The sequence below is a fragment of the Rhizobium sp. CG4 genome (assembly GCF_023701965.1).
Lineage (GTDB): Bacteria > Pseudomonadota > Alphaproteobacteria > Rhizobiales > Rhizobiaceae > Agrobacterium.
The window spans coordinates 344072-401742 of record NZ_JABAEG010000003.1 but is presented as its reverse complement, the minus strand read 5'-3'; the positions used below and the strand labels follow the sequence as shown (position 1 = coordinate 401742).

52 protein-coding genes (2 of these 52 running past the window's edge) are annotated in these 57671 nt (G+C 54.7%); 20 read left to right on the top strand and 32 right to left on the bottom strand.

Annotated features, from left to right (window positions below; translation table 11 throughout):
* The 4 genes in view from HGO37_RS12150 to HGO37_RS12135 are tightly spaced (at most 14 nt apart) and all read right to left on the bottom strand, a layout consistent with a single transcriptional unit that may run on beyond the window.
* Window positions 1–437 carry the 5' portion of a hypothetical protein gene (locus tag HGO37_RS12150; RefSeq protein ID WP_502941413.1) on the bottom strand. The gene continues 133 nt to the left of window position 1, outside the view, so the window shows 437 of its 570 coding nt (coding positions 1–437); the start codon lies at window positions 435–437; the stop codon falls past the left edge of the window.
* A 2-nt stretch (window positions 438–439) separates the two neighbouring features.
* A complete protein-coding gene (gene fliI / locus HGO37_RS12145; protein ID WP_250983705.1) occupies window positions 440–1846 on the bottom strand; it encodes a flagellar protein export ATPase FliI in 1407 nt (468 codons plus the stop codon).
* Window positions 1847–1860: 14 nt separating this feature from the next.
* On the bottom strand, window positions 1861–2595 hold the full coding sequence (gene flgF / locus HGO37_RS12140) for a flagellar basal-body rod protein FlgF (protein ID WP_192486923.1): 735 nt from the start codon (window positions 2593–2595) through the stop codon (window positions 1861–1863).
* A 1-nt stretch (window position 2596) separates the two neighbouring features.
* Window positions 2597–3376, bottom strand: coding sequence for a DUF1217 domain-containing protein (locus tag HGO37_RS12135; RefSeq protein ID WP_250983517.1), 780 nt, complete (start codon window positions 3374–3376; stop codon window positions 2597–2599).
* 179 nt (window positions 3377–3555) lie between these two features.
* Here HGO37_RS12135 and motA point away from each other — a divergent pair, with 179 nt between their 5' ends.
* The 6 genes from motA to HGO37_RS12105 all read left to right on the top strand — a co-directional run bounded on the left by motA (window position 3556) and on the right by HGO37_RS12105 (window position 8690).
* Window positions 3556–4428, top strand: a complete 873-nt coding sequence (gene motA / locus HGO37_RS12130; protein ID WP_192486921.1) for a flagellar motor stator protein MotA — start codon at window positions 3556–3558, stop codon at window positions 4426–4428.
* A gap of 6 nt (window positions 4429–4434) precedes the next feature.
* Entirely contained in the window at window positions 4435–5382 is a 948-nt protein-coding gene (locus HGO37_RS12125; protein ID WP_250983516.1) for a FliM/FliN family flagellar motor switch protein, read from the top strand.
* 64 nt (window positions 5383–5446) lie between these two features.
* Window positions 5447–5968 (top strand): flagellar motor switch protein FliN, encoded by a 522-nt coding sequence (fliN, locus tag HGO37_RS12120; RefSeq protein WP_250983515.1) that lies wholly within the window; start codon window positions 5447–5449, stop codon window positions 5966–5968.
* Window positions 5969–5997: 29 nt separating this feature from the next.
* A complete protein-coding gene (gene fliG / locus HGO37_RS12115) occupies window positions 5998–7035 on the top strand; it encodes a flagellar motor switch protein FliG (RefSeq protein WP_192486918.1) in 1038 nt (345 codons plus the stop codon).
* Window positions 7036–7146: 111 nt separating this feature from the next.
* Window positions 7147–8244 carry a flagellar biosynthesis protein FlhB gene (flhB, locus tag HGO37_RS12110; protein WP_405049433.1) on the top strand — a complete coding sequence of 366 codons (1098 nt, stop codon included), beginning with the start codon at window positions 7147–7149 and terminating at the stop codon, window positions 8242–8244.
* 8 nt (window positions 8245–8252) lie between these two features.
* Window positions 8253–8690 carry a BspJ family T4SS effector nucleomodulin gene (locus HGO37_RS12105; protein WP_192486916.1) on the top strand — a complete coding sequence of 146 codons (438 nt, stop codon included), beginning with the start codon at window positions 8253–8255 and terminating at the stop codon, window positions 8688–8690.
* A gap of 221 nt (window positions 8691–8911) precedes the next feature.
* On the opposite strand, the gene HGO37_RS12100 is transcribed toward HGO37_RS12105, so the two are convergent.
* On the bottom strand, window positions 8912–10126 hold the full coding sequence (locus HGO37_RS12100; protein ID WP_250983513.1) for a glycosyltransferase family 2 protein: 1215 nt from the start codon (window positions 10124–10126) through the stop codon (window positions 8912–8914).
* Between the two features lie 249 nt (window positions 10127–10375).
* On the opposite strand from HGO37_RS12100, the gene HGO37_RS12095 reads away from it, so the two are divergent.
* Both HGO37_RS12095 and HGO37_RS12090 read left to right on the top strand, forming a co-directional pair.
* A complete protein-coding gene (locus HGO37_RS12095) occupies window positions 10376–11515 on the top strand; it encodes a M24 family metallopeptidase (RefSeq protein WP_250983512.1) in 1140 nt (379 codons plus the stop codon).
* A 107-nt stretch (window positions 11516–11622) separates the two neighbouring features.
* Window positions 11623–12663 (top strand): Ldh family oxidoreductase, encoded by a 1041-nt coding sequence (locus HGO37_RS12090; RefSeq protein WP_285200566.1) that lies wholly within the window; start codon window positions 11623–11625, stop codon window positions 12661–12663.
* A 45-nt stretch (window positions 12664–12708) separates the two neighbouring features.
* On the opposite strand, the gene HGO37_RS12085 is transcribed toward HGO37_RS12090, so the two are convergent.
* From HGO37_RS12085 to HGO37_RS12050, 8 genes are all read right to left on the bottom strand, one after another.
* Window positions 12709–14325 (bottom strand): glycoside hydrolase family 43 protein, encoded by a 1617-nt coding sequence (locus HGO37_RS12085; protein WP_250983511.1) that lies wholly within the window; start codon window positions 14323–14325, stop codon window positions 12709–12711.
* An 18-nt stretch (window positions 14326–14343) separates the two neighbouring features.
* Complete coding sequence (locus tag HGO37_RS12080) at window positions 14344–15477, bottom strand: Gfo/Idh/MocA family protein (protein ID WP_250983510.1); 1134 nt, start codon at window positions 15475–15477, stop codon at window positions 14344–14346.
* Between the two features lie 21 nt (window positions 15478–15498).
* Window positions 15499–16260 carry a sugar phosphate isomerase/epimerase family protein gene (locus HGO37_RS12075; RefSeq protein ID WP_250983509.1) on the bottom strand — a complete coding sequence of 254 codons (762 nt, stop codon included), beginning with the start codon at window positions 16258–16260 and terminating at the stop codon, window positions 15499–15501.
* Window positions 16261–16309: 49 nt separating this feature from the next.
* The gene (locus HGO37_RS12070) at window positions 16310–17398 is read right to left on the bottom strand and encodes an ABC transporter ATP-binding protein (RefSeq protein ID WP_250983508.1); all 1089 of its coding nucleotides are present in this window, start codon (window positions 17396–17398) and stop codon (window positions 16310–16312) included.
* A gap of 5 nt (window positions 17399–17403) precedes the next feature.
* Window positions 17404–18345 carry a carbohydrate ABC transporter permease gene (locus HGO37_RS12065; RefSeq protein ID WP_192486908.1) on the bottom strand — a complete coding sequence of 314 codons (942 nt, stop codon included), beginning with the start codon at window positions 18343–18345 and terminating at the stop codon, window positions 17404–17406.
* Window positions 18338–19240: a carbohydrate ABC transporter permease gene (locus HGO37_RS12060; protein ID WP_192486907.1), complete on the bottom strand. Its 903-nt coding sequence runs from the start codon at window positions 19238–19240 to the stop codon at window positions 18338–18340. The genes HGO37_RS12065 and HGO37_RS12060 overlap by 8 nt, the downstream gene beginning before the upstream one ends.
* Before the next feature lie 164 nt (window positions 19241–19404).
* On the bottom strand, window positions 19405–20640 hold the full coding sequence (locus HGO37_RS12055; protein ID WP_192486906.1) for an ABC transporter substrate-binding protein: 1236 nt from the start codon (window positions 20638–20640) through the stop codon (window positions 19405–19407).
* Between the two features lie 222 nt (window positions 20641–20862).
* Window positions 20863–21693 carry a tetratricopeptide repeat protein gene (locus HGO37_RS12050; RefSeq protein ID WP_250983507.1) on the bottom strand — a complete coding sequence of 277 codons (831 nt, stop codon included), beginning with the start codon at window positions 21691–21693 and terminating at the stop codon, window positions 20863–20865.
* A 127-nt stretch (window positions 21694–21820) separates the two neighbouring features.
* On the opposite strand from HGO37_RS12050, the gene HGO37_RS12045 reads away from it, so the two are divergent.
* A complete protein-coding gene (locus tag HGO37_RS12045; protein WP_250983506.1) occupies window positions 21821–23212 on the top strand; it encodes a leucyl aminopeptidase family protein in 1392 nt (463 codons plus the stop codon).
* 109 nt (window positions 23213–23321) lie between these two features.
* Here the strand turns inward: HGO37_RS12045 and HGO37_RS12040 are convergent, their stop codons facing one another.
* Window positions 23322–24809: an MFS transporter gene (locus tag HGO37_RS12040; protein ID WP_250983505.1), complete on the bottom strand. Its 1488-nt coding sequence runs from the start codon at window positions 24807–24809 to the stop codon at window positions 23322–23324.
* Window positions 24810–24895: 86 nt separating this feature from the next.
* On the opposite strand from HGO37_RS12040, the gene HGO37_RS12035 reads away from it, so the two are divergent.
* The gene (locus tag HGO37_RS12035) at window positions 24896–25450 is read left to right on the top strand and encodes a TetR/AcrR family transcriptional regulator (RefSeq protein ID WP_250983504.1); all 555 of its coding nucleotides are present in this window, start codon (window positions 24896–24898) and stop codon (window positions 25448–25450) included.
* Window positions 25451–25503: 53 nt separating this feature from the next.
* Window positions 25504–25908 (top strand): RidA family protein, encoded by a 405-nt coding sequence (locus tag HGO37_RS12030; protein WP_250983503.1) that lies wholly within the window; start codon window positions 25504–25506, stop codon window positions 25906–25908.
* A gap of 164 nt (window positions 25909–26072) precedes the next feature.
* Here the strand turns inward: HGO37_RS12030 and HGO37_RS12025 are convergent, their stop codons facing one another.
* The 8 genes from HGO37_RS12025 to HGO37_RS11990 all read right to left on the bottom strand — a co-directional run bounded on the left by HGO37_RS12025 (window position 26073) and on the right by HGO37_RS11990 (window position 33846).
* Window positions 26073–26759 (bottom strand): class I SAM-dependent methyltransferase, encoded by a 687-nt coding sequence (locus tag HGO37_RS12025; RefSeq protein WP_250983502.1) that lies wholly within the window; start codon window positions 26757–26759, stop codon window positions 26073–26075.
* 126 nt (window positions 26760–26885) lie between these two features.
* Window positions 26886–28190 (bottom strand): nicotinate phosphoribosyltransferase, encoded by a 1305-nt coding sequence (pncB, locus tag HGO37_RS12020; RefSeq protein WP_250983501.1) that lies wholly within the window; start codon window positions 28188–28190, stop codon window positions 26886–26888.
* 154 nt (window positions 28191–28344) lie between these two features.
* Complete coding sequence (locus HGO37_RS12015; RefSeq protein ID WP_250983500.1) at window positions 28345–28710, bottom strand: hypothetical protein; 366 nt, start codon at window positions 28708–28710, stop codon at window positions 28345–28347.
* Window positions 28711–28815: 105 nt separating this feature from the next.
* Window positions 28816–29661, bottom strand: a complete 846-nt coding sequence (locus tag HGO37_RS12010) for a C40 family peptidase (protein WP_250983499.1) — start codon at window positions 29659–29661, stop codon at window positions 28816–28818.
* Window positions 29658–30023 carry a MarR family winged helix-turn-helix transcriptional regulator gene (locus HGO37_RS12005; RefSeq protein ID WP_250983498.1) on the bottom strand — a complete coding sequence of 122 codons (366 nt, stop codon included), beginning with the start codon at window positions 30021–30023 and terminating at the stop codon, window positions 29658–29660. The genes HGO37_RS12010 and HGO37_RS12005 overlap by 4 nt, the downstream gene beginning before the upstream one ends.
* Window positions 30024–30391: 368 nt before the next feature.
* Entirely contained in the window at window positions 30392–31507 is a 1116-nt protein-coding gene (locus HGO37_RS12000; protein ID WP_250983497.1) for a DUF475 domain-containing protein, read from the bottom strand.
* Window positions 31508–31874: 367 nt separating this feature from the next.
* Window positions 31875–32798, bottom strand: coding sequence for a DMT family transporter (locus HGO37_RS11995; RefSeq protein WP_250983496.1), 924 nt, complete (start codon window positions 32796–32798; stop codon window positions 31875–31877).
* 166 nt (window positions 32799–32964) lie between these two features.
* Window positions 32965–33846 carry a LysR family transcriptional regulator gene (locus HGO37_RS11990; RefSeq protein WP_250983495.1) on the bottom strand — a complete coding sequence of 294 codons (882 nt, stop codon included), beginning with the start codon at window positions 33844–33846 and terminating at the stop codon, window positions 32965–32967.
* A gap of 106 nt (window positions 33847–33952) precedes the next feature.
* On the opposite strand from HGO37_RS11990, the gene HGO37_RS11985 reads away from it, so the two are divergent.
* The 3 genes from HGO37_RS11985 to HGO37_RS11975 all read left to right on the top strand — a co-directional run bounded on the left by HGO37_RS11985 (window position 33953) and on the right by HGO37_RS11975 (window position 38630).
* On the top strand, window positions 33953–35449 hold the full coding sequence (locus HGO37_RS11985) for a CoA-acylating methylmalonate-semialdehyde dehydrogenase (protein ID WP_250983494.1): 1497 nt from the start codon (window positions 33953–33955) through the stop codon (window positions 35447–35449).
* A 516-nt stretch (window positions 35450–35965) separates the two neighbouring features.
* Window positions 35966–37324, top strand: a complete 1359-nt coding sequence (locus tag HGO37_RS11980) for a glutamine synthetase family protein (protein WP_192486891.1) — start codon at window positions 35966–35968, stop codon at window positions 37322–37324.
* Window positions 37325–37331: 7 nt separating this feature from the next.
* Complete coding sequence (locus HGO37_RS11975; protein ID WP_405049443.1) at window positions 37332–38630, top strand: NAD(P)/FAD-dependent oxidoreductase; 1299 nt, start codon at window positions 37332–37334, stop codon at window positions 38628–38630.
* A gap of 96 nt (window positions 38631–38726) precedes the next feature.
* On the opposite strand, the gene HGO37_RS11970 is transcribed toward HGO37_RS11975, so the two are convergent.
* Window positions 38727–39230 (bottom strand): gluconokinase, encoded by a 504-nt coding sequence (locus HGO37_RS11970; protein WP_250983492.1) that lies wholly within the window; start codon window positions 39228–39230, stop codon window positions 38727–38729.
* Between the two features lie 219 nt (window positions 39231–39449).
* Here HGO37_RS11970 and HGO37_RS11965 point away from each other — a divergent pair, with 219 nt between their 5' ends.
* Window positions 39450–40733, top strand: coding sequence for a TadE/TadG family type IV pilus assembly protein (locus HGO37_RS11965; RefSeq protein ID WP_502941412.1), 1284 nt, complete (start codon window positions 39450–39452; stop codon window positions 40731–40733).
* 90 nt (window positions 40734–40823) lie between these two features.
* Here HGO37_RS11965 and HGO37_RS11960 read toward each other — a convergent pair whose 3' ends face one another.
* Together HGO37_RS11960 and rirA are read right to left on the bottom strand one after the other, a co-directional pair.
* Window positions 40824–41876, bottom strand: a complete 1053-nt coding sequence (locus HGO37_RS11960; protein ID WP_250983490.1) for an AbrB family transcriptional regulator — start codon at window positions 41874–41876, stop codon at window positions 40824–40826.
* 154 nt (window positions 41877–42030) lie between these two features.
* On the bottom strand, window positions 42031–42528 hold the full coding sequence (gene rirA / locus HGO37_RS11955; RefSeq protein WP_250983489.1) for an iron-responsive transcriptional regulator RirA: 498 nt from the start codon (window positions 42526–42528) through the stop codon (window positions 42031–42033).
* 159 nt (window positions 42529–42687) lie between these two features.
* On the opposite strand from rirA, the gene HGO37_RS11950 reads away from it, so the two are divergent.
* Window positions 42688–43752, top strand: coding sequence for a Fe(3+) ABC transporter substrate-binding protein (locus HGO37_RS11950; RefSeq protein WP_405049444.1), 1065 nt, complete (start codon window positions 42688–42690; stop codon window positions 43750–43752).
* A gap of 33 nt (window positions 43753–43785) precedes the next feature.
* On the opposite strand, the gene HGO37_RS11945 is transcribed toward HGO37_RS11950, so the two are convergent.
* The 7 genes from HGO37_RS11945 to HGO37_RS11915 form a co-directional block, all read right to left on the bottom strand.
* Window positions 43786–44844 (bottom strand): M48 family metallopeptidase, encoded by a 1059-nt coding sequence (locus HGO37_RS11945; RefSeq protein ID WP_250983487.1) that lies wholly within the window; start codon window positions 44842–44844, stop codon window positions 43786–43788.
* On the bottom strand, window positions 44834–45901 hold the full coding sequence (locus HGO37_RS11940) for a YjgN family protein (protein ID WP_250983486.1): 1068 nt from the start codon (window positions 45899–45901) through the stop codon (window positions 44834–44836). The genes HGO37_RS11945 and HGO37_RS11940 overlap by 11 nt, the downstream gene beginning before the upstream one ends.
* 359 nt (window positions 45902–46260) lie before the next feature.
* A complete protein-coding gene (locus HGO37_RS11935) occupies window positions 46261–47508 on the bottom strand; it encodes an NAD(P)/FAD-dependent oxidoreductase (protein WP_250983485.1) in 1248 nt (415 codons plus the stop codon).
* 146 nt (window positions 47509–47654) lie between these two features.
* Window positions 47655–49283, bottom strand: coding sequence for an ABC transporter ATP-binding protein (locus HGO37_RS11930; RefSeq protein ID WP_192487824.1), 1629 nt, complete (start codon window positions 49281–49283; stop codon window positions 47655–47657).
* Window positions 49284–49312: 29 nt separating this feature from the next.
* Window positions 49313–50458, bottom strand: coding sequence for an ABC transporter permease (locus HGO37_RS11925; protein ID WP_250983484.1), 1146 nt, complete (start codon window positions 50456–50458; stop codon window positions 49313–49315).
* Window positions 50458–51552 (bottom strand): microcin C ABC transporter permease YejB, encoded by a 1095-nt coding sequence (locus HGO37_RS11920; protein WP_250983483.1) that lies wholly within the window; start codon window positions 51550–51552, stop codon window positions 50458–50460. Before HGO37_RS11920 ends, HGO37_RS11925 begins: the two co-directional genes overlap by 1 nt.
* A 145-nt stretch (window positions 51553–51697) precedes the next feature.
* The gene (locus tag HGO37_RS11915) at window positions 51698–53542 is read right to left on the bottom strand and encodes an extracellular solute-binding protein (RefSeq protein ID WP_250983703.1); all 1845 of its coding nucleotides are present in this window, start codon (window positions 53540–53542) and stop codon (window positions 51698–51700) included.
* 203 nt (window positions 53543–53745) lie between these two features.
* On the opposite strand from HGO37_RS11915, the gene mepA reads away from it, so the two are divergent.
* From mepA to HGO37_RS11895, 4 genes are all read left to right on the top strand, one after another.
* The gene (mepA, locus tag HGO37_RS11910; protein WP_502941411.1) at window positions 53746–54798 is read left to right on the top strand and encodes a penicillin-insensitive murein endopeptidase; all 1053 of its coding nucleotides are present in this window, start codon (window positions 53746–53748) and stop codon (window positions 54796–54798) included.
* A gap of 95 nt (window positions 54799–54893) precedes the next feature.
* Window positions 54894–55271: a methylglyoxal synthase gene (locus HGO37_RS11905; protein WP_192486880.1), complete on the top strand. Its 378-nt coding sequence runs from the start codon at window positions 54894–54896 to the stop codon at window positions 55269–55271.
* A 52-nt stretch (window positions 55272–55323) separates the two neighbouring features.
* Window positions 55324–56346 (top strand): glucokinase, encoded by a 1023-nt coding sequence (locus HGO37_RS11900; RefSeq protein WP_250983482.1) that lies wholly within the window; start codon window positions 55324–55326, stop codon window positions 56344–56346.
* A gap of 125 nt (window positions 56347–56471) precedes the next feature.
* On the top strand, window positions 56472–57671 hold the 5' portion of the coding sequence (locus HGO37_RS11895; RefSeq protein WP_502941410.1) for an ABC transporter ATP-binding protein. 573 nt of this gene lie beyond the right edge of the window; 1200 of the gene's 1773 nt are visible here — the first part of the coding sequence; its start codon is at window positions 56472–56474; the stop codon falls past the right edge of the window.

Here is a 57671-nt window from a genome sequence, read left to right as displayed (position 1 = left end):
CTGTCTTCGATCAGCGCACGACCATTGGCCACATGCAGCAGGCGGTAGTTGGCGCCGTGGCCAGGGAATGGTTGTTCCTCACGTGCCGCGATGTTATTCTGCCGTTCCTTACCGGAATCCGATACTGTCGCGGTGGTCAGTGGATCAAACGGCAACGGTGGAATATCCGGACGGTCATCCTTGTTGCGGTTGACCATGGCCAGTGGCGAAACACTAAACACTTCCTTCGGGCCGGTGTGAGGAAGGTCACGGGTCATGTCGAAGTTTGGCGTCGTGACGCCAAACTTGTCTTCATTGAAAAAAACGTACCATGGGAAAAACGCAGCCGCCGCGGCAAGCGTCACACCACAGGTCGCCAGAATGCGATCGGTGCTGGTAATGGATGCCTTTACCTTCTTGTCCATCTCGATACGTTCTTCTTGTTGCTTGTCGAGCATGGTTATCCTCTTGGTCTTTGATTATTTGCCTGCTGCGGCGCATTGCCGGTAATTGCATTGCGCAAGGCAATCGCAAGGTCGGCATAGGCATCTGCGGCTGGCGGTTCTGACGGCGTCTGTTTCAAGACATCGTAAATGATCGGGACCTGCTTGATCGCCATATCGAGATCAGGGTCTGTGCCGGGTCGATAGCCACCGATCAATCTCAAATCGCGGGTTTCCTCGAAGCGGTGCACCAGTGCTTTGAGGCGTGAAACCAGCGTTTCCTGGTCCGGTGTCCATGCTTTTTTGGCAAGACGCGAAATCGAGGCCAGCGGGTTGATTGGCGGGTAACGGCCTTCTTCGGCCAGACTGCGCTCCAGCACGATATGTCCGTCAAGAATACCACGGGTCGAGTCGGCAATCGGGTCGTTATGGTTGTCACCATCGACCAGAATGGAAATGATTGCGGTGATGGTCCCGGTGCCTTCGACGCCCGGCCCTGCCCGCTCCAGCAATTTCGGAAGTTCGGTGAAAACAGATGCGGGATAACCACGTGCCACCGGCAATTCACCCGAGGCAACTGCGACTTCACGGATGGCATGGGCAAAACGGGTCACGCTGTCGATGATCAACAGCACGTTGTCGCCCTGATCGCGGAAATGTTCGGCAATGGTCACGGCAGACAGCGGCGCCATCTTGCGCAACATCGGGCTTTCGTCACTGGTCGCAACAACGGCGATCGACTTGGCCATGTTCTCACCAAGTGTATCTTCAATGAATTCGCGCACTTCGCGTCCGCGCTCGCCAACAAGTGCAATCACAACCTTGTCGAAGGCATCGGCTTTCGCCAGCATCGACAGCAGGGTGGACTTACCGACACCGGAGCCCGCAAAAATGCCAAGGCGCTGACCAAGACACAGCGGTGAGAAAATATCGATGGCGCGCACACCGGTCTTAAAGGCTTTTTCCACACGGCTGCGGGTCATCGACGGCGGGGCGGTGTTGGAAATGGAACGCCGATCAGTGCCTGATGACAATGGACCCAATCCATCGATCGGGTCGCCCAGAGCATTGATCGTACGGCCGCACCAGCTGTTCTCGGGCGCCACGCGGAATGCGCCCTTGTAGATGACCGTGTCGTCAATGCCGATCGGTTCACCCGGTTCAATGGGGCACACAAAGATCAGATCGGACTCAACGCGAACGACCTCACCGAGATGAATGCCGGTTTCGCTGCGATGGGCGACAAATTCTCCCAAACGCACGTGCCGGGACAACCCGGACACCGTGTAATGGCCAGCCGCAATAGCCGTCACCCGCCCACCATGTGCAACGGCAACATCTGGGTCGGCATAACGTTCAACCAGGCTGGCAAGTTGTGCCAGCTTGGAGGTCGACGGTTTGGAAGGGGAACCTGCGTCAGCCATCATGGCCTTGATCCTTAACGGCTACCGCCGAGTGTCTTGATTGCTTCACCGAATGTGGATTCGGTTTCGCGCATTACGGAGGAGATGCTGTCGAAGGCCCGGTTGACCTGAATGAGCTGCATCATTTCAGAGATACCGTTGACGTTCGATTGCTCTGTGTAACCCTGCATGATGCCGGCATCACTGCGGTTCACTACCGGCTGCGGCGCGGCCACGGTGGTGATACCACTGTTGTCATGGCGCAGATAACCTTGCGAGATATCAGCGGTATAGAGGCCCATCAGAGCAATCTGGCGGTCATCCTGAACAATCGCACCGTCAGCGCCGATCTTGATCTCACCACCAGCGCGGTTGAGTTCGATCTGACCACCGCCGGCATCCAATACAGGGTATCCATTCGTCGACACCAGAATACCATCTTCACGGATGGTCAGACGACCGTCACGGGTCAGAACCTGTCCATTCGGCGTGTCGATTGATAGCCAAGCATCGCCCTTTACGGCGACATCAAGCGGGTTGCCGGTTCTGTCGAGGGAACCACTGCGTGTGGAAAGGTAATCGTTACCTTGCGACACGAAGGCAACTTTTGCATTCATGTCGTTGCGGGTCTTGCTCAGCACCTCGTCAAACTTGACTTCCGTCGCACGGTAGCCAGCGGTGTTGATGTTCGCCATGTTGTCAGCGATGGTGGTGATACGACGCTCAAGCGCCATCTGTGACGACAGGGCCACATACAGTCCGGACTGCATATCATTTGCCTCCGAGTTTCAGGGTGTTGATTGAAAGAAGAAGGTCGGAAGAAATTCCAAAACCGGCGGACGAACCAAGAATGGTCGTTGAGGTATTGACCTGTGAGGGGTTTTCCATCTCCCACATGATCGTGAAACGCTCGAGCAGCTTGCCGACTTTGACCGGATCCTGCAGATCCTCCATCTTGATGGCCTTTTCGACCAGCGCTGCCTGCTTGTCGATGTCGGTGCCGGCAAACTCTGCCGGAAGCTGGAATGTGGTGCGGAAAACCTGCGCCATTGCGTCGTCGGCAATAATGCCCATGCCGGACGTGATGGATGGCGCCATGCGTTCGAAGTAGAGCGCCAGACGCACACCGGTATTGTCGGAACCGGCTTCCTGCTCAAGCGTCTGACGGGTGTATTGAGCAACAACATCCTTTTGCGCGCGGTCGAAAGACGTCGCAGCTTCACCGTAAGCGGCAAAGTTCAAAGAGGTTGCCAGTTCCTTGTAACGGGTATCCGACAGCTTGTTGGCAAAGGCGTCATCCTTGGTGACACCTTCCGTCAACACCTTGCGAATAAAGGCTTTTGCGTAAGCCATGTCTTCAAGGCCGTGCGCTTTCAGCGCGTAATTATAAAGCCTTGAATCTTCCATGAAGGCGTCGATGGATTTGATCGAGCCGATCTTGGAAAGGTAATATTCCGTCTCCCGCGCAACATCCGGTTGCTTCGATATACGATCAAGAGACTTGCCGATATCCTGGCTGATAAGCCGATAACTGGTATAGGTCGTTGTCACGCTATGTCCGCCGTTGCCGAATCCTGTTGCGCACGGATGTGCCTCGACAAGATGATGACGGTCATTGCTTGCGCGAAACTGTTTGTTCTGAATGTATTTTCCGCGGCTATCCTACAGGTTCACGCAAGCCACATTTTCTACAACTCGGCCACGAGACAACGGTCAGGTGCGAGTGTTCAATGAATATCATTATCGGGTTAATCATCACCTTCGGCTGCGTTATTGGCGGCTACATGGCTATGGGCGGCCACTTGGACGTTCTCGTTCAGCCGTTTGAGCTTGTCATCATCGGGGGTGCAGGTCTCGGTGGCTTCATCATGGCTAACCCCATGAAAGTGGTAAAAGATTCAGGCAAGGCACTGGGCGAAGCCTTCAAACATTCCGTTCCAAAAGAGCGCGATTACCTCGATGTTCTCGGCGTTCTCTACTCTCTGATGCGCGACCTGCGCACAAAGTCCAGAAACGAAATCGAAGCGCATATCGACAACCCGGCTGAATCGAGCATTTTCCAGACGGCGCCTTCTGTTCTGAAGAACAAGGAACTGACTGCATTCATCTGTGATTACGTGCGCCTCATCATCATCGGCAATGCCCGCTCACACGAGATCGAGGCGCTGATGGATGAAGAAATCGACACCATTCTTCACGACAAACTAAAGCCTTATCACTCGATCACGGCGATGGGCGATTCATTCCCTGCTATCGGTATCGTTGCCGCGGTTCTCGGCGTTATCAAGGCGATGGGCAAGATCAACGAATCACCTGCGGTTCTCGGTGGTCTTATCGGTGCGGCGCTCGTGGGCACCATGCTCGGGATCATCCTGTCCTACTCGATTGCCAACCCGCTTGCAGCGCAGGTCAAGATCGTTCGTACCAAGCAGCACCGTCTCTATATCATCGTCAAGCAGACCCTGATTGCCTACATGAACGGTTCCGTGCCGCAGGTTGCTCTCGAATATGGCCGTAAGACCATTTCCAACTACGAGCGCCCGTCGATCGACGCCGTGGAGCAGGAAATGATGAACCCTGGCGGCGAAAACAAGGCGGCTTGATAAATCATGACGACACCAGACACAGCTCCCGCAATGGACCACGCACTTCTTGCCAAGCTCACAGGTGGGCTTGGCGACCAAAAGACGATCCTCAAGATCGGTGCCGATGTCGGGCATCTCTACAGCGAGTTTCTGCCGGACATGTTCCACAGCGAAACCGGCATCCCCATTGAGGTCGATTATATCGGCTGCCAATCCGGCCTGATGACCGAACTCGTTCGCGGCATCGGTCCTGAATTCGCGGTGGCCGATTGCTCATTGCGCAACTGGTCTCCGAACTTCATTCTGGCCTGTGGCAATGCATTCATCATGACTTTGATGGAACGTATGCTTGGCGCGCTGCCAGAGACGATTTCCGAACCGGAAGTACGCTCGCTGTCACAGATCGAGCTTGATCTTGCAGCTCTCGTCATTGGCCGCATGGCCGGCGTTCTTCGTTCGGGCGTCAACGCACCGGGCGGTTTTGAAGCCGCGATTGACCCGCCCTACAATTCGAAGGGCAAAAGCGGTTTCGATGAACAAATCACCGGTCAGTACGGTGTACTGATTCGTCTGAAGGTGGATCTTGGTAAGGTTTCCTCGGAGTTTGCGCTGGTGATCCCGCAACGTGTCATGCTCAAGACGCAGATCGTTGCGCCAAAGGCATCGGCAAGTGCCATCAAGAAGCACGAGGAATGGGTTGCTCTGATCAAGGAACAGGTCAAACGTTCGCAGGTTACACTCGAGGCACGTATTCGCCTTCAGAAGATGACTCTGCGCAACCTTGCCCGCCTGACAGAAGGTGATGTGGTTCCGTTCCGTGATATCAGCCGCGACGATATCACCGTCGAGGTGAGCGCCAATGGCAGCGACATCTACAATTGCGAGTTTGGAAAGGCGGGAGACCGCTACATGGTTCGCGTGAAAAACAACGTCAGCACAGATGATGAGATATTGAGACATCTGATGGGTTAAATCTTGTCGTGCTCAAATTGAGCGAAGGCAGTTTGACGCAAGTTTCAAAAGGAATAATTACGGCATGGCTACGAAGAAAACACCTTTGACTGAAGATGACGCGCTTTCCATCGGCGAACCTGCCGATCTGGATCAGGCGATTGGCGACCTGCGCGGTGTCCTGAAAACGGATGCAGACGGTGGCTTTGGCGATTTCGGTGATTTTGCCGACACGTCCGCGACAGATGCCGTCGACGCTATGAGCTTCGGTGGTGCTTCCAACGATTTCGGCATGGACGATTTTTCGGCAGCACCAGCTGCTGGCGCGCCAATGCAAATCGGCAGCGGCCTTTCCGACAATCTCGACCTGATCATGGATATTCCAATCGATGTTCAGATTGTTCTTGGCACAAGCCGCATGCTGGTTTCCGGTCTTATGGGCCTGGAAGAAGGCGCAACAATTGCTCTGGATCGCAAAATCGGCGAACCAGTTGAAATAATGGTAAATGGCAGACGCATTGCACGCGGTGAAATTACTGTTCTTGAGAATGACGACTCACGTTTTGGTGTTAAACTCATTGAAGTGATGAGCATCAAGAAAGCCTGATCCCGGTTTTGGGGCAGAGAGGAAAGACCATGATGGACTTTGAAGATTTCGGTAACCCCATTGAAGGGAAACCGTTGTCTCAGGCAGATAAAGCTGCCGCCGTGCTGCTCGCCATGGGAAAAGGTGTGGCGGGCAAATTACTTAAATTTTTTACGCAGGCCGAACTGCAGCTTATTATTGCATCTGCGCAGACCCTACGGGTTATCCCACCGGATGAGCTTGCTGCCATCGTGAACGAATTCGAGGATTTGTTCACTGAAGGCACAGGCCTGATGGATAACGCCAAAGCGATTGAAAGCATTCTTGAAGAAGGCCTGACACCGGAAGAGGTTGACGGTCTGCTTGGACGTAGAACTGCCTTCCAGGCTTATGAAGCATCGATCTGGGATCAGCTTCAGGATGCCAGCCCCGAGTTCATTGGCAAGTTCCTCGCCAAGGAACACCCACAGACCATCGCATACATTCTTTCTATGCTGCCGTCCGCTTTCGGTGCCAAGGTGTTGTTGACCATCCCGGATGAGCAGCGCGCCGACATCATGAACCGTACGGTCAACATGAAGGACGTCAGCCCAGCCGCCGCCCAGATCATTGAGAAGCGCGTTATGGCCCTGATTGCCGAGATTGAAGCGGAAAGAAACGCAAGTGGTTCTGCGAAGGTTGCAGACCTCATGAACGAACTGGAAAAACCACAGGTCGATACGCTGCTGAGTTCGCTGGAAACCCTCAACAAGGAATCCGCAAACAAGGTCAAGCCGAAGATCTTCCTGTTCGAAGACATGCTGGTCATGCCACAGCGCAGCCGCGTCCTTCTGCTCAACGACGTCTCCGGCGATGTTCTCACCATGGCTCTGCGTGGTGCGACCAACGAAATCAAGGAATGTGTCCTTTCGGCGATCAGCCCGCGCCAGCGCCGCATGATCGAATCCGACCTGGCCGTTCCGGTTGCAACGCTCAACACACGCGAAGTCGCTATCGCTCGTCGTGCTGTTGCGCAGGAAGCAATTCGTTTGGCAAGCTCCGGTCAGATCTTGCTGAAGGAAGCAGATGCGAATGCCGCAGCGGCGTAATTGCCAAAGCAGCGGTTGAAAACCCTGGCGGGGCAGGCTTGCGCTATTGCCCCGCAACGCACCACAGTCTAGCCTGACCTGACTATCCCGCCATTCTGGCGGGTTTGTTTTATGTCGGGGACCGACGTCTTGTCAGACGATCAGGATAAAGAGAGTAAAACAGAAAGCCCCACGGAGAAAAAACTTCGTGATGCGGCCGAGAAAGGCAATTTGCCTGTCTCGCGTGAAATTCCGCTCTTTGCGTCTGCTCTCGCTTTTTATCTGTATCTCGTCTTTTTCATGCCGACCAGCACGGCCCATATTAGCGAAACCCTGAAGGATCTGTTCGACCAGCCGGAGCAATGGCAATTGCTGAACCGACCGGATGCGTTTTCGCTGTTTACCCATTTGGGTCTGGCCATCGCATATATGCTGCTGCCAGCGATGTTGATGTTCATCATCTTTGGTATTTCCTCGTCCGTCTTCCAGAATATGCCGTCTTTTGTGCTTGAGCGTGTGCGCCCGCAGGCCTCCCGCATTTCACCGATGAAGGGTTTCAAGCGGATATTCAGCGTTCCCGGTTTCGTGGAGTTCGGCAAATCGATCTTCAAGATCATGATTGTCTCGATCATCATGTTCTTCGCGTTGCGGGGCGAGTACTATAAATTGATCGATGCGATGTTCTCGGACCCGCAGACGATTTTTGTGCGACTTGTCACGATCGTCAAAAAAATGATGATCGTCATTTTGATCTGCACCGCGCTTTTGGCTGCCGTCGACCTTTTCTGGACGCGCCATCACTGGTTCTCGCAATTGCGTATGACCAAACAGGAAGTGAAGGACGAACACAAACAGACCCAGGGTGACCCGATCGTCAAGTCACGCCAGCGGTCGATTGCGCGCGACCGCGCTCGCCGACGCATGATCAACAATGTGCCGCGCGCCACCCTCGTCATTGCAAACCCGACCCACTATGCCGTCGCTCTGCGTTATGTACGCGATGAAAACGACGCGCCGGTTGTTGTGGCAAAGGGACAAGACCTTATCGCGTTGAAAATACGTGAAATTGCAGAAAAAAACGGAATTCCCGTTTTTGAAGACCCACCACTCGCTCGCTCCATGTTTGCGCAAGTCTCGGTAGATAGTGTGATTCCACCAGCCTTTTACAAGGCTGTTGCAGAACTCGTTCATCGGGTCTTTGCACAACGGTCAGCGAAAAAGCGGGTCTAGTAATACGAATGAAAAAATGCCCCTACACAGAACAACGAGAACAAATTGTTGCTGAAGCCCTTAGCCCGGTCGCTTCGGAACTACGGCTCCTCGATCCAGCGGACTTGATCTCTCTGCTGCGTTTCGAATGCTACGGGAGCCTTGCCGATCTGGTTGCTTCTGCGGCTGAACTGTATTTCCATCCAGGCACAGTCAATTTCGGCGCGGGCGGGGAATACAAGCTCGAGTGGGACGGCGTTCCTACAGTCGTTCTTGATCTTGAGCTTAAACCGCTTGGAGTGACAATTTACGCGCAACTGCATCTTGCTGATGAGTTTGCGGCGATCGATATCAACCATATATCGTTCCAGAATGCGTCGGATAATCCGGATATCAATACGGAGTTCCTGAAACGCAGCCTGCGTGAGGCACGTTTTGTGACGCGCAAAACCGGTCAATTGGCTTAACGCGGTTAAGCCCCGGTTTATCAACCGTTTGAAAGTGCCCTGACAACGTCTTTTTGGACATGAAACAGCGGCGCCCTCACCTCTAAACCTTTTTACGACCCGGAAATCATAGCGATTTCCGGGTCTTTTCGTTTTCTCTGGATACTCTCCAGACTGCTGGCATAAAAAAACCTGCGCGAAGCTCCTCCGCGCAGGTTTTAATGTCTGAAAGATCGAAACGATCAGCCGAATTGGGCGATGTATTCTCGGATATCGAAGATACCGTCCTTCGGGCCGGGATTTTCCGGGAATGCCGGGTTAAAGCGCAGATAGGCGCGTGGCTCCTGCGACTTCGCCGCACCTTCAACCGGGTAGGTCATCCGTGCGCGAATATCCTGCGGCAGCAGGTTCAGCGTCGTGGTTTCGATCATTGGATCAAGAATGATCGGTTCATTCGAAAACTCTGTTGCTTCACGCGCCGCCGTGACAACGCCGGCCAGTTTACAGATCTGGCCAAATGCGTCTGGCGACAAAGGCATCTGCTCATGCGCCGCCATGCGGTGGTACATGATGTAGGCTTCCGGCCAGTTTCCTGCCTCGACATGAAGGCGCAGCGCAACGGCCTGACGCATCATCATGAATTTCAGAATACGGGCATTCAGCGATACCTTTTCATCCGGGCTGAACGGATTGACCTGTGCAGCGCGTGACACCAGATATTCGATGCCACCGCGATAGGTATCCCACAGGAACATGCATTCTTTGTTGCCCTGTTGCTGGCGCGGATCATCGGAGACAGCCGTTACGCGCGCAAATGGCTCTGGCACGAACATGATGTCGCCGCCTTCGAGCGCGCGGGTGGTGTAGAGGAATGCCCAAAAGATAAATGGCGTCGGGCTGGAAATCGCCTTTGCCAGCACACTGCGACGAATGATCATGAATTCCGGGAAGACATGATAGTTGAGGATCATGTCCAGCATCGACAGGAAGTTGCCCTTGCTGTGGCGGATCGGGCCAGGCAGACGGTAGAATGGGCCAATGTCGGTGTTGGCGTTGTTACGGCCATCAACCAACATCCACGGTGCCTGTATAACACCGAGCGCTGGATCCTGCTCCATCAGGCGCACATATTCGACAACCTTTTCCGGGATCAACAGATCGTCGTCGCCGAGGAACACGGCATAACGACCGCGGGCGCGCTGCATGGCGAACGAATAGTTACTGACAAAGCCAGAATTCTTCACACGCCGGAAAGCGTTGATTTCCGGATTTTCGGAAATCGAGGCGATATAAGCAGGTGTATTATCCGTCGAGCAGTCGTCAACGATGACGATTTCAAACGGAATTCCCAGTCTGCGAAACGAATCCAAATGGAATGTTACGTTGCGCTCAAGCAGAAACTGCCGGTTATATGTGGGGACACAAATCGACAAGATGATAGGTTGTGTCGAGGACATTTTTTTCTCCGCAGTCGCTCACAGTTCCAGCAAACGCACTGCATCCAGATGCAATACGCCCAAAGTTATCATTGTTAGCTACACCTATTCGCTTTCCCGAAACTGTACTGTTCCATAGCTTGTTATTGAAATTGACCGCTCCCGCGTCTGAAGCAAAGATATCCGCTTATTGTCGACAAAATGCGCACAACCATCTAATCTTCGCCGCATCTAACTACCCACCTGAAAATCCTGCCGGAATGGAATGTCATGTTTCAGAAAAACCCACCCGCCTTCATTCAAGATGACGAACGCCTGTCGAGATTGAAAAAACTCCGTGAAACCATGGGTGCGCACGGCATTTCCGCTACTTTGCTCGGCGCGTCCGATAGCCTGCTATATTTCACCGGTTTGCATTGGCACCAGAGTGAAAGACTGCTCGGCGCATTGGTGACGCGGGACGAGCTTTTCTACATCGTACCGGGCTTTGAAAAGAGCCGTGTTGAAACGCTGCCTCATCTGCCCGGCGAAATCCTGACATGGGAAGAAGACCAATCACCGTCAGAACTTGTTGCTGCACAGCTGAAGCCATCAGAAAAACTGGCACTGGACGATGCTCTGCCGCTGTTCATCTATCACGCACTGGCCAAGGCTGTTGGTGCCGAGCGGCTTGCCGATGGCGGACGGCTGATCCGCAATCTGCGTCTGTGCAAATCGGCCGCTGAAATTGCCATCATCAAATATGCGATGGATCTGACGCTGGACATTCACCGGCAGGCCCATGCGATCATGAAACCGGGCATTCGGGCCTCGGAAGTCATTCGGTTCATCGATGAGCGGCACCGCGAACTGGCCGGCTCGTCGTCTACCTTCTGCATTGTCTCCTTCGGCTTGGCCACCTCGCTGCCGCATGGTGCCGATGGCGACCAGACGCTTGCAGCTGGCGATGTCATTCTTGTTGATACCGGCACGCGCATTGACGGCTATCACTCCGATCTGACACGCACATACATGATCGATGAGCCAACCAAGGAATTTGCCGCGGGCTGGGCAATCGAGCGTGAGGCACAGCAGGCTGTTTTCGATGCGGCGAAGCTTGGCGCTTCCTGCGCTAGCCTTGATGACGCAGCCCGCGCTGTGATGTCCCGGCATGGCCTTGGACCAGATTATCAGCTTCCGGGTCTACCCCACCGAGCAGGTCATGGACTTGGGCTTGAAATTCATGAAGAGCCCTACATCGTCAGAGGCAACCAGACCAAACTGGCAACCGGCATGTGTTTCTCCAATGAACCGATGATCGTTTTCCCCGGCAAGTTCGGCATTCGGCTTGAGGATCATATCTACATGGCGGACGATGGTGCCCACTGGTTTACGCAGCCGGCCAAGGGTCCAACAGAACCGTTTGCGTAAACGCAAATCAACAGGGAATGTGTTGCCGCTTCGCTTCCATTTGTGTGGCGAAGCGGTAGTGTACGGGCGCGAAAAACCTACCAAATTTTAGTCTGCAGGAGTGACAGATGACCCAAGCGATCGAGTATATTTCTTTTGAAGAAGCCCGTGCCCTGAGCCTGGAGTTGCTCACCCTTGCAGGCTTTTCGAAAGGTCATGCAGAAACGATTGCTGCTTCTGTCCTGAAAGCGCAGCAGGACGAGTGCCACTCTCATGGCCTCTACCGCCTGATGGGCTGTGTCAAAACCCTGCAGGTTGGCAAGGTAGATCCGAATGCCGAGCCAACAGTGGATACGGAAACGCCCGGTATCGTGCGAGTCAATTCCCATTACGGGTATTCATTGATGGGCTTCCATGCCGGCCTGCCGCATTTCATCGAGAAAACCAAAAAGCAGGGCGTTGCCGCCATGGCGATCAACAACTGCTTCCACTTCTCCGCACTTTGGCCAGAGGTTGAAGCGCTGGCTGACGCGGGTCTGGTGTCCTTTGCCGTTACCCCCAGCCACTGCTGGGTGGCGCCGGCTGGCGGCACCAAACCGTCCTTCGGCACCAATCCATTTGCCTTCGGTTGGCCACGGGCTGGCAAACATCCGTTCATTTTCGACTTCGCGACCAGCGCGTCAGCGCGTGGTGAAATCGAATTGCACCGCCGGGCCGGAAAACCGATCCCGCTTGGCTGGGCCATCGACGCAGAAGGCAATCCAACCACGGACGCGGAAGCTGCCCTCAACGGAGCCATGTTGACCTTCGGTGGTCACAAGGGCTCTGCACTTTCGGCGATGGTCGAGCTGTTGGCCGGTCCGTTGATCAACGACATGATGAGTTCGGAATCGATGGAATTTGACGATGGTGCGGGCGTAACCCCGTGCCACGGCGAATTGCTGATTGCGCTTGATCCGCAGTCTTTCCTCGGCGCGAGCATGACGGAAAGCATGGGGCGGGCTGAAAAGCTGTTCAGCTCGATTACCGATCAGGGCGCACGCCTCCCATCGCAGCGTCGTTATGAAGCCCGCGATCGCAACAAGGACAAAGGCCTGCCTGTGCAAGCTGCTCTGTTGGTGGATCTGCGTGCGATGCTTTCCGAGCTGAAAGCCGCCGTTTCGGCCTGACAATGTAACCAACGGGTAGCCTGTTTCGCAGACTACCCGTCCATGTCATTCCCTGCCGGTGATGCTGTAGGCAAAGCTTTCAAAATCAGCCGGCTGTCCGCGACCAGATGTATCGAAAGCGAACATGCCGACAAAAGCGCCGGTGAACGAGCCATGTTCACCGCGCCCGCCCTCATCCGAGACGACACCGGCATCAAGAACAGGCCCAACCGGCTGCCAGGCAGGAGCCGAATGGCTGCGCCAAAAGAACAGCAGATCGTTGCCTTCCACTTCCATCGCCAGATGAATTGGCCCCTCGGGAACAGTGACACCGCCGCCAATCGGAAAACTCAAGCGACCGTGTGGAAAGTCGCCCGGGCATGACAGGATGGTGACGACCCGTCCAAGCTTTTCATGGAGCGTGACAGCAAGCGCGTGAAACTTGTGGCGATTATAATAATGGGTGAGACCCGCCACCTGCTGGTAGGTATCGGGTGAGAACTCCACCACCGTTTCAGCCCGGAAGGAGTGATGTTGCTGGCGCCGAGCCACCAGCGACTGGTCAAACCAGGAGCCGATGCTTTCACGTCCGAACAATCGCAAATGCCCAGCACGCTCAGTCAGGCTAAAAAGCCGCTCAGGATAGGGCGACCGCAGCCACTGGAAATCCTGTGGCAATTGCGGTGTTTCAAAGCTGTAGTGAATATTGGCCTCTTCCCGCTTGCGGGTGGCTGAAGTGGGAGACGCCACCTCGACAGCGGGTACGACACCGCCCTGCGCCAGATAGAGCCAGTCATCGCGCCATACACATTTTTGGATTGCCGTTTCACGGCCAAGTGTACAGCGCCGTTTCGGCGGTACAGGTCTGCCGCAGAGATGCGTGTGATAGGCCTCGCCATCTGGCGTTTCGACATATTGCCCGTGCCCTGCCCTTTGCAGCACCGCCTCCGGATTGTCTTTTGAGGTGATCAGATGGACATTCGGGTGCATCTCATAGGGACCATCCAGCGAACGGGACCGCGCCATGGTGACAGCATGGTCGTAGCCTGTGCCACCTTCTGCCGTGGTCAGGTAATACCAGCCATTGCGCTTAAAGATGTGCGGCCCTTCCACAAGCCCGAGCGGGCTGCCGGGAAAGATGTTTTTGACCGGGCCGATCAACTTGCCACTTGCAGCATCCCATTCCTGCAACAGGATGCCATCAAAGGCCGGATGTTTCGGTGCGCCACCGTAACTTTCGGTGCGGTGGTTCCACTGCATGTTGAGGAACCATTTGCGCCCGTCATCGTCATGAAACAGCGTCGGGTCAAAACCGGAGGAGTTGACGTAAACCGGGTCAGACCATTCGCCCTCAATGGTGTCAGAGGTGACGATGTAGTTATGGGCATCCTTGAAGTTGCCGTCGTAACGTTTGACACCAGTGTAAACCAGCCAGAAGCGGCCATCCGCATAGGACAGACACGGCGCCCAGATGCCGCAACTGTCCGGGTTACCGCGCATGTCGAGTTGGCTGGCACGTTCCAGCGGTCTGCGTACCAGGGTCCAGTTGACCAGATCGCGTGAGTGGTGGATTTGCACGCCCGGATACCACTCGAAAGTGGATGTCGCGATGTAATAATCCTCACCGACACGGCATATGGACGGGTCGGGGTTAAACCCCGACAAAACAGGATTGCGGATCATGTCTTCCTCCCCGCGAATTTAACGCAACAGCTTTTGCGCTTCCTCGATACCAAGAGCAGCCGGTTGCGTGCATGTCGTTGTCATGTCAATGAAACGACCTTCCTCTCCCGACTTCAGGATAGAGGTCATGACATCGATGCCGTGCAGCGCACGCTCCAGCGAGCAGCGTGCGTCCCGCCCCTCGATCAGCGCCATTGCCAAATCGGCAAGACCTGCGGTGCGATAATTGGCACGTGGCCCCTGCGGACTTTCCTGATTGGCTTTACCGAATGGATGCTCCCAATCTTCAAGCGGCTCGATATCCTTGTTCTGGCCGCTGGCTTCCACCACTCCGCCGAAGAAGTTGGGGTCCGGCACGTAGAGCGAACCTTCGGTGCCATAAAGCTCCATATTGGCGTGACGGTGTGACCAGACATCCCAACTGGCCGACAGCGTGATGGTCGCACCGCTGACGAATTCCAACAGCGCATGAATGTTGGTGGGTGTTTCCACCGGTATCGTCTGTCCGGCCAGCGGCTGGCTGGTAATCGTGCGGGTTTTGTTCGCCATCGATGTCAGGGCCGCAACGCGTTTTACCGGACCAAGCAGGTTGATGAGGTTGGCGATGTAATAAGGGCCAAGATCAAGGATCGGCCCGCCTCCGGCCACAAAAAAGAAGCCGGGATTGGGGTGCCACATTTCCATGCCGGGGCTCATGACATGGCATGTGCCTGAGGTGATGCGCCCGACACGACCTTCATCGATATATTTGCGGGCAAGCTGATGTGAACCGCCCAGGAATGTATCCGGCGCGCAGCCAACAGACAGTTTTTTCTCAGCGGCAACTTTTCGAAGTTCTTCGCCTTCCTCAAGCGTCAAAACCAGCGGCTTTTCGGAATAGACGTGTTTGCCCGCTTCAAGAATGGCCTTGGAGACCGAGAAATGCGCGGCGGGAATGGTGAGATTGACGATGACGTCAATCTCATTGTTGGCAAGCAGTTCGGGAATGGACTGTGCCTTCACACCGTATTCTTCGGCTTTCAGTTCGGCTGCGTTGCGGTTCAAATCCGCGCAGGCAAGAATTTTCAGCCCCTTGAACAGCGGAGCGAGAGAAAAATAGGTGGTCGAGATATTACCGCATCCAATGATGCCGACGCCAAGCTCTTTGGCCATGATGATGCTCCAGTATGAAAATCAGTAGGCATTGAAAGATGCAATCGACCGTTCCATCAGGCGGTCGATATCGGACGGATTGTCGTGCTCCAGCACGAAATGTTTGACCGAGGTGTTCTTCAGCGCCGCAATGAGCTTTTGCCATTCCACAGTGCCGTGGCCGAGGTCTGCCCAGCCGTCCTCATTAGCGTTCTGTCCTGACGGCGCGATGTCCTTGACGTGGACAGCCGTGATGCGTTTGCCGTAGCTTTCGATCCACGCAAATGGGTCAGCCCCACCCCTGATAATCCAGGCGATATCGGCCTCCCAGCTCAATTCAGGGCCACCGGCGAGAATCTGTTCCTGCGGTGTCGAACCATCCGCCAGCGTGTGAAACTCGAAATCATGATTGTGCCAGCCGAAGGTCAGGCCAGCATCACGGAATGGTTTGCCAGCTGCCTGCAAACGCTGCCCAAAGGCAAACCAGCCAGCCGCATCACTGGGGCGCTGGTCGGGCAGCAGATAGGGGCAATAAACGGCTTCAATGCCCAGAATGCGGGCAACAGCGAGCGCCCGGTCGGTTTCCTTTTCGAGCATGTCGATGCCGAAATGGCCGGTTGGCATGGTCAGCCCGTTGGCATCCAACTCCGCGCGGAATTGTGTGAGCGCTGCGTCATCCATGCTGGCGTAAATGCCACCATATCCTTCGACTTCACGATAACCGGCCTTGGACAGCTTTTTCAGCGTTTCGGAAAGCGGCGGAAAATTGCGGGCGCTGTAAAGCTGAAAGCCAAGAGTTGTCATTTCCAAGTCTCCTCAATGTCATCAATATTTTCGGGTGTCAGGAAAGGGATCAGATGCGGTTTTCAGTGGCCGCGTCGAATAGCGATGCCATCGACATATCCACACCAAGTCGCACCTTGCTGCCCGGTGAGTAACGGCGGTGACCACCGATCCGCACCGACAGCGTATGATCGGCAAGTTTCAGCCAGAGCAGATTGTCGGCACCCATCGGCTCCTCGATGTCGACAATTGCTTCGTGAACTTCGCCGCCGGATATCTGCTCATCAACACGGATATGTTCAGGGCGAATACCCAGAATGACCGGGCGGCCAGCGGCGAGTGGTTCCGATGTCTGGTAACCGGCAAGACTAAAGCTCACGCCGTTGGTGACGAAGGCCGTGCCTCCATCTTTTTCCACCAGTTCGCCACGCAGGAAGTTCATGGAGGGCGAACCGATGAAACCGGCTACGAACAGGTTTTTGGGTCGGTTATAGATGGCAATTGGATCATCAAGCTGCTGGATAACGCCGCTTTTCATGATCGCGATACGATCTGCCAGCGTCAGTGCCTCGATCTGGTCGTGTGTCACGTAGATCATGGTGTTCTTGAGCGACTGGTGCAGGCGTTTGATCTCGACACGCAATTCTGAGCGCAGCTTGGCATCGAGATTGGACAGGGGTTCGTCGAACAGGAACACATCAACATCGCGCACCAATGCACGACCGATCGCCACACGCTGGCGCTGACCGCCTGACAGGGCCGATGGTTTGCGTTTGAGTAGCGGCTGTATCTGCAGAATTTCAGCGGCCCGCGCCACACGCCGGTCGATTTCTGCCTGCGGTACCTTTGCCACTTGCAGACCAAAGGACAGATTCTTTTCAACCGTCATCTGCGGGTAAAGCGCATAGGACTGGAACACCATGCCGATGCCACGATCCTTTGGTTCCTCCCAGGTGACGTTGCGCTCCTTGATGAAAATCTGCCCGTCGGTCGGTTCCAGCAAACCGGCAATGCAATTCAAAAGGGTTGACTTGCCGCAACCGGAGGAACCAAGCAGCACCAGAAATTCACCCGCGTGAATGTCGAGGTTGAGATTTTCCAGCACAGTGACAGCACCGAAGGACAGAGAAAGCTCTTGGATGGAAACACTATAGGTCATGAAATTCACCCTTTGACTGCGCCTGCGGCAATGCCCCGCACAAAAAGCCTGCCTGAAATGAAATAAACGATCAGCGGAACGGCGCCGGTGAGCAGTGTCGCGGCCATGTTGACGTTGTATTCCTTCACGCCCTGCACCGAGTTGACGATGTTGTTGAGCTGAACCGTCATCGGGTAATATTCAGGTCGCGTGAACACGACGCCGAACAGGAAGTCGTTCCAGATGCCTGTCACCTGAAGGATCATTGCCACCACAAAGATGGGCAGCGACATGGGCAGCATGATGCGGAAATAAATCTGCCAGAAGCCTGCCCCATCGATACGCGCTGCCTTGAACAATTCCTCCGGCAGCGACGAGAAGTAATTGCGGAAAAGCAGTGTCAGGATCGGCATGCCGAAGATGGTGTGCACCACGATCAGGCCAGTCAGCGTGCCGTAGATACCGACTTCGCGCAGCACGATGACAATGGGATAGATCATCACCTGATAGGGGATGAAGGCACCGATGATCAGAATGGAAAAGAAAAGTTCCGATCCCTTGAACTTCCAGTTGGCCATGGCGTAACCGCTGACGGATGCAATAAAGATCGACACCAGTGTCGATGGTACCATGATGCGCACGGAGTTCCAGAAACCCCGCGAAAGGCCGTCGCAGTTCAGCCCGGTGCAGGCACTTGCCCACGCCTTGGCCCAGGGTTCAAAGGTAATTTCCATCGGTGGCGCGAAGATATTGCCCAGACGGATTTCCGGCATACCCTTCAGCGATGTCACAAGCATCACGTAAAGCGGCAGCAGGTAATAGAGTGCTGCGACAAACAGCGTGCCGTACAACACGATGTTGCGGCGAGAGAGGGTTTTTCGCGGCTTCTTTCCACGTGGTCCCGACAATTGCCGGGCAACCGGATCCACGCCTGCTGCGACTGTATTCAAGGTGCTGATATTAGCCACGTTTGCGCCCTCCGAATTCAAGATAGGCCCATGGGATGATAATGATGGCGACGGTCAGCAGCATCATCGACGATGCCGCAAATCCCTGGCCAAGATTTTGCGCCTGGAACATGTAGTCGTAGACATATTTCGCCGGGACTTCGGATGCGATGCCGGGGCCGCCGCTGGTTTGCGCAACCACCAGGTCGTAAACCTTGACGATGCCGCTGGCGATAATGACGAGCGTGGTTATGAAGACTGCGCGCATCATCGGGATCACCACAAAAATATATGTGCGCCACATGGGAATGCCGTCGACGCGTGCCGCCTTCCAGATATCCTCATCGATACCACGCAGACCAGCCAGCATCAGGCACATGACAAGGCCCGTTCCCTGCCATAGACCGGCAATCAGGATGCCATAGATCACGATGTCAGGATTATAGAGCGGGTCGAAAGTAAAGCTGGTCCAGCCAAATGAGCGGACGACGGATTGCACACCAAATTCCGGATTGAGAATCCACTGCCAAACAAGACCAGTGACGATAAATGAAAGTGCAAAAGGATAAAGAAAGATCGTACGGAATGTATTTTCGAAACGGATTTTCTGATCCATCAGCGCGGCAAGCAGAAAGCCGATAACCAGACTGAAAATCAGCGATAGAATGCCGTAAATCGCCAAATTCTGAATCGAGATAATCCAGCGGGGTGCAGCCCACAGCCGTTCATATTGCTCGATGCCGACAAAGGTGGCGCGCGGCAAAAGCTTGGAGTTGGTGAAAGAATAAACAATCGTCCAGATCGTACCGCCGAGGAAGATGACAACCGCAGTGAGGATCATGGGTATGGACGCAATCTTCGAATTAAGATTGCGGAATAGCTGATTGGGGCGCTTTGAACGCGTTTGACCCGCCATGGATCACTCCTCATCAAACGTTGCCGTTGATCGCAAGGCGGGTGGCCCAATGGCCGCCCGCACCCGCGTGGTCACCGGTAATGTGAGAAAAGCACTCACATTACCGGTAGGAGTAAAGCAGCGGTCTGCAACTCTATACGAAGTTCAACAGACCGCCCGTCAGATCAATCAGCCGAGCTGATGATACTTGCAAACCGCTTCTGCGCATCTTCGGCAGTCATCGACGTGCTGGCAAAGAACTCTGCCATCAGGTCTTCCTTCTGCTTTTGCGTATCGGCGGACACAAGCTGGTCGGTGCTGGTGAGAGCATGATCCTTGGCCAGAATTTCCAGGCCCTTCTTCATGCAATCATTTGCGACGCCAAGGTCCACGTCTCCACGGATTGGCAACGAACCCTTTTTCAGGTTGAAAGCAACCTGTGTCTTTGGATCGACAATCGTTTCGGCCAGAACGTCCTGTGCCTTGGTTTTTGCCTCATCCTTCAACAGCGGGAAGTAGAAAGCGTCGCCACCTGTGGTGATGTAGTCGCTGACGCCAAGACCCGGCAGGCAGGAATAATCTGTTCCGGCCGTCTGGCCAGCCAACTGGAATTCACCCTGCGCCCAGTCACCCATGACCTGGCCACCGGCCTTGCCTGTGATGACCATGTTGGTTGCCTGGTTCCAGTCCTGCACATTTGTGCCGCGCGACATGTCGCGTGCCTCTACGGCAGCAGCAAAGATTTTGGCCATATCAGGTCCGGCAGCGGCTTCCGCATCCTTGTCCTTATAGACCTTTTCATACAGTTCCTTGCCACCCAGTGACAGGACCAGTGTGTCGAACAGACCGTTGGCCTGCCAGGCCTGGCCACCCAACGCAAGCGGCTGAATACCGGCCGTCTTCAATGCAGGTGCCGCAGCGACAAATTCAGTCCAGTTCTTGGGAACCTCAACACCGGCCTGCTTGAAGGCAGCGTTGGAAAGCCACAGCCATTGCCATGAGTGAATATTGACGGGTGCGCAGTAAATTTTCCCGTCGATAGTGCAGCTGTCGAGCAGGCTTGCGGGTTTGATAACCTCTTTCCAATTGCCTTTTTCAGCAACGTCGGACAGGTCACGCATCAATCCGGACTGAACAAGCTCTTCTGCCTGTCTGCCGTGGTTGAATTGGGTTGCAGCCATCGGGTCGCCACCGGTGATCCGGCTGATCATGATCGGTCGAGCGGTACTGCCGGAACCGGCAATCGCACCATCCACCCATTTGTTACCGGTCGCATCGAACGCCTTTGCCAGTTCGGCAACCGCGGCAGCCTCCCCGCCCGATGTCCACCAGTGTGTTACTTCAAGATCCGTTGCACCAGCCATACCTGCAGGCAACAAAACACTAGCCGCAAATGCAGCCACAATAGCACGCGTACGCATGAGTCTCCTCCCTCACTGAAACGTTGCAGGAGGAACGTAAGCGAATATTTTTAAACACGCAACGGCCTATTGCTTAAAAAGTCCTTACGACTTTTGGCTGTATAAATGCCGCTAAAGGCGGGAGAATATTACCCGAAAACAATCATGAGCAGAATTCAGCAAGTTATTGCTGTGATTTCACTTTCCAGAGAAATCGTCCACGGCCTGGAACACACAACAACCTTAATTGGTTGCGGTTTTTTCCTTGTCGGCAAGCTGCTTCCATGAACTTTGTTGAGACAACATGCCGCGCAGGTAGCTAAGATTTGCTTCTGCCTGCTGCTGGGTCAATTCCTGCCGGGCGATGTTATCGGCCTCGGCGAAACGTCCTTGGAGCCCCACGACCAGCGCCAGATTCTGGCGGATACGGCTGTCAGCGCCCGGTTGCTGTGAGGCTGATCGCAGATAGGTTTCGGCCGTTCTTGGATCACTCGACAGGACGTAGGACATTCCGAGGTTGGACAGAATACTGGGTTCGTTGGGCTGCAAGTCCAATGCCATGCGGTATTTGGTGCGCGCTTCTGGCGAGCGGCCGAGTTGATCCAGTACGGCACCTTCAGCGGAATACAGGCGCCAGTCCGGTCTATCCGGTGTCTGCGCGCGGGCGATTGTCGATAGAGCCTGCTCCAGCTGACCAGCACCGGCCTGCGCCTTGCCATAGGCTGCCAGCACATTGCGATCTGCCGGGTTGGCAATGGCGGTCTGCTGCATCACGGCCAGAGCCTGTGTGCTTTTGCCAGTCATCATAAGAAGATTGGCATAGTTCATGCCCGTGCGCGCATCCTTGGGATTGCGTTCATAGGCTTTGCCAGCTGCTTCTTCGGCCTGCCGCAGTTGAGACTGGTTGAGATTATCGTATGATTGCGCGGGCGCCGTCGTCGGGATAGAGCCTGTTGTCAGCCTGTCATGCTTGTTGGTAGAGGCGCATGCGGTTAATGCTACCGCCAAAGCCAGCACGGCACCGCCATTGATTATGGCTTTTCGCGATGCAGATACAGAGTGAACAGCAGTCATGGCATTGCCCCTGCGTGCGTTGAACGGCTTTTGCACCTATAAGCGGCGCAATCTTCGCTCCAGCAATAATCTGTTAACCCTAACAGAGTGTTAATTTACTGATTCTCCAAGTTTACGAAAGCAGATCATGGCCCCGTATCAGTTCATCGAAAGAGCAACACCGTTCAGTGCCAAAGCGGGCAACACCCTGCCGGTTTTTGCGGTAACGCCAGCTCATATCGAGCAAGGTGCCATCGACCCCATAGCGCTCGATTGGGCGCGCAAGGCCGGTTTCAAAGCGGAAAGCGGCGCCATTCTGCTCATCCCTTCGGCCGATGGTTCGCTGGGTGGGGCGCTTTTCGGACTTGGCAGCAATCCGTCCGAACTTCCTTTCCTGACCGGCAAACTGGCCCGCGAACTGCCAGAGGGTGACTGGCACATTGAAACCGCACCCTTGACGGTGAACCGTCTCGCACTGGGTTTCGGTCTCGGCAGCTACAAGTTCGACCGCTATCGCACCGTCAAATCTTCGTCGGCCAAGATGCTCATTCCGCAGGATGCCGACGCAACCGGCATCAAGCGGACACTGGCTGGCGTCTTCCTGGCACGCGACCTCATCAACATGCCAGCAAACGATATGGGGCCGGACCAGCTTGAAGTGGCTTTCCGTGCACTTGCTGCCCACTACAAGGCGGAAGTTACCGCCGTGACCGGCGACAAGCTGTTGAGTGAAAACTTCCCGCTGATTCATGCGGTGGGTCGTGCTAGCGAAGGCGAGCCGCGTCTTCTGGAAATGCGCTGGGGCAAAAAAGGCAATCCTGCGATTACCCTAGTTGGCAAAGGCGTGTGCTTCGATACCGGTGGTCTCGACATTAAACCTGCCTCTTCGATGGCGTTGATGAAAAAAGACATGGGTGGCGCGGCAAATGTGCTTGGCCTTGCATTGATGATCATGGAAGCCAAACTCAAGGTGAACTTGCGCGTCATCGTTCCTGTCGTCGAGAACTCGATTTCCGCCAATGCTTTCCGCCCGGGCGATATCTACCTGAGCCGCAAGGGTCTGACGGTACAGATCGACAATACCGACGCCGAGGGCCGGCTTATTCTGGCCGACGCATTGGCCTACGCCGATGAGGACGAGCCGGACCTGATGATTGACATGGCAACACTGACCGGTGCTGCCCGCGTGGCGCTCGGTCCTGACATTGCGCCCTATTACACCGATGACGAAGATCTCGCCCATGACATCGCCGAAGCGGGCATGGACATGGACGACCCGATGTGGCGCATGCCGCTTTATATGGGATATGACAAGGATATCCGCTCCCGCGCTGCCGACATTACCAATGCGCCGGCTGGCGGCATGGCAGGCTCCATCACAGCCGCCTTGTTCCTCAAGCGCTTTGTGTCGAAAACCAAGAAATGGGCCCACTTCGACATTTACGGCTGGTCGCCGAGTGAACGTCCGCACTCGTCGGTTGGCGGTGAAGCGCAGGCCATCCGTGCGCTCTATCACTACATTGCCAGAACCTACGGCTGATTGGCAAAAACTAAACCGCTCAAAACAGACCTTCACAAACGGCAAAACAACGGTGCGCAAACACCGTTGTTTTCTTTTGAGCCAGTGTGGCAAGTGTGACTGTCGGTGTTCAGTCGGCGTGTTTGTGCTGTGCCAGCATTCGCACCACGATGCTCGTCGCGCCAAGCAACACCACGGCAGTGATCAACACGGCCGCAAATGCATTGCCAAAGGCCGTTTCTGCAGCGCTGCGAACTGCAATGGCAAGATTGCCGCCAACCCGTTCGGCCAGAAGCAGTGCTGCATCAAGACCATCACGGGCGGAGGCCGCACCGTCGTTGATACCGACAGGTGCTTCAAACGAGGTGCTGTAGACCGCAGCAAGGACACTTCCAAGTGTGGCGATACCGATCGCACCGCCCAGTTCAAACGAGACTTCCTCGATCAACGCTGCCATGCCACCATGATGATCCGGCGCGTTGAGCATGATGGCGGTGGAAGCGGCGGTCATTGTCGCACCGAGACCTATGCCCATCAGAAACAGGGCAGCAACCTGCAAGGCGAGGCCATCGCTGATGACACTGTAGTAAAGCGCGAGGCTGGCTGCCGCGATTGCCATTGACAGCCACATGACGGCCCGTTCGCCCACTTTTGCCACCAATATGCCTGCCAACGGGCCGGCGATAAATGCACCAAGCGGAATGGGCAGCACCATCAGACCTGCCTCCAGAGGCGACATGTCGAGCACAAGCTGGAAACGTTGGGTCACAGCCAACTGAAAGCCCAAAAGAGCAGCCGAGGCGACGGCAGCAGCAATCACGCCGGCCAGGAAATTGCGGTTGGCAAACAGGCTGAAATCAATCAACGGCGATGCAATGTGACGTTGGCGACGGGCAAACAACACCAGAAACACCAGACCCAGCAGTGCCGAGGCCGAAAATGACGATAAAGAAATGTCCTGTTTTGCCAATTCCTTGACGGCATAGGTCGAAGAAACCAGACCGATCATGATCTGTACGGCCGAAATGATATCGAATGATCGCTCCGGATTTCGCAAGCCGGGGCCAACAAACAGGATGGTTGCGACAAAGGCAACCGCGACGATGGGCAGGTTGATCAGGAAAACCGACCCCCACCAAAAGTGTTCCAGCAACACGCCGCCGATGACCGGTCCAAAGGCCGCACCGCCAGAGGCAACGGCTGCCCAGACGCCAATAGCGAAGGCCCGTTCACCGGGCTCCGTGAATGTCTGGCGGATAATCGACAGCGTGGCTGGCATCATCATCGCTGCGCCAACGGCAAGCAGCGCCCGTCCGGCAATCAACATCTCAGGGTTCGGTGAAAAGGCGGCGAACAGTGATGCGGCACCAAAAATAATCAGACCGATCAGGAACAACAGACGTGCGCCGAATTTGTCACCAAGCGCGCCGGATGCCGGCAGTAAGCCGGCGACGGTCAGCGCATAGACATTTACGATCCACAATTTTTCCGAGGACGATGCCATGAGTTCATGTGTCAGACGCGGCAATGCCGTGTACAACACCGTCATATCGATCACGATCATGAACAAGGCACTCGATACAATCGCGAGAATACCCCATCGTGCTTTGGCCTGCATAAAAACTCCATGGTCGCTAAGGGCGAGCTGAACGATAGCTGTGAATTATTTAAATACATACGTATGGAATTAAAAAGAGGCAAGGCATGGGACGAAAGAAAACCATCGATCGGGAGATCATTCTGAATGCCGCCGAAGACATTGTGCGCTCGCGAGGAGCGGCCGCACTGACAATTGATGCGCTGGCAAAGTCACTTGGCGTAACGAAGGGCGGTATCCAGTACAGCTTCGCCAGCAAGGATGCGATTATCGACGCGATGGTGTCGCGCTGGTTTGTGACCTATGACCAGAAGTTCCAGGAAATTGCCGGAGAGGCTCCCGACCCGCAGGCCAAGGTCTGGGCCCATGTGGAGGCGACACGGCAGGCTGACGAACCGGCAAACTACAAGGCCGCCGGATTAATGGCGGCGCTGATGCTATCGCCAGAATATCTGGCCTCGACCAAGAAATGGTATGAGAGCCGCACGGAAGGTCTTGACGTGACGACGCTTGAAGGGCGCGCCGCACGGCTGGCATTTCTTGCGACCGAAGGGGCTTTCGCATTACGCTGGTTTGGCCTTATGGATATTTCCGATGACGAATGGGCTTCAATCTTTGCCGACATCAAAACAGTCCTGAACAAAGAGCCTAAAGATCCCTAAAAACGTCGGCCGACACGTGCCATGATCTTCGCTTATGACTTGGAGACCCTTACATGTCCTCTTTCATTGATTTTCGTACTCCAAAAACCTTACCGCCGACCGCGAGTTACTCGCACACTGCCATTGTCCCGGCCAGCGCCAAGACAATTTTCATTTCCGGTCAGGTTCCCATGGATGTGACTGGTGCACTGATCGGTGAAGGTGACTTCAAACGTCAGGCCGAAAAAGTGTTTGAGAACATTGAAATTGCCCTTGCTGACGCTGGCACCACCTTCGACAATGTCGTGAAGCTGGGCATGTATCTGACAGATATGAGCAACCTCGGCACCCTCAGAGAGATACGGGACCGTTTTATTCAGCTTAAGGCACCACCAACCAGCACACTTGTGCAGGTAACGGCATTCTTCAACCCGGCTATTCTGTTCGAAATGGATGCGATTGCCGTCATCGACGGCTGACATAACACCGCAGACCCGCAACAGTGTGATTGAGCACCGGACTGCCATTTTCCTGTTATCTCAGCCAGACAAATGAAGACGAACTGCATAAGTTGGCTGAGAGTAATGGGGAGATTTTTGCGTGCGGCACAGTCACCCCATTGGCAGGCTTGAACCACTGTAGGCTAAGCAGCGTAGGCCACCCAACCCTTGATGCTGAGCCCCGCATAAAACAGCGATACGTTTGAAAACCCTGCCTCCTGCATCATGGTGACATCGTCTTCCGGCGACAGGATTGAAAGCCGGGTGCCAATGGCCTGTCGTGCGCTTTCAACCTTTGCCGGGTCGGTGCCGTTTGCCAAACCATAGGCGACGTGACGCGCGATCCATTTCGAGCGCTCAGGTTCGCTTTGCGGCAAGCTCAGATGCACCGCGATAAAGGGCGCGCCGGTTTTCAGGCGTTTGCGTATTTGCACAAGTGTTTCGAGACGTTGCTGCTCGGCGATAAAGTGGAAGGTCAGTATAGCCGTGGCTGCATCATAAGGGGCTAGTGGCGCGTCACTGATGTAACCTTCAAACAAGCGGACCCTATTGTCATGTGCCGATGTCACTGTTCTTGCCAGATCCAACATGTCGGCGGATGGATCCACACCATCAAAGGACCAACCGGCATGGGCATCGGCCAGAGCCTTGATTTCCTGTCCACCGCCTGCCCCCAGAACCAGCACACGGCCATCCTGCGGCGTTACTTCCGCCAGTAACAGCGAGATCATCCTGTGCAAATCACTGTAGCCGGGGACCTGCCGTGGTGGCCCTTCATTATAGGAACTTACTACCTTTCCTTTGAACGGGGTTTCCACTTTCTCATTCATGTCCTCACTCCATTCGCATAATGTTACTTTTGTTGTTGCATGAATGGATATAGGCACAGGAAAGATGCCTGCCAAGAGCAGGCGTCACGTTTTGCGGGTCAATGGAGCAGATGGCAGGTGGCTGGTTTAAACAACCACTTCCTGATTTTTACGGTCTTCCTGACCGAAAAACTTCAGGTAGCGCTGCACTTCAGACGCTTCTCCGGTTGCCTTTTGGGGATTGTCGGAAAGCTTGACCGCCGGTCTGCCGTTAGCATCGCTGACCTTGCAGACGATGGAGATCGGCTTCAGTCCGGCAATTTCTTTCGGAGCACAACCGGCAAAGTCGTTGGTCAGGTTGGTACCCCAACCAAAGCTCATACGGGCACGGCCTTCAAAATGTTTGTAGGTGTCGATAATTGCATCGACATCAAGACCATCGGAAAAGATCAGCAGCTTCTTTTTCGGATCACGGTTCATCTTTTCCCACCAGGCGATGATCCGTTCGCCACCCTCGATGGGTGGTGCGCTGTCCGGACGGAAGCCGGTCCAGTCAGCAACCCATTCAGGCGCATTTTTCAGGAATGCCGCGGTACCAAAGGCGTCTGGAAGAACAATCAGCAGGTTGCCACCATAAAGGCGGTTCCAGTCCTTCATCACCTGATAGGGTGCGGCGGCCAGTTCCTCGTCATTATTGGCAAGCGCTGCGACCACCATCGGCAGTTCATGCGCGTTGGTACCAACCGCTTCCAGATCGGAATCCATCGCCAGCAGAACGTTGCTGGTGCCGGTAAAGGCCGGACCAATGCCTTCCTTCAACGCGTCCACGCACCAGCGTTGCCACAGGAAACTGTGACGGCGGCGGGTGCCGAAGTCGGAAATGCGCAGGCCCGGCAATTCGCGCAGACGTTCGACCTTCGACCACATCTTAGCCTTGGCACGGGCATAAAGAACGTCCAGCGTGAAATAGCCGAGCGATTTCATGGCGCTGCGCGACCGCAGTTCGTTGATAATGGCCAGTGCCGGAATTTCCCACAACGTGGTGTCCATCCAGCGGCCATGGAAATTCAGCTCATACTGGCCGTCACGCTTGGAGAGTTCGTATTCCGGTAATTGGTAGCTGGACAGCCAGGACAGGAATTCCGGCTCAAAAATCTGCGAGCGTCCGTAGAAGGAGTTACCGGCCAGCCAGATTGTTTCCTTCTTGGTCAGACGAAGCGTGCGAGCGTGATCCAACTGATCACGCAGTTCCGCCTCATCGATTTCGTCGGCAAGGCGCACGGTCTTGGTGCGATTGATCAGGGAGAATGTCGCATCGACTTCCGGATAGAGTTTCCAGATCATCTGCAACATCAGAAGTTTATAGAAGTCCGTATCGATTAGGCTACGAATGATCGGATCGAGCTTCCAGGCGTGGTTATGAACGCGGGTGGCGATGTCCGTCATTGTCATGTCTGCGGCTTCCCTCTTCCGGCCGGTGGGCCGGTTTCCCTCTGCACTGTGAAAGCAAAACTGCCATCACAGTCACTACACAGAAACAGACATACTAAAGTCCATGGGCCGGAAACAAGCCACCAGTAAAGATAAATGGCATCAATAAATCATATCAATTGTAGGCGTCGGACGGATTGATGCCGGGGTACCAGTCTTTTGAGGTCGGATTTTGCGATCCCCAATAGGTCAGCCCGCCGCCCTCGCAGCGATAACCACTTACCGGAAGGTCCTCTTCGAAAATGCTGCGATAGCGCCGCTTGTCGAATGAGCCGGTCTGCAATTCGCTGCGGCAGGTATAACGTACCTTTGGTTTTGCGGTGGCGGGATCTTTTACACCCGGCAGATCGCGGTAGGCATCCGGCGCACTTAACTCGAAGCCGTCCTGATAGATCGTCTGCGCGCTGGCGCTGCTCGATGAAAATCCAATGGTCGCCACCAGCGGCAGTATCGCCCAAACTTTCATCGATATCCCAGCCACGGCCACCACCTCTTACTGCTACGTCTACATCCGCAATATAGGATAGGCAGCGACCATAAACAGGCCGCCTGCAACAACGATTTCGTGAACGGTATAAGCCGCCTTTTACAGCCGCTTGTAGGAGGTCGGAAATTCGTAAAGCCAGCCAATGCGCTTGACGGCTTCATCGAAATTCTCGCGGGCCACTGTCATGCTGTGGCCGTTGGCGTGCAGCAGCGTTTCAGCATCTTCCATGATGCCGACATGTCCCTTCCAGAACACCAGATCACCACGAGTGAGTTCGTCGCGCTCGATCTCAAAGCCCAGTGATTTGACCTGCATGTCGGTATCGCGCAGCGAGGCCTTGCCGGTCATCGACAGGGACAATTGGACAAGGCCAGAACAATCGATGCCGAAGCCGGAGCGACCGCCCCAAAGATATGGCGTCTCGATAAATCTGACGGCAACGGACACATAATCATCAGACACAATTTCACCGATCGGCAGACAGTGCGCCGCAATGACCCCCTCACCTTTTTCAGTCAGAAGATACCGTGTCCCGCGGGTTTCTGCCTCACCGACAAAACGCAGCGTGCTGCCCATGGACAGAGCTGTTACCGGTGGCTTGCGCAGTTCTGCCTCAGGATAGAGAAAGGTTCTGGGTGCAGTGATGCGGTGCGTTGCAGCCTCAAGCTGCCCCAGCGCCGTTTCCGGCAGATAACCGGTGTAACCATCCGTATCGGCCTGCACCCATGCCCAGCCATTTGCACGTTCAAAAACCCGCACGGTTTCACCGAGCAGAAGTTCGGTGTCTATACCCTTGGCAAGATCAGGCGATGGGCGCAAGGCACAGACTGGCACCGCGATGCGCGCCGGTTCACCCGTCACAAAACGGGTTGCTTCAACCTGCCCCTCCAGCCTTGTATCGGCGAGGTCCGGGCGAAATGCATGTAGGCGACGATCCAGTATCATGGGCGTTTTTCCGGCGTTGTTTGCAGTCTTGCCTGCTCGATAATCATATCGCCAAAATTTTCAAGGAAAAGAGCACCGGTTACAGTCCTTTTGATGACGACGTTGCGCCGGTCTTTTTCGTCGCGCACGCGGTCGATCAGCCCCATGTCGCCCATCGTATCCAAGGCGCGGGTAATCACCGGTTTGGTGACACCAAGCACTGTCGCCAAACCTCTGACGGTGTGTGGCGGAGGAACAAGATAGACATGCAGGAGAACGGCCATCTGCCTTAGGCTCAAATCACGGGCGTCGGTTTCAACCTGTTTCAGGGTTACCCTGTGCCACAGGCCCAAGGCCTCGGAAGCGGAAAATTCGACCGGCAAATATCCCTCCAACTCTCAGGGGTCATGGCTCTGCGCATCCGTTTTCCTTGATTGTGATGATAAACACAACACGCAAAAGCAAAACCGCCGCCGATGTTCTTGCTGACAGCAAGTATCGACGGCGGTCTATTTCACCCTTTTAGCGGGCGTTTTTCCGTCCCCTCTGGACTTGTTTCTTACAAAGCAGAAACCGTGCCAGTTTTGTATCAAAGTGAAAAGTGCAGTATTTTCAGCATATTGTGCTGATTTGCGCCAAACCGACACCGAAATGGCATCGGGTAAAATTTGTGCAGTGCGAAAGCATTTGCCTAAAAAAATCCCGCCGGAGTGCGGCGGGATTTTCATATCAGTCCGTTGCTTTCGAAAAATCAGACTTCCGCAGCCTGTTTTTCTTCCGCTGCCTCATGGGCACGTTCATTTCGGTTGTAGCGAATTGAAGACCACAGCGCGATACCGATCAGGGCCGCGCCACCAAGACCGGTGATTACTTCCGGAATGTGGAACAGGCTCTGCATGTACATGATCACCGAAAGGATGAGGATGGCATAGAATGCGCCATGCTCAAGGTAACGGTATTCCGCCAGCGTACCCTTCTCAACCAGCATGATCGTCATGGAGCGCACATACATGGCGCCAATGCCGAGGCCGATGGCAATGATGAACAGGTTCGAAGTCAGTGCGAAGGCGCCGATGACGCCGTCGAAGGAGAAGCTGGCATCCAGGACTTCAAGGTAAAGGAACGCGCCGAAACCGCCCTTTGCTGCACCCTGCATCATCTGCTGGCTACGGTCGAGCACGCCGCCGAGAACTTCCACCAGCAAGAAGGTCAACAGACCCCAGATTGCCGAACTGAAGAAGACGTTTGCTGCTTCGGGACCGAGTTTCGGATCACTGCTGTCAGCGATGATACGCGAAAATATCAGCATGATGACCAGAACGAAGGCGATCTCGATGCCCTTGATGGAAGAGTAGGTGGAAATCTTCTCTTCAACCCAACGCACCCAATGCACATCTTTTTCGTGATCGAAGAAGAAGCTCAGGCCGACCATCATCAGGAAGGTGCCGCCAAATGCCGCGATTGGCAGATGTGCGTCCTGCATGATCTGCGCATAACGATCCGGTTCAGTCGCAGCCATGACCATGGCAGTCCATGGACCGACATTGGCAGCGATAACCACGATGAGCAGCGGGAAGACGATACGCATGCCGAAAACGGCGATCAGAATCCCCCAGGTCAGGAAGCGATGCTGCCATTCCGGCGTCATGTCCTTGAGCTTGTTGGCATTGACGATGGCGTTGTCAAAGGAAAGCGAGATTTCAAGAACAGCCAGAACTGCGCAGATGAAAAAGATCGTTGCAGTGCCGCTGACGGTGCCTGTCATCTCCCAACCGAGATAGCCGCCAAGAATAAGGCCAACAACAGTGACGATGAAAGCCCACTTGAAGTAGGAAAGGGTCGATTTTTGAGTGGTGGAGAGGTTCATGTTCAAATCTCTCCGTGAATTGAGATGCTGGCGTGCGCAGCAAAAAACGCCATGCCACAAATGGCACGCGCAGTAAGCGTGGTTGTTGTCTTCATGGGATAAAATCCGCCGGCTGCTTTGCAGGCGGTACCGACATCGCGAGAGCGCCGTAAAACTCTCGCCAGAGGGGCCCGGCACCATTGTTCCTCTTGCCCGATCATAACTTTGTGATGCGAGCCTCTATGTACTCTGCCAAGTTTGGGATTTCGTCAAGTCCCCCGAGCGGGCGGCGTATCATCAAAAACGGGAAACAAACCGTTTTCCGATCTGTTTCCCGTCAAAACTTGTCCGGCATTTCCCGTTTTACGGGTGTGGCTGCCAAGTATCCTCACACTAGGTCGTTTGGAAATTCGGCAATTGCCTTTTTGCGCTTCAGCGCATTTTCGCGGAAGAAGATGTAGAGGCCCGATACCACGATCAGTGCTGCACCAATCACAATCGACATTTGTGGAATGTCGTTGAAGAAAAGCCAACCAAAGAACACCGCCCAGAGCAACAACGTGTATTGCAGCGGTGCAACGGCTGCGGCATCGGCCAGTTTAAGGGCGCGGTTGACGAGCACATGCGCGCCCATGGCGACAATACCAAGCAGACACAACAACGACATATCGAAGGTGGATTCAAGCGGCACCCACCCATCCGAAGACACCAGCAGTGCTACGGCACCAGCAAGCAGCGCTCCGACGATCTGCCAAAATGCCAAAGTGGTATCGGCGGTGTTTCGCAGCTGTCGTCCGGAAATCATCATGAAGGCGAAGGCTGCACTACCAATAATCGACAAAAATGCAGCCGGCGTCAGGCTTGCCGAGCTTGGCTTGAGGGCAATGATGACGCCGACAAAACCGATGGCGATGGCAGTCCAACGGCGCCAGCCGACCTTCTCGCCAAGAATGAAGGGAGACAGCGCCGCAACATAGATCGGAGCTGCCAGCCAATAGGTCATCACGTCAGCCAGAGGCAGCGAAATGACGGCGTAATAAAAACAGAAAATTTCGATCGTCGAGAAACAGACACGCGCAAACTGCAGGCCGCGCCGCTCGATGTTCACCAGACCGCTGACGCCGACTTTCCAGAGAATAGGCAAGAGTATGACGATTGCAGCGACGCTACGGATAAGGATGACCTGACCGAGAGAATAGGTGGAAACCAGCCATTTCCCCATTGCGTCATTCAGCGCAAACATCAGCATTCCCAGCAACATTACGCATACGCCAAGGCTGGATGGAGACAAACGTTGGAAAAATGCGGTCATATCAGGGTCTTTTCATGCAGGAATGGTGTTTTTCTGCCCTACAAGTCTCTTTCCCTGTCGGTTGTGTCAAGGCAGTGATGATTGCCATTCGCAACAAAAGTAATATTTTTTATTTTCCGGCCCGTTGAATGCTAACGGACACTGATTTACTGGCGAAATGTCTGGATCAGGTGAAGTTTCTTTTCTCCTGGGCAATCAGTTCCTGCAAAAACTGCACAACAGTGCGCACACGCACGAGTTCACGTGCCGATTCATGATAGGTTGTCCAGTAGGATCGCAAAATGCTGTGCTGCGGAAACAGTCGGACAAGTTCCGGATATTGCCGCGCTATATAATCGTGCAGAATGCCAATGCCGGCACCCGAGCGTACCGCTTCCGTCTGGCCAATGGCACTGGAGATTTCAAAGGCCGCATCCCAGTCGCGCATGATCTCGCCAGTATAATTGAGCGATGGCGCGAAGATCAGATCTTCCACGTAACCAATGCGGGTATGGTCTTTGAGCGCCTCCAGCTGCGGAGGCGTGCCTTTCGTCTCCAGATAGCTGCGCGAGGCATAAAGGCCGAGTGAATAATCCGTCAGCTTGGCGGACACCAGTCGTCCCTGCTCCGGTCGTTCAATGGTGATGGCAATGTCCGCCTCACGTTGTGACAGCGAAAACGAGCGTGGAACCGGTACAAGCTGTACCCGAAGGGCTGGATAACGGGCGATCAGGGGCCCAAGCCTTGGAGCAAGGAAGGCAACACCGAAACCGTCAGGCGCACCGATACGCACCGTGCCGGCCACCGCTGCATCCACCCGGCCAAGATCTGCCTGGGCGTTCATCATTTCCACTTCCATGCGTTCGGCAGAAACCAGAAAGCGGGCACCCTGCTCCGTCAGTTCGCAGCCATTGGTGCTGCGCAGGAACAGCTGGCTACCGAGCGAAGTTTCCAACGCAGATACCCTACGGCTTAGCGTTGCGTGGTTGACACCCAACCGTTTCGCGGCGGCCAGAAACTGCCCGGAACGGGCCACACTCAGGAAACAGCGCACATCATCCCAATTCATCTGTCAGCCCTTATATCGAAATTTGCACAACAGATGATTATTAGAGGCCATTGATTTGTGCAATTCAAAGCGTAATGCTGACGCCAATTCAATTTGGAGGATCATCATGAAGGAAATCGGTCATTTCATTGGCGGCAAACATGTTGCTGGCACCAGTGGACGCACATCTGATGTTTTCAACCCGGCAACCGGTGAAATTCAGGCAACCGTGGCACTGGCCAGCGAAGCTGAAATCCGTGCGGCTGTTGAGAACGCCAAGCAGGCACAGCCAAAGTGGGCCGCGACCAACCCGCAGCGCCGCGCCCGCGTATTCTTCAAGTTCGTTGAGCTTCTCAACACCCACCTGGACGAACTTGCCGTTCTGCTTTCCAGCGAACACGGCAAGACGGTAGATGATTCCAAGGGCGACATTATCCGCGGTCTTGAAGTCTGCGAATTCGTATGCGGCATTCCGCATCTGTCCAAGGGTGAGTTCACAGAAGGTGCCGGCCCTGCCATCGACATGTATTCCATTCGCCAGCCTGTTGGCGTTGGTGCCGGTATCACACCGTTCAACTTCCCGGGCATGATCCCGATGTGGATGTTTGCACCGGCCATTGCTTGCGGTAACGCCTTCATCCTCAAGCCATCCGAGCGCGATCCATCCCTGCCAATCCGCCTTGCAGAACTGATGATCGAAGCTGGTCTGCCGGCAGGCATCCTCAATGTCGTCAATGGCGACAAGGGCGCCGTCGATGCCATTCTGACCGACCCGGATATTGGTGCAGTATCCTTCGTCGGCTCCACGCCGATTGCCCGTTACGTGTATGGTACGGCTGCCATGAACGGCAAGCGTGCCCAGTGCTTCGGTGGTGCGAAGAACCATATGATCATCATGCCGGACGCCGATCTCGATCAGGCCGTCAACGCGCTGATGGGTGCAGGTTACGGCTCTGCTGGAGAACGTTGCATGGCGGTGTCCGTTGCCGTTCCGGTTGGTGAAGAGACCGCAAACCGTCTCGTCGAAAAGCTGATCCCGCAAATCGAAGCCCTTAAGATCGGTCCTTACACCGATGACAAGGCCGACATGGGCCCGCTGGTTACCAAGGAAGCGCAGGCACGCGTCAAGGGTCTCATCGACAGCGGCGTTGAGCAGGGCGCAAACCTCTTGGTTGACGGCCGTAACTTCAAGCTTCAGGGTTATGAAGACGGTTATTTCGTCGGCGGCTGCCTGTTCGACAACGTCACGACCGACATGGATATCTACAAGCAGGAAATTTTCGGACCAGTTCTGTCGGTTGTCCGCGCCAAGAACTACGAAGAAGCCATCGATCTGCCGATGAAGCATGAATATGGCAATGGCGTTGCTATCTTCACCCGCGATGGTGATGCGGCTCGTGACTTTGCATCGCGCATCAACATTGGCATGATTGGCGTCAACGTACCAATCCCGGTTCCGCTGGCTTACCACTCCTTTGGTGGCTGGAAGGCTTCAAGCTTCGGTGACCTCAACCAGCACGGTACAGACTCCATCAAGTTCTGGACCAAAACAAAGACCATCACTGCCCGCTGGCCATCAGGCATCAAGTCTGGCGCCGAGTTCGTTATGCCGACAATGAAGTGATGCCCGATGGATCTTGGACTGTGCGTCCTCGAAGCTTTCCATTTGCTGCGGGCGCACGGGCAGGCATCAAGCCTGGCGCCGAGTTCGTTATGCTGACAATGAAGTAATGCCCGATGGATCTTTGACTGTGCGTCCTCGCAGCTTTCTATTTGCTGCGGGCGCACTGGCAGGCATCAAGTCTGGCGCCGAGTTCGTCATGCCGACAATGAAGTAAAACACACGACATCACTGACTTTCCGAGCCCGTAGCATATCAATTGCTGCGGGCGTCGTTTTTTGCAGCTGCGATTGCACAGATCGTGATCTCTCGCTTTCGTAATGCGCTTTATGGCTGGCCTTCTGCACGCAGTGCACGTAACATGCTCTCAATCAAGAAAGGTTGGGCCTAACCGGACCGGCCGATAATGGGGTGTTTGCGGGTTATGGTGGCGCGTTTTCTGATCTACCAGCAAAGAGATGTTTTTCGTTAGCGACAAGCGGACATGTCGCATGAACGGAAACAGACTTTGGTGCCTGAATGGATAATATTGAATACGCAAAGACCTTTTTTAACGAAAATCCCGACATTGAAATTCTGGAAGCCTTTGTCATCGACGTGAACGGTGTTCCGCGTGGCAAATGGATTCCGCGCGAACGCGCACTGGATATTCTGGAAAAAGGCATGGCCGTGCCGCGCTCCGTTTATGCCCTTGATATCTGGGGCCGGGACGTCAACGCCGCCGGGCTTGCTGAAGGAACGGGTGATCCCGACGGAATTTGTTACGCCGTCCCGGAATCACTTTCGCGCGTGACATGGCTTGGGCGTCCGACCGCGCAGGTTCTACTGGCGATGAAAAATGCCGATGGAAATGGCTTTTTCGCCGACCCACGCCACGTGCTGGCGCAGGTGTTGGACCGCTACAAAAAGCTGGGTCTAACACCTGTTGTCGCAACGGAACTTGAGTTTTACCTGATCGATCCTGTGCGCTCTGCCCTTGACCCTGTCCGTCCACCGAAAAGCCGCGAAGGCCGCTGGCATACCGGCCAGACCCAGGTGCTTTCGATTTCGGAATTACAGGATTTCGAAAACGTCTTCCACGAAGTGGCAACGGCATGTCGCGAACAGAAAGTGGCGGCCGATACGACATTGCGTGAAAATGGCCCCGGCCAATATGAGATCAACCTCAACCATGTCCCGGATGCTCTACGGGCCGCAGATTTTGCGGTGTTCCTGAAGCGTATCGTCAAGGGCGTTGCGCGCAAGCATGATCTTGATGCCACCTTCATGGCCAAACCCTATGGCACACAGGCTGGCAACGGCATGCATGTGCATTTTTCCGTGCTGGATCAAAACGGCAACAACATCTTCATCGGGCCTGATGGTCCATCCGATGCACTGATGCATTCGGTTGGCGGACTGCTGGAAAACATGGGAGAAAGCATGGCGGTGTTTGCACCACACGCCAACTCCTACCGCCGCCTGCGCCCCAGCGAACACGCACCAACCTATGCCTCATGGGGTTTCGACAACCGCTCTGCTGCCGTGCGGGTGATTACTGCCAGCCGACCTGCCACGCGTATCGAGCACCGTGTCGCTGGGGCTGATACCAACCCCTATCTGGTGCTGGCAATGATCCTCAATGCAGCGTTGACCGGCATGAAGGAAAAGCGTCAGCCCGGCGGCGCTATTGCTGGCGACAGCCACGCAATCAACCACGAACCATTGCCGACGAACTGGGACTATGCGTTGCAGCGCTTTGCACGATCCAGCTTTGCCTACGCGACCTTTGGACAAAGATATCGCACGCTATATTCCGCCTGCAAACAACAGGAGCTTTCCGAGTTTTCGCTCCGCGTAACCGACGTCGAATATGACGCATATATCAGGACGGTGTGACATGAGCATGGTTTCTTCTGCGAGCACAAACCCCGGCCACACATCTTCCTGGTATGCGGCTTCCGCCAATGACAAACATGTCCGCCCTGCCCTTCAAGGTGATGTTGAAGCTGATATCTGCGTGATCGGTGCCGGCTTTACCGGCACGTCGGCTGCCCTTGAATTGAGTGAACGCGGTTACTCCGTTGTCGTGCTTGAGGCCGAGCGAATTGGCTTTGGCGCATCCGGTCGCAATGGTGGCCAGATCGTCAACGGCTACAGCCGCGACCTGCAAACCATTGCGGGGCGTTACGGAAAAGACAAGGCGCTAAAACTGGCAGCCATGTCGCTGGAAGGCGGAGAGATTATCCGCAGCCGTGTGGCGAAATATTCAATCGGCTGCGATCTGGTTCATGGCGGGTTCTTCGCCGCCTTTACCGATAAGCAAATCCGCGAAATGGAGGCGCACAAGGCACATTGGGAAAAACACGGGCACACCGGCCTCGAAATGGTTTCAAAGGCAGAGGTGTCGAAATACGTCAAGACCGATCGTTATGCCGGTGGTATGATCGATAAACTCGGTGGACATATTCATCCGCTTAATCTGGTGCTGGGCGAAGCCGCAGCGGTCGAAAGTCTCGGTGGACGTATTTACGAAAACTCACGCGTTACTGCGGTTGAATTCGGTGCAAATCCAATTGTGCGGACGGCAACCGGCAAGGTCACTGCAAAATATGTGCTGGTCTGCGGCAACGCCTATCTCGGTAAATTACTGCCGCAAATTGGCGACAGGATGATGCCGGTGTCGAGCCAAGTCATGGCGACGGAACCGCTGGACGCCGATCTGATCGAGCAGCTTTTGCCTGCCAATTACTGTGTCGAAGACGCCAATTACATTCTTGATTATTACCGCCGCACCTCCGACAACCGGCTGCTGTATGGCGGTGGTATCGGCTATGGCGGGTCAGACCCTGCAGATCTGACCGGGGTTATCCGCCCCAATATGTTGAAGACATTTCCGCAACTGGAAAAAACAAAAATCGAGTTTGCGTGGAGTGGTAATTTTGCGCTGACTTTGACGCGTATTCCGCACATGGGCAAACTGGCCGAGAATGTCTACTTCTCGCATGGTGACAGTGGCCATGGGGTGACGACAACCCATCTTCTCGGCAAGATTCTCGGTGAAGCAGTGGCCGGTCACGCCGAACGTTTCGACGTGTGGTCATCCCTGCCAAACCTGCCATTCCCCGGAGGCAAGACATTCCGCGTGCCACTGACGGTCCTTGGCGCATGGTGGTACGGCCTGCGCGACCGTTTGGGCCTGTAAATTAGCCCATAAAAAGCGCGTCCTGTTTGCAAGGGCGCGCTTTTCTCATGTCAGGGAATTGAAAGCCGCACCGGACAATGGCCGGGTCGCAAGGCTTTAAGCCTGCTTCAGCACTTCAAGGGCATTTTCAACAATCACCTCAGGGCTATGGCTGATATCGACGGTCACCACACCCGGTTCACCGGTCGGGTCTTCCAAGGTTGCCAACTGGCTGGTGAGCAATGACAGTGGCATGAAGTGGCCGGTGCGCGCGCCCATGCGCTCGGTCAGCAGCTCAAGCGATCCATTCAGAAACACAAATGCCAGATCACCGTCGCAGGCGTTGCGCAGGCGCTCACGGTAGGTTTTTTTCAGCGACGAGCACGAAATGACGATGCCGCCTTTGGCAATGCCTTTGCGCAGCTCCTCTGCAATCAAATCCAGCCACGGCCAACGATCGTCGTCGTTCAGCGGAATGCCTGCTGCCATTTTCTCAACATTCGACTGAGGGTGAAGGCGATCGCCTTCCTGAAACTCAATGCCAAGCTTTGCAGCGATTGCTTCACCGACCGTGGATTTGCCGCAGCCGCTGACGCCCATGACGACGATTGCTTTTCTCATAACGCACCTGAATGGGAGGAAGGAAAAAATTTCAATTTCGCCTAACACGTTCATAAATGATCGCAAACCCAAAAAAGGTCATTGCAGCAATCATTTTACCGCACGCATTAATTGCTAAAAATGCAAGCATCGCATTTACCGTTTGTTGGCCTACACTCTTTTCAAAATATTAAAGCGTTGAAAATACAACAATTTTATAAGCGAAGCATTTGTCTCGATATGAAACGACGGTTGAACATGATGTCCCGACTTGAAACAAAAATATTTAAAACAAAACAGATTTTACGTGGCTTGACTTCAGACCGCTCCGGAAATTTTGGTGTTATGGCCGCCGTGATGTTACCTGTTCTACTGGTTGCAGCAGGTGGTGCCGTTGATATGTCGCATGCTTTTGCAAAAAAGCAGGAATTGCAGGAAAAAATGGATGCGGCCGTTCTGGCTGCCGTTCTGAAATCTGACGCGAAAAGCCAGCGCCAGGAAGTGGAAAACTTCATGGGCGCGTTTCTGCCGGAAGAAACGAAAGACGGCCAACCCGTTGAAATGAGTTCCGCAGCGGTGCTGACGGTCAGCAACAATCCCGATGGCAGCGTAACCGGCACATTCGCAGATAAATTCAAACCATCCTTCCTGGGTCTTGCTGGACTGAATGAACTGAACATTTCAGTCTCGTCCACCGCGATTGCCGACAAGGCAGACACGGGCGGCCCGTGCATTTACGTCATGGGTAAGCAGAGCCAGGCTGTACTCATCAATTCCGGAGCCAATGTCAAAGCCACCAAATGTGGTGTCGATGTCCACTCCACCAGCAATCCCGCCTTCATCATGAATAGCGGCTCCACCATCAACACGATGCGCTTCTGCGTGAAGGGCACAAATTACATCAAGAATGGCGGCACGCTGACCAATCTTGAAGTGGGTTGCGCCGCAGCTGACAATCCCTATGCCGGCAAGTTGAGCGAGCCAACCGTTTCCTCCATTTGCACAACAAGCGGCACGCGCGACGGTCAGACGCAGGTGATGAAGCCAGGCGTTCACTGTGCAACGACATTTAACGGCAGCCCGAAAATTACATTTGAGCCGGGACTGCATATCATCAAGGGACGTATGATCATCAACAGCGGCGCGACCGTTGTGGCAGAAGGCGTGACCTTCTACTTCCCCGACGTTAACAGCGAAATTCGCGCCAATGGTGGACTAACCTTTACGGCAACCGCACCAACAAGCGGCACCTACAAGGGCATTCTGATGTTTGAAAACACCAGCAATTCCTCCAACAGCAACAACAAGCAGCAATATATCTTCAACGGCTCCAAGGGCGAGCAGTTGGAGGGCATCATCCATCTGCCGAACCGTGACGTGGTCTATAACTCGACCACCAATCAGTCCAACAAGATATCCATGGTGGTCAATTCGATGATCATCAACTCCGCCAACTGGCAGCTGGAGCCCTACGGCTCTGCCGGTTCCAGCGGCATAGTGGGCTCTGTGCGACTGGTTCGCTAACGCCAATAATCTGACAGTTTGATCCCCGGTCCAGCGCCGGGGATTTTCGTTTGCGACCAACCGGGCAACCGGATGCGACGTCGCGGCCTGTTATTTGCCAGCATCCCTGCCTTCCGGTCTGCTTGTTCTTTTGAGAACAGCCGGCATCAGGAATGATAAAAACAGCAGACGCAAAATATGGTGCGAGCCAACATAGGTGGCATCGGCATGCATCATGATGGCCATGGCGGCCATGGTCTCCAGTCCACCGGGCGCAAAGGCAATCATCACGGCATTCAGGGGCACGCCAGTGAGATTTGAAATGGTGAGCGCAATGGCACCGGCAATGCCCACTACAACGATGGTCAAAACGCCACCGGCGATAAAGGCGCGTTTCAGTTCGCCAATCGAAACGTTGTAAAATCGTAGACCGATCAGACAGCCGATCAGAATATAGGTCGGCTGGATGGCCCATGGCGGCACAGCACCTGCGGTAAAGCCCGTAATATGGGTAGCAACGGAAACGACCATGCCACCCAAAAGCAGAGCAGCAGGAAAACGCCAGCGGATAAACAGCATGCCGAGCAGCAGTGCGCAGGCAAATGTCACGACAAGCACAACCGGGTTCATGGCGGCGGCCGGTGCGGAAATATCGGTGCTGACGAGATCGAAATATTCAACGATCAGTGGAACGGACAGCGTCAAAGCAAGAACGCGTACACTTTGAATGATGCTGATGCTGGCAAGGTCGCTGCGCGTTTCAGCACTCAGGCTGATGATGTAGCTGAGATGGCCGGGCGATGCGGCAAGCATGGCGGTGGTACGGTCATAACGGAACACGTAATGCAGCAGCCAGTATCCGCAATACAGTAGCAGGACAACGGTAACGACGACCGCGACGAAACTCAAAGGCCAGGATTTTGCGGCGTGGAATATTTCCGGCGTTACGCTGGTGCCCATGGAAATGCCAACAAGCACGAAGCAGGCATCACGGACGCGTTTGGGAATATCAAGTTTGAGGCCGAAAAGTCCGCACATTGTAACGGCAAGCGCGGGGCCGGAAAGAAATGGTGCAGGAATACCTGCAAGTGCTGCAAGTGCGGCCCCGGCAGTACCAACGACAACCGTCAGCAACAGGGTGAGGATCTCTGGTTTGGTAATCACGGCAGGAATACAATCGGTATGTTGCGATGCAAGACAGGCGGATATTCTGATATCAGCCTAACGACTATGCCGGAAGATGCGAAGCAGTTTTGCTTTTCGCCAATAAAAAACCCGCACAAAGTGCGGGTTTTTGAAAATCTCTGTCTACGAATTATCAGGCTGCAGGCGCGACAGGCGCAGAGGCCGTTGTCTTTGCCGCAGGGCGCCTGGCTGGCATGTCATCAAGACCGAGCAGGAAGCCAATCTGTGGACGGGCCTTGACCAGATCATCAATGGAATACTCTGCCAGCACGTCAAAGAAGGCATTCAGAGCCTTACGCAGCGCCGAGTTGAGCCCGCAGCTGTCAACAAGTGGACACTCGACGGCACCATCTTCAAAGCACTCTGCCATGGCAAAGCTGTCTTCGGTGACGCGGACAACATCAAACAGGCTGATCTTGTCAGCTGGTTTGCCAAGACGCACACCACCGTTACGACCACGAACCGTCTCAACCAGACCTGCCTTGTTCAGTGGCTGGAGGATTTTGAACAGGAACAATTCGGATACGCCATAAGCCTTGGCGATTTCCGGGATACGGCTGAGATTGCCGTCATTCGCTGCGCAATACATCAACATGCGAACGGCGTAATTGGTCTGTTTTGTCAAGCGCATGCTGATCTCCTAACTCTCTTTGTGGAGTTATATAGTCTGTATTTCAGTTTAGAACAATTCCAAGATTGGAAAAAATTCCATTAAATTTCAGAATTGCTGAAATAGCCGTGTTGACCATTCCCTTGAATCATGAACAAACAACTCAACAATGGCAATGTAATGGAGGCTAGGCCAATGGCAAGCGTGAAACCTCGCGTTTTTTGGGCTGCGTTAACAGGATGCTTATTTTGCTCCGGTGTTTCCACAGCTTTCGCCGACGGTGAAGTCAATGTTTACTCCTACCGCCAACCGGAACTCATTCAGCCGCTGCTGGACGCCTTTACCAAAGAAACCGGCATCGAGACCAATGTGCTGTTTCTGGACAAAGGGCTTGTCGAGCGCATTCAGGCCGAGGGCGTCAATTCGCCTGCCGATATTCTGCTGACGGTTGATATTGCACGTTTGGTCGAGGCCAAGGAGGGCGGCGTTACGCAGCCTGTGCTGAATGATCCCGTCATTGAAAAGGACATTCCTGCAAATCTGCGCGACCCGGAGGGCGAGTGGTTCGGCCTGACGACACGTGGCCGTGTCGTTTACGCTTCCAGGGACCGCGTGACACAAAAGGACATCACCTACGAGGAACTGTCAGACCCCAAGTGGAAAGGCCGCATCTGCATTCGTGATGGTCAGCACTCGTATAATATTGCGCTGTTTGCCTCGATGATTGCCCATCACGGTGTTGACTATACCCGCGAATGGCTGACCGGTCTGAAAAACAATCTGGCCCGCAAGCCTGACGGTACTGATCGCACCCAGGCGAAATCGATCTTTTCCGGCGAGTGCGATATCGCGCTTGGCAACACCTATTACGTTGGCCTGATGCTGACCAATGACAAGGAGCCGGAAGAAAAAGAATGGGCCGGTGCTGTACGGGTCATCTTCCCGAATGCTGCCGATCGCGGCACACACGTCAATATCTCGGGCGTGGCCATGACCAAATATGCTCCGAACCGCGACAATGCGCTGAAGCTGATGGAGTTCCTGGCCTCTGGTGAGGCGCAGGAAATCTACGCAAAGGAAGTGTTTGAATATCCGGTTCTGCCGGGTGCGCAGCCTTCCGACGTCGTCAAAGGTTTTGGCCCGATAAAGCCGGACCCACTGTCCCTGACCGAGATTGCCGCGCACAGAAAAGAAGCTTCGGAACTGGTGGACGAAGTCGGCTTCAACGAAGGCCCGTCGAACTGACAGGAAGCCTTGAGGCACCGCGCCTCAAGGCATTCAGCGGTTCTGTAATTCCTTATCGTAATTGATGATTGCCTCACGCCGTTCCGGTGTACCGGGATGGGTTGAGAGCATGCTTGTCTTGTCGTGATCACCGAACTCTTTTTCCATCAGCGCAAAGAACCGTTCAATCGCCGTGGCATCGAGGCCAGCAGCCCGCATCAATTCCACCGAGCGCCTGTCGGCTTCGGCTTCTGCATCACGTGAATGCGACAGGGCCAGAAGACCACCGCCCTGCGTCAGAATATCTTCCATGGCAGAACCAACGTCACCCGCCACCAGCATGACCAGACCGGCCAAACCGGCTGCGCGGTAAAGCTGGCGCAGACTGTGTTCATATTCGACATGGCCAATCTCATGCGCCAGAACACCGGTGATCATCTGCAGATCGTCGCCCGCCAGAGAAACCAGCTCATCCGTGACCACAAGTGTACCATCCGGCAACGCAAAGGCATTGGGGCCAATGACCCCACCCTTGCGGAAGTTCAGCTTGTAATCTTCAGGCGCGCCCTCGGCATGCGCCGCGATCTTGGCAAAGTCCTGCCGGATTTCATCCTGTTTTTCGTTGGTCAGTTCACTCGGCGAAAAAGCCGTACGATCCAGTGCTGCCATGGTGCTGGACGACATCAACTCCGGCACCATGGGCGGGGTGACGGCAACGGCAAGCTCCACCATGGCGGGCAGTGCCAGCCGATAGGTAGCGTAAGCAAGGAAAACTGCCGCAGCTGTAATACCGATCAGCCGGGGCCGAAACTGTTCCAGCCAATGGACAACGCCGACACCCTTTTTACGGTGATGACGCAGCAATGCGTCAATGCCGTCATTATCCGGTGTTTCAAACAGCGAGCCATCAGGAAAGGTGATTTCCCTGGGAATGGAGCCGACGCGCTGGCTGACCTCGACCAGTTCGATATCAGCCTGCACATAAACCCTGTTGTCGTTGGCACCATAAACCAGCAGCATGTGGCCACTGAGTTTGAGTTGTGCGGGGTTTGAAATGTTCGAGCGAGCGGCATGCCACTCGCCCGAAACCATGTTCCTGATATCAGAAACCAAACTCAAAGCCTTCCATGTCCATATATTCGGCGCTGACCGCAGCGCCCGTTGCTTCAATGGACGATAGAACTTCACCTACATCGCCGTCAAAACGAATTGCCGTGTGTTCGACACTGTAACGTGCTTCGCGCACCGCCGCCCAAGGGCGCATCAGACCAAATGTCAGTACGCTGACGACGAGGTTTGAAATAACGATCCACAAATAACGACCACGGCCAAGGTCACTACCCAGCTGGTGTTTTCCGTCCAGCACCATAGACGATACGACAACATTGCGGACACCAACGCGGTAAACGATGCCAGCAAGACCGTAGATTAGAAACGCACCGAATATCGTGGTGTAAAGGCTAGCTGCATACCTGAGTGCGGAAGTCTCTCCTTCAAGAGACGACAGAGTTGCAAGAAATACTGCCGAAAGCGCGCTGAACAGAATGCCGCCCAGCACGACCATAACAGCCGGAATGAACCATGCACTATAAAGCTTACCAATCGTCGGGTCAGCCGTGAGTGGACGGTCGCCATAACGCAGGTTGCCGAAAACATATTTGGTGGCCCAACGGCTGCTGAAAGGCGCCAGGATACCGAAAGACAGGAATGCAACCATGCTGCCGAGCATGATCGATACAAATGCGCCGCCTGCGGTGCCTACAAAGTCAAAGCGAACATTGCGATAGCTGGTGACACGTGCGTTAAACCGAATGCTGCGCATCATCAGCCACGGCAGGAAAATAAGGATAGCGATCGGTGAGAGGAGAGCAGCTGGCGGGATAATGAACGCCAGGACGTTCATGACAATGATGAAACCAAAGGCAATCAGGCGGCCTTTGAAAATCTGTCCGCCGGTGGCGTGATACCCAAAGGCGCGGCCGTGCAGAACGGTGTTACCATTGAAGTAACGTTTGCGGCGCACCTTTGCCCAGGCGGAATAAATGCCAATTGTCACGATCGTCAGGAGAATGTTGACGATCCAGATGCCGAAATATTCCTTGGCGCTGCCAGTAAAGCTGCCGCGTTCAAAAGCTGTCTGCCTTCCGACAGGAACAAAAGCTTCATTCATAAATTTGTCCTCTCATACTTATCTACTCATGCATCGGGCCGGAGAACAAAATGCTTCCCGGCGAGCGCGATGCAAAGATCAATCACTCTGAGTGTCGCTGGATAACAGCCATAAGGCTGAACGACGCTGTCATGTGGTTGCCTGACATTTATCGGGCCGGTCCCCACCACCACACGCTTAAGGTTAGTAAAACCCAAGACGGTTGCATTACTTGAGTGTTTCTGTCTTGTTTTCTTGCTGAATGCAAGAGCATTTTCTAAACGATCTTTTTTCAGGTAATCAAGTACAAGCTTAACAAAATCGACCAATCATTTGATTGAAAAATCAATTGATTGGTCAGATATTGATCCGCCCGATCTTCACGGGTTGAAACGTTCCGGGCGGTAGGCATCGGCGGGAATGACTGTCGTTTCGCCATTCATCATCTCGGCCAGAATACGACCGGTAATTGGCCCAAGCGTCAATCCGTGGTGAGCATGTCCAAACGCAAACCACAGGCTTTTATGGCGCGGCGCTTGACCGATAATCGGCATCATGTCTGTGGTGCAGGGTCGCGCACCCATCCAGGGTTCGGCATCCAGCCTGTCACCAAGCGGCAGGATCGTCCGGGCAACCTTTTCGGCGCGGTCAAGCTGAACAGGCGTTTTCGGCGCATCGCGACGGGCAAACTCTGCGCCTGTTGTCATGCGAATGCCCTTACTCATAGGAGCGAGGAAATATCCGCGTTCACCGTCCAGAAGCCAGTTGTTCAGCTTGGCGCCATCACGCAAATTATAATGCATGTGATAACCGCGTTTTACGCCAAGCGTGAAACGATAACCCAGCTTACGTGTGACCTCACCCGCCCATGGTCCAAGCGCCAAAACCACTTCGGCAGCTTCAACCGCTCCATCCAGCGTGCGCACTTTCCAGCCGGTTGCGGTTTGCGCAAGGGTTGTTGCATCTCCTTTTATGAACTTGCCGCCAAGGCTTTGGAACAGAGCCAGATAAGCCATCGTCAGGCCGCGGGGATCGAGAACCGACCACGGGTCTTCCCATTTCAACGCGCCGACAAAATCATGGCTGAGATGCGGTTCCGCCTGTTCCAGTTCCCCCTTGCTCAACCGGGTATAACGCACGCCATATTGCGCGGAAATGCGATCAGCCTCTGCATATTCGGCATCGCGCTTTTCAGGTGTTCGATACGCCTCCATCCAGCCATTCTTGGCGATGAGGTGCCCTGCGCCAGCCGCTTCAATCAATATCTGATGTTCGGAAATCGAATGTTCGATCAGCGGCGCATAGGCACGGGCGATCGCCTGATGACGCGATGCATTGGAGTTCCACCAGTATTTGGCCAGGAACGAGACCACCGATGGCAAGGCGGACAAGTGGTAATGCGCGTCGATACTATTGTTTAATGCGTAACGAAGGATTTTTCCCGGGTCCTGCGGAAAACCGTATGGCACAACACCTTCACGCTGGATAAGCCCGGCATTGCCAAATGAGGTTTCTTCACCCGGTTCACGCCGGTCAACAAGGACGACACTCTTGCCCTTGCGTGCCAGTTGCAGCGCCGTGGAAACGCCGACGATACCGGCACCCAATACGATTACATCTGCTGTCATTCCACCAGTCCCATTACCCGCATAATCTTCCCCTGATGAGAGGAACATGCGGCGGCCACGAACTGAAAGCAATGGCAAAATCACGCCCTAACGCGGGAATAACAACCGGCACGGGACAAAGCCCGCACCGTGCCGGGACTTTCCAATTATTGATTGACGGCTGGTGTTTCCACGGCCTCGATATTAAAGGCCGCTGCCATCAGCGCCTTGGTATAATCCTGCTGCGGGGCGTTGAATATCTGGGTGGATGGACCTTTTTCCACCACCTTGCCCTGCCGCATGACGATGACCTCATTGGCCAGTGCCTTGACCACTTTCAGGTCATGGCTGATGAACAGATAAGCAAGATCATGTTTGGCTTGCAGATCACGCAGCAGGTCCACCACCTGCGCCTGCACGCTCATATCAAGCGCTGACGTCGGTTCATCCAGCATGACAAACCGAGGCTTTAACACCATAGCGCGTGCAATGGCGATACGCTGCCGCTGCCCGCCGGAAAATTCATGCGGGTAACGCCAGCGGGTTGCCGGATCAAGACCCACCTCTTCCAGCACTGATGCCACGCGCCGGTCACGCTCTTCCGACGACAGCGCCTTTTCATGCACTTTCAGGCCTTCAGCGACGATCTCACCCACCGACATGCGCGGGCTCAGCGATCCATAGGGATCCTGAAACACCACCTGCAAGCGGTTTCTGAGCGGTTTCATATCTTCGAAGGAATAACCGTCGATCTGGTTTCCGAGAAAACTGATCCGCCCTTGTGACCTTATCAAGCGCGCCAGCGCCAGGCCGAGCGTGGTCTTGCCAGAGCCGGATTCACCGACAACACCGAGTGTCTGCCCTGCCCGTAGCGTCAGATCGATACCATCGACGGCCTTGACGTGATCAACGACCCTGCGCATCAGGCCAGCCTTGATCGGGAACCAGACCTTGATGTCATCGCCCTGCATCACCACCGGTTTGCTGTCATCCGAATGGGGCGGCTCACCCTTCGGTTCGGCAGCTAGGAGATGGCGGGTATAGGCATGTTGCGGTGTGTTGAAAACTTGCTCGACAGGACCTGTTTCAACGATCTTGCCCTTGGTCATCACGCAGACACGGTCGGCGAATTTGCGAACAATGCCAAGGTCGTGGGTAATGAACAGCATGGACATGCTGTGCTGTTCTTTCAGATTACGCAACAGTTCCAGAATTTGGGCCTGCACCGTCACATCAAGCGCTGTCGTCGGTTCGTCGGCAATCAGCAACTTTGGCCGGTTGGCTAGCGCCATGGCGATCATTACACGCTGACGTTGGCCGCCGGACAATTCGTGTGGGTAGGCTTTCAGGCGTTTCTCGGGATCACGAATACCCACCTGCAACAACAGTTCCAGGATGCGTGCACGCGCCTGCGTGCCTGTCATGGCCTGATGCAGTTCCAGAATTTCGCCAATCTGCCGCTCAATCGTGTGCAGTGGATTAAGCGAGGTCATCGGCTCCTGGAAAATCATGGTGATGTCGTTGCCGCGCACGGCACGCAATTCGCGCTCCGGCAGCTTCAGCATATCCTTGTCTTCAAACAGGATTTCACCGGAGGGATGGCTGGCGGCCGGATAAGGCAGCAATTTCAAAATCGAGTTTGCTGTCACTGATTTTCCGGACCCGGATTCCCCGACGAGCGCCACCACTTCGCCCGGCATGATATCGAAGGACACGCCGTCGACAGCAATGCTTTGGCTGCCGCCCTGATGAAAGGCTACCGACAGGTTACGGACGGAAAGAATGGGTTTGGTCATTGTATCGGCCACTTTGTTCGACATCGCGCTCACCGGAATGTCTTGCGCGGATCAAAGGCATCGCGCACGGCCTCGCCGACAAAGATCAGCAGTGAAAGCATGATGGACATGGTGAAGAATGCCGTCAGTCCAAGCCACGGTGCCTGCAGGTTGTTTTTACCCTGAGAGATCATTTCCCCCAGTGAAGGCGAGCCCGGCGGCATGCCGAAACCAAGGAAATCCAGCGATGTCAGCGTGGTAATTGATCCCGACAGGATGAACGGCAGGAAGGTCAGTGTGGCCACCATGGCATTGGGCAACAGGTGGCGGAACATGATTGTCCAGTTGCCGACACCCAGTGCGCGCGCGGCATTGACATACTCAAAGTTTCTGGCGCGCAGGAATTCGGCACGCACAATGCCGACAAACCCAACCCATGAAAACAACAGCAGGATACCGAGCAGAATAAAGAAGCCGGGCGGCAAGATCGATGCGATGATCAGCAGGATATAAAGCACCGGCATGGACGACCAGATTTCGATGAAACGTTGCATCAAAAGGTCGGTCCAGCCACCAAAATAACCCTGCACGGCACCGGCCGTCACACCGACGATAGCCGAGGCAATGGTCAGAGCCAGACCAAACAAAACCGAGATACGGAAGCCGTAAATCATACGTGAGGTCACGTCGCGTGCCTGATTATCGGTGCCCAGCCAGTTCATGTTGCCAAGCGTGCAGTCCGGATCCTTGTCACCCAGCGGATAGGCACTGCAACGCTCCGCACTGTCCAGCATCCAGAAAGGCGCCGTGGGTGCGGAACTTGGAATGTTGGAATTCACCGTCTGATAGGAATAGCGGATCGGTGGCCAGATGATCCAGCCATTGTTCTCAATTTCCTCACGGATGAAGGATGACTTGTAATCCGTCTGTGCAAGAAAACCGCCGAACTTCTCTTCAGGATAATCCACCAGAACCGGTACCAGCAATTCGCCTTTGTAGGAGGCGAGGATCGGTTTATCGTTAGCGATGAATTCGGCAAAAAGGCTGCCGATAAACAGAAACAGGAACAACCAGAACGACCAGTACCCGCGTCTGTTGGCTTTAAAGTTCTGCCAACGGCGTTTGGTGGTGGGAGAGAACCAAGGTTTGTCCGGCTTTGCAGCTGTAGTTTCGATGCCCGAGGTGAGGTCGGTCATTACACGTCCCTCCGTTCGAAATCGATCCGCGGATCAATCCATGTATAGAGGACGTCGGACACCAGCCCGACAACAAGTCCCATCAGCGAAAAGATGAACAGCGTTCCAAAGACGATCGGATAATCGCGCTCGATGACCGCGAGATAACCGAGACGGCCAAGACCATCCAGCGAGAAGATATTCTCGATCAATAGAGATCCGGTGAAGAAGGCTGAAATGAAAGCGCCAGGAAAACCGGCAATCACGATCAGCATGGCGTTGCGGAACACATGGCCGTACAGGACCTTGCGTTCGGACAATCCCTTGGCGCGTGCCGTGACGACATATTGCTTCTTGATCTCGTCAATGAAGGAATTCTTCGTCAACAAGGTCGTTGTGGCAAAGGCCGACAGCGACAGCGCGATCAATGGCAGCGCCAGGTGCCAGAAATAGTCGATGATCTTTTCCCACCATGGAAGGGAATCAAAATTATCCGAGACCAAGCCGCGCAGCGGAAACCAGTCAAAGAACGAGCCACCGGCAAACAACACAATCAGCAGAATACCAAACAGAAAGCTTGGAACAGCGTAACCGATGATGATGATGCCCGACGTCCAGACGTCAAAGGTCGAACCATCCGATACCGCCTTTTTGATGCCGAGCGGAATGGAGATCATATAGGAAATGATCATTATCCAGATGCCGAGCGAGATGGAGACGGGCATTTTTTCGATGATGAGATCCACCACCGAACGGCCCTTGAAGAAACTTTCGCCGAAATCGAAGCGGATATAATTCCACATCATATCAAGAAAGCGGGTCAAAGGCGGCTTGTCGAAACCGAACTGCTTTTCCAGCTTGGCGATCAGCTCCGGGTCGAGACCCTGAGCACCTCGATAGGTGGCGCCACCCTCATCAAACGCGCCAGCCTGCCCGAGCATGTTGCCACCACCGGAAAGCCTGTCCGCAGCACTGTCACCCGAACCGGAAAGCTGGGCAATAACCTGCTCCACCGGCCCGCCCGGGGCAAACTGGATGACGAGGAAGGAAATGCCCATGATGCCGACAATCGTCGGTATCATCAGGGCCAGACGCCGCAGAATATAAGCTCCCATCAGGTGCTCCGTTTCAGGGAGTTGGGTTCGGCTGTCATCGGCTGCGTCAAACCGTTTCCTTTCCGGAGTGCGGCAGATCCCGCACACTGTATGATTCGTAATTTGCTATGTGAATCAAGGCTTGGCTTATAAAGCAAGACCCGCATCATTTTCCGGCGCTGGCGGACCACCAGGCATTGGGGAAACCAAGCCCATATTCAGGCAACTCTTTCGGGTGAACCAGCGTGTTCCAATAGGCAATGGAACTGAAGCCGCGATAAAACTGCGGCACCACATAGGCGTTTGACAGCAGAACACGGTCCAGCGCACGGGCAGCGGCCACCTGTTCATCACGGTTTGGAGCAAAAATGACCTTTCGTACCAAGGCATCCACGGCAGGGTTCTTAATGCCGCCCACGTTCCCCGACCCCGGGCGTTCTGCTGCTGCCGATCCCCAGTAATCAGCCTGCTCATTGCCTGGGCTGGCCGAGGTTCCCCAAAGTTTGACAATCATGTCAAAATCGAAGCTGCGCACGCGGTTGGCGTATTGCGATGCATCTACCGTGCGCAGCGTTGCGTTGACGCCGATCCTTTTCAGATTTTGGATGAACGGAGTGACTGTGCGTTCCATGCCGACTGAATCGATCAGCAGTTCGATATCAAGCTGTTTTCCGGTTTGCGCATTGACCATCCTGTTGCCGCGCAGTTCATAACCGGCCAGTTCCATCAGCTTCTTCGCCTCAAGAAGATTAGTCCGCTGTTTGCCGGGATCACCAGCAACAGGGTTTTGATATTCCGTGGTGAAAACCTCAGGAGGAAGCTGATCTTTCAACTCCGTCAGAATTTCCAACTCCCGGCCTGTCGGCAAACCGGAAGACGCCAGTTCGCTTCCCATGAAGAAACTGTTGATGCGCTGGAACTGACCGAAGGCCAGTGTCTTGTTCAAATCCTCGAAATCGAAGGCGTAATTGAGTGCCTTTCGCATATTCGGGTTCTGGAATTTTTCCCGTCGCTGGTTCGGTACAAAAGCCTGCATGATGCCGGCAGCGCGATAGACATTCGGCAATTCTTCCTTCGTTATCCGCCCATCCTTGACGGCGGGAAAATCATATTGCTTGACCCAACGGCTGGAGGACTGCTCCTGGCGGAAATCAATCGTGCCGGATTTGAAGGCCTGAAATTCCACATCCTGGTCGGTAAAGAAACTGTAGCTGATGGTCTTGAAGTTGTTTTGCCCGACATTGACGTTGAGGTCCTTGCCCCAATAATCGTCGCGCAATTCATAGGTCAACGTAGACCCTGACGAAACGGATGCGACCTTGTATGGACCGGACCCCATAACGGGCTCCAGCGTAACGCGAGAAATATCGCGTGGCTTGCCATCCGGGCCGGTGCCCTCCCACCAATGTTTGGGCACGATTGCCAATTGCCCGACAATCTGCGGTAATTCCTTGTTGTTTGCCTCATCGAAGGTGAAGGTTACTTCGCGTTCGCCTGTGACTTCAGCCTTGCTGACATGGGTGTAATAGTTCGCCTTACTGGTGCTGAGTTCCTTAGTTTTCTCAAAACTGAAAACGACATCTTCTGGCGTTACAGGCTGGCCATCCGCCCATTTTGCTTCTTTTCGCAGACGAAAAACTGCTTTCGAGATATCATCGGGGAAGCTCACAGCCTCCGCCAGCAGCCCGTAAGAGGCTGACAACTCCTCTTCGGAGCTTACCATCAACGTATCGTAAACGAGGCCCAAACCGTTGGCAGCCTCACCTTTGTCAAGCAACAGATTAAGCGTATCGAACGTGCCATTAGCCGACAAACGCAACGCGCCACCTTTGGGCGCCTCGGGATTGACATAAGCAAAACGTTCGAACCCCTCGGGATATTTGAGTTCGCCGATCGCGGAAATACCGCTGCGCCACTTGTCGGCGTCCTGCGCCGAGGCTGAAAAAGGTGTCGACAACACCGATAATGCGCTCAAGGTGATGAGGCAGGGTTTCAGCCTGTTAAATAGCATGCAGTCCATCTCCGTTTTGTCATCGCGTGCCAGAAGCATAAGCGAAAGTGCGGCAAAATATAGAGGCGGGTGGCTCACAACCTTATTATCCGGATCGGTCTCCAGAGGCGTCAGAACCATTGTTTCACCAAAATGATGTTTCAGCTTGATGCGCTTTTCAGTTAGACTTGTGGGCAAATCACTTTCACATGCGGCAGACGAGAATGAAAACGACACTTGATGGCATCTGGCGTACCGGCGTTGTCGCGCTGGCGGTCCTCTCATCCAACATTGGCATGGGCGGCACTGCCTACGCTTTAGATGACAAACCTGCCAAGGAATTGTTTGGTGCAGCGCTCCTGCCCAATGCCAACGCCTCGTCGCCTTATGGATCTTATGCCAAGGGTTGCCAGTCGGGTGCCGTTGCCCTGCCCAAGGATGGGCCGGGCTGGCAGGCCATGCGTCCGTCGCGCAATCGCAACTGGGGTCAGCCGCAGTTGATTGCACTGCTGGAGCAGTTTTCACAGGATGCGCAGAAAATCGGCTGGCCGGGATTGCTGGTTGGCGATATTTCGCAGCCACGGGGTGGCCCGATGTTGTCTGGTCACGCATCGCACCAGATCGGCCTTGATGCCGACATCTGGTTTACACCGATGCCAAACCGCGTGATGACACCGCAGGAGCGTGACAACCTGCCGTTCACCTCGATGCTGGACAAGAACAAGTTCCTGACCGTCAATCCGCATCGCTGGACCTCTACCCACGCACGTCTTGTGATGCAGGCGGCCAGCTATCCGCAGGTGGACCGGGTTTTCGTGAACCCGGCCATCAAAAAGAAGCTTTGTGAAACATGGTCGGGTGACCGCTCCGACATGGGCAAGATCAGACCGATTTACGGTCATGACGAACATTTCCATATTCGTATCAAGTGCCCGGCCGGTGCTGTCGGTTGCAAACCGCAGGCGGCTGTTCCAGCCGGCGACGGTTGCGACAAGTCACTCGCCTGGTGGTTCACCAAAGAACCATGGGCTCCGCCGAAAAAAGACCCGAATGCAAAACCGGTCAAACCGCGTCCAATGACGCTTTCGGATTTGCCAAAGGCCTGTTCTTCGGTCTTGGCGGCTCCATCCATTGCGTCGGTTAACTCTACACTGCCAAGCGCCTATTCTGCGCCATCACAGCCTTCTTCCCAGATCGAGGCGATTATTTCGCAAGATGCCGTAGGCGGCAGTGCGCCTGCCGGTGTCCCGATACCACTTGCCCGTCCAGTGAATTGAATTCTACGGATCGGGCAAACCCGGCTTTTCAAATGGCAACAAGCTGTTATAGAAGAAATCAAATCGATTGAATTCATGACATGAAAGTTGATGGCATGGCATCCGAACAGTGCATCGCCCTGATTGCCCACGATCAGAAAAAGGACGACATGGCGGATTTTGCCCGCCAGCACAGCGCGTCTCTGGCCAAATGGCGCATTGTCGCCACCGGTACCACCGGCGGCCGCGTGCAGGATGCCTGCCCTGACCTCAACGTCACGCGTCTGAAGAGCGGCCCCCTTGGCGGCGACCAACAGATCGGCGCGATGATTGCGCAAGGTGAAGTGCATATGCTGATTTTCTTTGTCGATCCACTGACATCAATGCCTCATGATGTCGATGTAAAAGCGTTGACGCGACTTGCAACCGTCTACGACATTCCCATGGCGCTCAATCGGGCGACTGCGGAAAAACTGGTCGATTTCCAGCTTTAATTAAACTTGTTTCCGGTCACGCCCTGTTTCAAATTCCACGGTGAGAGTATCCATGTCAAAAAATATCGAAAAAGATCATCTCCCGTTTCCTATTCTGATCGGCGACATTGGCGGCACCAATGCCCGTTTTTCCATCCTGCTGGATGCCTTTGCAGAACCTCGGCAGTTCGTCAGCGTCAAGACCGCCGACTTCGCCACCATTGATGACGCAATCCAGACATCGATCCTCGACAAGACCTCAGTGCAGCCGCGTTCGGCCATTCTGGCTGTCGCTGGTCCTATCGAAAGCGATGAAATTCCACTGACCAATTGCGACTGGGTGGTGCGCCCTCAGCAGATGCTGGAAAAGCTTGGCCTTGAAGACATCATTGTCATCAATGACTTTGAAGCGCAGGCGCTGGCGATTTCGGCGCTCGATAATGAAAACCGCGACCTTATCGGCCCTGACAACAAGGACATGATCGCCTCGCGTGTTGTGCTTGGCCCTGGCACCGGGCTCGGCGTTGCCGGCCTCGTCCATGCCCGCAACATGTGGTTCCCGGTTCCCGGTGAAGGCGGCCATGTCGACATTGGCCCAAGAAGCGAGCGCGATTTCCAGGTTTTCCCACATCTCGAGCCCATCGAGGGACGCATTTCTGGCGAGCAGATCCTGTGCGGCCGCGGGCTGGTTTACCTCTATAACGCGGTTTGCGCTGCTGATGGCGTCAAGCCCGCCTTCAAGGACCCGGCTGACATCACCTCGCATGGCCTGGCTGGTGACGACACACAGGCTGCCGAAACATTGACCCTGTTCAGCACCTATCTCGGCCGCCTGGCAGGTGACCTTGCGCTGATCTTCATGGCGCGCGGTGGCGTTTATCTGGCTGGTGGTATTTCCCAGAAAATCATCCCGGCCCTTAAACAGGGAGAGTTCCGCGCAGCCTTTGAAGACAAGGCTCCACACAACGCCCTGCTCTCGACCATCCCTACCTATGTGGTGACGCATTCGCAGGCTGCACTCGCAGGGCTTGCGACCTTTGCTCGTTCGCCTGAAAACTATGGCCTTACGCTTGAAGGACGGCGCTGGGTGGTGTGACGGCGCATTAACTTGTCTATGGCCAAAAGCGCCTCGACTGGTTATAGAACCGCCTCAAAAGCGGGAGGCCGCACACTAACAGGGCAGATCAGCGTTTGAACTCTACCGTACGCACAAAAAAGCCGATGGATTCCGAAAAGGTTTCGGGAATCCTGAAACGTATTATTGCTGAAAATGGCCGTGCGCATTTGCGCAATTACATTCTTGCCATTTCCTGCCTGCTAGTGGTGGCAGCAACGACGGCTTTTACGGCCTGGATCATGGAATCGGTGATCAACGAAGCCTTCGCCAACAAGCGTGCCGACCTCGTCATCATCATATGCTCCAGCATTTTCGCCGCTTTCGTGCTGCGCGGTTTTGCGACCTATGGCCAGTCAGTGCTGCTGTCAAAGATCGGCAACAACATTGTCGCCGGATATCAGAAGCGTATCTATTCGCATCTGATGACGCTTTCGGTCGGTTTTTTCAACGAAGCCCGTTCGGCGCATCTTGCCGCACAGATCACCCAGAATGTCAGCGGCGTGCGTGATGTTCTCAACCTGACCGTCACCTCGATTGCACGTGACTTGCTGACGCTAATCGCGCTGATCGGCGTCATGGTGTCCAAGGATGCCCTGCTTTCGCTGGTCATTCTGGTGGTTGCACCACCGCTGCTGATTGGTCTTCGTTACATTTCCAAACGCCTGCGCAGTGCCACGCGTGACGCCATCGTGCTCAACAGCCGCGTTCTGGGCGCGACGCAGGAAACCATTCAGGGCATGGCCATCGTCAAAGCCTTCACGATGGAAAAGCAGCTGGAAGAGAAGGTCAACGAGGTCATCAAATCGGCTGAAGGGCGCGCAAACCGTATTGCCCGGCTGACCGAACGGACTGCACCTCTGACCGAAACATTTGCCGGTCTCGCGATTTCGAGCGTGTTGGCCTATGCCGCCTTCCGGTCGATTTATGGCGGCGTTGCACCCGGTGCATTTTTCTCCTTTGTCACCGCGCTGCTGATGGCGTACGATCCAGCCCGCCGGCTGGCCCGCTTGCAGGTGCAGATGGAACAGGCAACTGTCAACGCCCGTATGATCTACGAGCTCTTGGATTTGCAGCCGCTGCAGCGGGACAAGCCGGATGCCGGTGAGCTGAAGGTGGCCAATGCGACAATCGAGCTTCGCAACGTGTCCTTCGGTTACAACAAGGAAAATTCCATTCTCCGTAACGTGTCCTTCGTGGCGGAAGGTGGCAAGACTACCGCGCTGGTTGGTCCGTCAGGCGCTGGCAAGTCGACCATCATCAGCCTCATCCCACGGTTTTACGACCCGCTGGAGGGTGAAATTCTG

Excerpts from the sequence above, each read along its gene's own strand:
- HGO37_RS12090 (WP_285200566.1), top strand. The coding sequence starts at position 11,623 with ATGACCCAAGCGATCGAGTATATTTCTTTTGAAGAAGCCCGTGCCCTG.
- flhB (WP_405049433.1), top strand. The coding sequence starts at position 7,147 with ATGTCGGGGACCGACGTCTTGTCAGACGATCAGGATAAAGAGAGTAAA.
- HGO37_RS11915 (WP_250983703.1), bottom strand. The coding sequence starts at position 53,542 with ATGCTATTTAACAGGCTGAAACCCTGCCTCATCACCTTGAGCGCATTA.
- HGO37_RS11975 (WP_405049443.1), top strand. The coding sequence starts at position 37,332 with ATGGTTTCTTCTGCGAGCACAAACCCCGGCCACACATCTTCCTGGTAT.
- HGO37_RS11950 (WP_405049444.1), top strand. The coding sequence starts at position 42,688 with ATGGAGGCTAGGCCAATGGCAAGCGTGAAACCTCGCGTTTTTTGGGCT.
- HGO37_RS12025 (WP_250983502.1), bottom strand. The coding sequence starts at position 26,759 with ATGAATGAGAAAGTGGAAACCCCGTTCAAAGGAAAGGTAGTAAGTTCC.
- fliG (WP_192486918.1), top strand. The coding sequence starts at position 5,998 with ATGATGGACTTTGAAGATTTCGGTAACCCCATTGAAGGGAAACCGTTG.
- HGO37_RS11985 (WP_250983494.1), top strand. The coding sequence starts at position 33,953 with ATGAAGGAAATCGGTCATTTCATTGGCGGCAAACATGTTGCTGGCACC.
- HGO37_RS12060 (WP_192486907.1), bottom strand. The coding sequence starts at position 19,240 with ATGGCGGGTCAAACGCGTTCAAAGCGCCCCAATCAGCTATTCCGCAAT.
- HGO37_RS12055 (WP_192486906.1), bottom strand. The coding sequence starts at position 20,640 with ATGCGTACGCGTGCTATTGTGGCTGCATTTGCGGCTAGTGTTTTGTTG.
- HGO37_RS11925 (WP_250983484.1), bottom strand. The coding sequence starts at position 50,458 with ATGACCGACCTCACCTCGGGCATCGAAACTACAGCTGCAAAGCCGGAC.
- HGO37_RS12085 (WP_250983511.1), bottom strand. The coding sequence starts at position 14,325 with ATGATCCGCAATCCTGTTTTGTCGGGGTTTAACCCCGACCCGTCCATA.
- HGO37_RS12045 (WP_250983506.1), top strand. The coding sequence starts at position 21,821 with ATGGCCCCGTATCAGTTCATCGAAAGAGCAACACCGTTCAGTGCCAAA.
- HGO37_RS11965 (WP_502941412.1), top strand. The coding sequence starts at position 39,450 with ATGAAACGACGGTTGAACATGATGTCCCGACTTGAAACAAAAATATTT.
- mepA (WP_502941411.1), top strand. The coding sequence starts at position 53,746 with ATGAAAACGACACTTGATGGCATCTGGCGTACCGGCGTTGTCGCGCTG.
- HGO37_RS12075 (WP_250983509.1), bottom strand. The coding sequence starts at position 16,260 with ATGACAACTCTTGGCTTTCAGCTTTACAGCGCCCGCAATTTTCCGCCG.
- rirA (WP_250983489.1), bottom strand. The coding sequence starts at position 42,528 with ATGCGCTTGACAAAACAGACCAATTACGCCGTTCGCATGTTGATGTAT.
- flgF (WP_192486923.1), bottom strand. The coding sequence starts at position 2,595 with ATGCAGTCCGGACTGTATGTGGCCCTGTCGTCACAGATGGCGCTTGAG.
- HGO37_RS11935 (WP_250983485.1), bottom strand. The coding sequence starts at position 47,508 with ATGACAGCAGATGTAATCGTATTGGGTGCCGGTATCGTCGGCGTTTCC.
- HGO37_RS12000 (WP_250983497.1), bottom strand. The coding sequence starts at position 31,507 with ATGAACCTCTCCACCACTCAAAAATCGACCCTTTCCTACTTCAAGTGG.
- fliN (WP_250983515.1), top strand. The coding sequence starts at position 5,447 with ATGGCTACGAAGAAAACACCTTTGACTGAAGATGACGCGCTTTCCATC.
- HGO37_RS12040 (WP_250983505.1), bottom strand. The coding sequence starts at position 24,809 with ATGCAGGCCAAAGCACGATGGGGTATTCTCGCGATTGTATCGAGTGCC.
- HGO37_RS12080 (WP_250983510.1), bottom strand. The coding sequence starts at position 15,477 with ATGGCCAAAGAGCTTGGCGTCGGCATCATTGGATGCGGTAATATCTCG.
- HGO37_RS12010 (WP_250983499.1), bottom strand. The coding sequence starts at position 29,661 with ATGATACTGGATCGTCGCCTACATGCATTTCGCCCGGACCTCGCCGAT.
- HGO37_RS11905 (WP_192486880.1), top strand. The coding sequence starts at position 54,894 with ATGGCATCCGAACAGTGCATCGCCCTGATTGCCCACGATCAGAAAAAG.
- HGO37_RS11930 (WP_192487824.1), bottom strand. The coding sequence starts at position 49,283 with ATGACCAAACCCATTCTTTCCGTCCGTAACCTGTCGGTAGCCTTTCAT.
- HGO37_RS12100 (WP_250983513.1), bottom strand. The coding sequence starts at position 10,126 with ATGTCCTCGACACAACCTATCATCTTGTCGATTTGTGTCCCCACATAT.
- HGO37_RS12070 (WP_250983508.1), bottom strand. The coding sequence starts at position 17,398 with ATGACCTATAGTGTTTCCATCCAAGAGCTTTCTCTGTCCTTCGGTGCT.
- HGO37_RS11940 (WP_250983486.1), bottom strand. The coding sequence starts at position 45,901 with ATGAATGAAGCTTTTGTTCCTGTCGGAAGGCAGACAGCTTTTGAACGC.
- HGO37_RS11990 (WP_250983495.1), bottom strand. The coding sequence starts at position 33,846 with ATGAATTGGGATGATGTGCGCTGTTTCCTGAGTGTGGCCCGTTCCGGG.
- motA (WP_192486921.1), top strand. The coding sequence starts at position 3,556 with ATGAATATCATTATCGGGTTAATCATCACCTTCGGCTGCGTTATTGGC.
- HGO37_RS12095 (WP_250983512.1), top strand. The coding sequence starts at position 10,376 with ATGTTTCAGAAAAACCCACCCGCCTTCATTCAAGATGACGAACGCCTG.
- HGO37_RS12125 (WP_250983516.1), top strand. The coding sequence starts at position 4,435 with ATGACGACACCAGACACAGCTCCCGCAATGGACCACGCACTTCTTGCC.
- HGO37_RS11900 (WP_250983482.1), top strand. The coding sequence starts at position 55,324 with ATGTCAAAAAATATCGAAAAAGATCATCTCCCGTTTCCTATTCTGATC.
- HGO37_RS11980 (WP_192486891.1), top strand. The coding sequence starts at position 35,966 with ATGGATAATATTGAATACGCAAAGACCTTTTTTAACGAAAATCCCGAC.
- HGO37_RS11920 (WP_250983483.1), bottom strand. The coding sequence starts at position 51,552 with ATGGGAGCTTATATTCTGCGGCGTCTGGCCCTGATGATACCGACGATT.
- HGO37_RS11995 (WP_250983496.1), bottom strand. The coding sequence starts at position 32,798 with ATGACCGCATTTTTCCAACGTTTGTCTCCATCCAGCCTTGGCGTATGC.
- HGO37_RS12035 (WP_250983504.1), top strand. The coding sequence starts at position 24,896 with ATGGGACGAAAGAAAACCATCGATCGGGAGATCATTCTGAATGCCGCC.
- HGO37_RS12030 (WP_250983503.1), top strand. The coding sequence starts at position 25,504 with ATGTCCTCTTTCATTGATTTTCGTACTCCAAAAACCTTACCGCCGACC.
- pncB (WP_250983501.1), bottom strand. The coding sequence starts at position 28,190 with ATGACAATGACGGACATCGCCACCCGCGTTCATAACCACGCCTGGAAG.
- HGO37_RS12105 (WP_192486916.1), top strand. The coding sequence starts at position 8,253 with ATGAAAAAATGCCCCTACACAGAACAACGAGAACAAATTGTTGCTGAA.
- HGO37_RS11970 (WP_250983492.1), bottom strand. The coding sequence starts at position 39,230 with ATGAGAAAAGCAATCGTCGTCATGGGCGTCAGCGGCTGCGGCAAATCC.
- fliI (WP_250983705.1), bottom strand. The coding sequence starts at position 1,846 with ATGGCTGACGCAGGTTCCCCTTCCAAACCGTCGACCTCCAAGCTGGCA.
- HGO37_RS12050 (WP_250983507.1), bottom strand. The coding sequence starts at position 21,693 with ATGACTGCTGTTCACTCTGTATCTGCATCGCGAAAAGCCATAATCAAT.